Below are 54,734 nucleotides of genomic sequence, written 5' to 3'. Positions count from 1 at the left end.
GGAGGCGCCGGACGCGGTGTTCGCCGAGGGCATGATGGGCGACGGCCTGGCCATCGACCCGACCGGCTCGACCCTGCACGCGCCCTGTGACGGCGAGGTGGTGTCGGTGGCCCGCACCCGTCACGCCGTGACGCTCCGCGCCGCCAACGGCGCCGAAATCCTGATGCACGTCGGGCTGGAGACCGTGGCCCTGGGCGGCGAGGGCTTCGAGGCCCACGTCGCCGACGGCCAGGCGGTGAAGGCGGGCGATCGCTTGCTCTCCTTCGACCTCGACCTGCTGGCCCGCAAGGCCAAGAGCCTTCTGACCCCGGTGGTGATCACCAACGGCGAGCTGTTCTCGGTGGCGCGCCGCGACGACGGGCGCGAAGGCGCGGTCGGCGACTTCCTGATGGAACTGCGCCTGGCCCAACCGGGCGCCGCGCAGGCCGCCGACGCCAAGGGCCCGGAGCTCAGTCAGACCCTGGCTTGCCCTCTGCCGCACGGCATTCACGCCCGCCCGGCGGCGGCGCTGGGCGCCTGTGCGCGCCGGTTCGCGGCGGAGGCGGCCATTTCGGCGAACGGCCGCCGCGCCGACGTGCGCAGCGTCGTGGCCCTGATGGCTCTGGGCGTGAAGGCGGGCGACGAGATCGTGGTCTCGGCCCGCGGCAAGGACGCCGCCGCGGCGGTCGACGCGCTCGCCGAACTGATCCGCTCGGGCATGGGCGAAGCCGCCCACGCCGCGCCGGCCGCCCCTGTGGCCCTGGCGGTGAAGGACGACGGCGATCCCACGCGGGCCATGGGCGTCACCGGCGTGCCGGGCCTGGCGGTCGGTCGTGCGGTGCGCTTCGTCCAGGCCGAGATCGCCGTGGCCGAAAAGGGCGAGGGCGCTGGGCGCGAACACGCCGAACTGACCCGCGCCCGCGGCGTGGTGCGCCGCCGGTTGGAGGCCGCTGCGGCCGAGGGCGGGCGCGAGCGCGCCGACATCCTGGCCGCCCATCTGGCGCTGCTGGACGACCCGGCGCTCGTGGGTGAGGCGCAGGCCCGCATCGAGCGCGGCGAGAGCGCCGGCTTCGCCTGGCGCGCGGCCGTGCGCGCCCAGGCCGAGGCGCTGAAGGCTCTGGGCGACGCGCGTATGGCCGAGCGCGTGGGCGACCTGCTGGACCTGGAGCGCCAGGTGCTGACCGTGCTGGCCGGCGACCAGGTCCCGACCGGCCCCGGCCTGCCGCCCGAAACCGTCCTGATCGCCGACGACCTGCTGCCCTCCCAATTCGTGGGGCTGGACCTCAGCCGGCTCGCGGGCATCTGCCTGGCGCGCGGCGGTCCGACCGCCCACGTGGTCATCCTGGCCGCCGCGCAAGGGGTGCCCACCGTGGTCGCCGCCGGCCCGCGCGTGATGGACGTGGCCGAGGGCGCCCCGGTGATCCTGGACGCGACCAAGGGCGTGGTGCACCTCAAACCGTCCAAGGACGAGGTCGAGACCGTCCGAGGCCTGGTGCGGGCTCACGCCGAGCGCCGTTCGGTCGAGCGCGCCGCCGCCCGGCAGGACTGCGTGACCGTCGACGGCGCGCGGATCGAGGTGTTCGCCAATCTGGGCGCCGCGTCCGAAGCCGCCGCGGCGGTGGAGGGCGGCGCCGAGGGCTGCGGCCTGCTGCGCACCGAATTCCTGTTCCTCGACCGCGCCACCCCGCCCGACGAGGACGAGCAGTTCGCCCAGTACCAGGCGGTGGCCACGGGCCTCGCCGGCCGGCCGCTGATCGTGCGTACCCTCGACGCTGGCGGCGACAAGCCGCTGGCCTACCTGCCCCTCCCGCATGAGGACAACCCGGCGCTGGGCCTGCGCGGCGTGCGCACCGGCCTGCACCGCCCCGACCTGCTGAAGACCCAGCTGCGCGCCATCCTGCGCGTGCGCCCGGTCGGCCAGTGCAGGATCATGCTGCCGATGGTCGCCTCGCTGGCCGAGCTGCGCGCCGTTCGCGCCATGCTCGACGAGATCCGCGCCCAGATCGGCCGCAAGGAGCCGGCGCAACTGGGCATCATGGTCGAGACCCCGGCCTCGGCGCTGCTGGCCGACCAGTTGGCCGCCGAGGCCGACTTCCTGTCGATCGGCACCAACGACCTGACCCAGTACGTGCTGGCCATGGACCGCGGCCACCCGCAGCTGGCTTCACAGCTCGACAGTCTGCACCCGGCCGTGCTGCGCCTGATCAAGGCTGCCTGTGACGGCGGCTCGCGCAACCGCCGCTGGGTCGGCGTCTGCGGCGGCCTGGCCTCCGATCCGGTCGCAGCCCCGATCCTGATCGGCCTGGGCGTCACCGAGCTTTCCGCCGCGCCCTCGGCCGTCCCCGGGCTGAAGGCGGTGATCCGCGACCTGCGCGCCAGCGACTGCCGCGCGGTCGCCTCGCGAGCCCTGGACCTGACCTCGGCCGCCGAGGTGCGGGCCCTGGTGCTGAAGACCTGGCCGGCGATCGCCGAGCGCGTCTGAGGAGCTGACTATGAAATCTCCGCTCGCAGGTCTCCAGAAGCTCGGCCGGGCGCTCATGCTGCCCATTGCGGTCCTCCCGGTGGCGGGCCTGCTGCTGCGCCTGGGCCAGCCCGATCTGCTGGACATCGCCTTCATCAGCGCCGCCGGTCAGGCGATCTTCGCCAACCTCGGCCTGCTGTTCGCCATCGGCGTCGCGGTCGGCTTCGCGCGTGAGAACCACGGCGCGGCGGGCCTGGCCGGCGCGGTCGGCTATCTGGTCGCCACCCAGGGCGCCAAGGTGCTGATCGCCGTGCCGCCGGAGGTCACGGCCGACGTGGCCGACAAGTTCCGCGGCCTGACCGAGGCCGCCTTTAAAGACGGCGCGATCGGCAAGCTGTCGGTGCCGCTGGGGCTTCTTTCCGGTTTGATCGCGGGCGGGCTGTACAACCGCTACGGCGAGATCAAGCTGCCCGACTACCTGGCCTTCTTCGGCGGCCGGCGCTTCGTGCCGATCGCGTCGGGCTTCGCCGGCTTGCTGCTGGCCGCCGCGTTCGGTTTCGGCTGGCCCTATGTCGAGCACGGCATGGACGAGCTCTCCCGCACGGTCCTGGAGTCCGGCGAGATCGGCCTGTTCGGCTACGGGGTGCTGAACCGGGCCCTGCTGGTCACCGGCCTGCACCACATAATCAACAACCTCGCCTGGTTCGTGCTGGGCGACTATCACGGCGCCACCGGGGACCTCGGCCGCTTCTTCGCCGGCGACCCGTCGGCCGGCGCCTTCATGACCGGCTTCTTCCCGGTGATGATGTTCGGCCTGCCGGCCGCGTGCCTGGCCATGTACCACGCGGCTCGCCCCGAGCGGCGCAAGGCGGTGGGCGGCATGCTGCTGTCCATGGCCCTGACCTCCTTCCTGACCGGGGTCACCGAGCCGATCGAATTCACCTTCATGTTCCTGGCGCCGGTGCTCTACGCCATCCACGCCCTGCTGACCGGCCTGTCCATGGTGATCATGGACCTGCTGAACGTGCGGCTGGGCTTCAGCTTCTCGGCCGGGGCGTTCGACTACGTGCTGAGCTTCGGCAAGGGCACCAACGGCTGGCTGCTGATCCCGGTCGGCCTGGCCTATGCGGCCGCCTATTACGGCCTGTTCCGGCTGTGCATCGCCGTGTTCAAGCTGCAGACCCCCGGTCGCGAGCCCGACGAGGCGGTCGCGGCCGAGGCGCCGGTCCTGACCGGCACGCGCGGCGAGCAGTTCGTCCGTGCTTTGGGCGGGGCGGCCAACCTGACCTCGATCGACGCCTGCACCACGCGCCTGCGCCTGGAAGTGGTCGACCAGTCCGCGGTCAACGCCGGCGCCCTGAAGGACCTGGGCGCGCGCGGCCTGGTGAAGCCGTCGGCCACGGCGCTTCAGATCGTGCTGGGGCCGATCGCCGACCAGGTGGCCGGCGAGATCCGCGCCGCCGTCGCGCGCGGGGGCGGTCAGGCGGCCAAGGCTGCGGCGCCCGCCGCGCCGGCGCCTTCGCCGAAACGCGCCGCCTATGACCCGAAGGCCGCCGCCGGCCTGCTGGCCGCCCTGGGCGGCGCCGGCAACGTGCGCGGCGTGTCGACGTGTTCGAGCCGCCTGCGGGTGGAGGTGGCCGAAGCCGCGCGGGTGGACGAGGCGGCGGTGCGCGCGCTGGGCGTGCGCGGCGTGGTCAAGCCGGCCCCGCACAGCGTGCACGTGGTGCTGGGCCCCTCGGCCGAGGCCGCGGCCGAAGCCCTGCGCGGCCTGTTGCAGCCCGCCTGATGACACCTGCCGCGCGCCCGGCTGAACGGCTGGTCTCGCTGGACGTGACCCGCGGCCTGACGATCGTTGGCATGATCGTCGTCAACGCGGCGGCCTACCTGCACTACGTCGCCAAGGACCCGGTCTATCCGCTGCTGATGCACGCCGAGTGGATCGGCTTCACCCTGGCCGACTGGGTGTTCCCGGCCTTCGTCGTGCTGATGGGCGTGTCGATCGGCATAGCGCCGGCGCAAGAGCCCGGACGCGTGGCGGCGCGCACGCTGCGCCTGGTCCTGATCGGCCTGGCCCTGTCGAACCTCTACTGGATGATCGACATGCAGGCGAACGCCTTCCGGCCGTTCGGCGTGCTGCAGCGGCTGGGCTTGGCCTACGCCTGCGCGGCCCTGCTGTACCGCCGGCTGAAGCCGCGCACGCGCCTGTGGCTGGCCGGCCTCGCCTTGCTTCTCTACTGGCCGCTGCTTCTGGTCCCTACGCCTGACGGCCTGGCCGACCTGCACGTCGCCGGGGCCAACCTCGAGGGCTGGATCGACCGCACGGTGCTGGGCGTGCACGTCTACGAGAAGGGGCCGCTGGGCTTCGATCCGGAGGGGATCCTGAGCACCCTGCCGACCATCGCCCAGTGCCTGGTGGGCGTGTCCGCCGGCGAGCGGCTGCGGGGGAGCCGGCCGCTGATCGCCGCGCGCGACCTGACCGGGGCCGGCGTCGTGCTGGTGGTCGGCGGCATGGTCTGGGCGCCGTTCTTCCCGCTCATCAAGGGCGTGTGGACGTCCAGCTACGTTCTGCTGTCGACCGGCCTGACCTTCGTGGTGCTCGGCGCGACGGTGGTGGTCTGCGACCTGTGGCGGCTGCGCGGGCCGCTGACCGGTTTCCTGACCGCGTTTGGGGCCAACGCCGTGTTCGCCTACGTCCTGCACTATCTGGCCACCGTCGTGCTGGGCTGGGACATAGCCGCGGTGCTGTACCGGGCGGGCGAGCCCTGGCTGGAGCCGCAGGCCGCCGCCCTCATCCCGGTCGCGGCTTTCCTGGCCCTGTGCTGGTGGCCGCTCAGCCACATGCAGCGGCGCGGCTGGATCGTGAAGGTCTGACGCAAGAAGGGCCGGCGCGCCCTTCGACGCGCCGGCCCCCTCACAGGCGTATCGCGATCGCTTTAGACCACGAAGAAGTCCGACCAGGTCACGGTCGCATTGGGCGTCACCTCAGCGAACTTCACGGCCTGGATGGAGCCCGTGCCGTCCGCGTCGAACCACAGCGAGCCGCTGGCCTTGTCGTAGATCACCCGATCGGTGGCGTCGTGCGCCGCCGCGCCGGCCCAGAAGGCCGAGGAGACGAGGCCGCCGCCGTGCAGGCCGGTGAACACCGCGTCGTCCAGGCGGATGGTGTCGTCCACCGAGGAGAAGTCGGTGATCTTGTCGACCGCGCCGGCGAAGGCCGCGTCGAACACGAAGGTGTCGCGCCCGGCGCCGCCGCTCAGGGAGTCGGCCCCGGCCCCGCCGTAGATCCAGTCGTTTCCGTCGCCGCCCAGGATGGTGTCGGCGCCGGCGTCACCGTAGAGGAAGTCGCCGCCCGCGCCGCCGTCCAGGTGGTCGTCGCCGGCCTTGCCGCCCAGGGTGTCGTTGCCGCCCAGGCCCTTCATGACGTCGTTCCCCGCGGTGCCCGCCAGGGTGTTGGCGGTCTCGGTGCCGGTGATGGTCGTCGGGGTCGGCGTCGGGGTCGGAGTAGGCGTGGGCGTGGGAGTCGGGGTGGGTGTCGGCGTCGGCGTGGAGGCGCCGGCGGTCGGGTCGATCCAGTCCGCCTTCACGTTGTCGGTCCCGATCGTCACCTGCTTGGTGAACGGGTCGAAGCCCCCGCCCGAGAAGGTGACCGAGTAGGTGCCGGCGCCCAGGTCCATGTCGTAGCCGCCGGCGGTCTCGGTCGTCGCCGTCTTCACCACGCCGGTGGAGACGTTCTTGGCCGTGACGGTCATGCCGGCCAGGCCCTCGCCCACGTCGTAGAAGTGGTCGCCGTCCTTGTCGTCGAAGGCGACGCCGGTGAGGAACGGATTGGTCGAGGTCTTGGCGAAGTCCTGGGTCACGAAGGCGGTGTCGCGCCCGCCGTAGTCGCCGGTCTCGAAGCCGATGCCGACCTCGCGATAGGTCGGGTTCATCAGGTTGGTGTAGTGGCCCGGCGAGTTCACCAGGTTGGTGTGCAGCAGCTGCACCTCGTCCTGCAGGCCGGCCGGCGCGCGGGTGGTGGCGTAGGCGATGTTCTCGGCCCAGGCCCAGGAGCCCGAGAAGTTGTAGCCGGCCGAGGTCATTCGGGCGCCGGCGTCGGAGCCGTTGGCGCCGGTGTGGGAGAATGTGTCGGTCGAGATCATCCACTGGCTGTGGGTCTCGGCGGCTTCGTTCAGATCGCCGTCGAACGCCAGGGGTTGCGCGCCCTTCTTGGCGCGTTCGGCGTTGACGAGTTCGAGCATGAATTGCTCGTAGGCGGTGGCTTGAGACAAGGAAAACGTCCCCTCTGTTATTCCGGTCTACGTCGCGTCACCCTGTCGCAAATCTCTGATTTTGCTTCAGAATTACGCGGACCGGCAGTGGGCCGTCCGAGTGTGTCTCAGATGTGGCCAGATCCGGGCTCAACCCCGGATCGCGCCGTGGCATGCGGCCGCAGTGCGGCTGAGCTCAGCTCAGGACCGATCTGCGCAAGGGTGTCTGCGGCGCAGCCATCCCCGGCTGAGGTTCGATCACCACCGTCTGGCGCAACCAGCGGGTGATCCAGCCCCGCGACCGGTCGCCGGCGCAGGCGCTCTCTCCGCGATAGCGCAGCCGGCTCAGCCCCGCTTCCTCAAGCCGCATCAGCGCCTCGTCGAAGCGGTCGGCCAAGCGGCCGCTGCGCGCGCCGCGTTCGCCGATGTGGACGGGCAGCTCGCCGATGGCGGCCAGCACTGCGCGCACCTGGCGCGCCTTGCGGGCTTCCGCGTCCTCCTGCAGCGACAGCCACACCGCCAGCTTCTTGGCCAGCACGTCGGCCCCGCGGTTGGAGCGGTGATCGAAGCGCAACGGACCGTCCGGAGGACGGCGGGGGCTGACGGCGGCGGGGACCGGCCGCAGAAAATCGGCGAGGGTGCGGATCTCGGTCGCGCCTTCGATCTGCAGGCGCAGGCGGCGCAGCCGGTCGAGCTCGGCGTCGACCTGGGCGCGGAAGGCGCGGCGCTCGTCCCCGCAGCGCCCGTAGGCCTTGGCCTGCAGCACCGTTTCGGCGTCGACCCGCGCGGCCAGGTCGACGGCGAGCAGGGCGTCGAGCGTGAGCGCGCTGAACTCTTCCACGTCCGCCCAGGCGGCCGCGGCGTCCGGGGCCGAGGTCGAGACCGCGATGCGTCCGTGCGGGCCGCGGTGTTCGAAGACCACCCGGCCGCCCGTCTCGCGCCAGCCGCGCTGAAGCACGCGGGCGTGCGGCCCGCCGGCCATCAGGGCCGCGGCCGCGGCCGCGAAGGCCGCGCGATCGAAGATGGCGCCCGCGGACTTCGGCGCGGGGGCCGGAGCCTCGGCGACCATGTCCATCGCGAACGGCGACGTCGGTAAGCGTGGAGACGCGAACGGGGCACTGTCCATCTCGAGACCCCCTATCCCGCACACGGTCTCCTCAACGTCACGGCCAAGCTTTCGTTCCGCGAAAGCTGAATTTTCGCGCCGCGCTCTCCGCAACGCGGATTCTAAATCTCGCGGCGCAGGCGGGCAGAAAGCAACGTTTCTTCAGGAATACTTAACCTTGGCGCCCCGGCACGCGGCGCCGGAAGCGTGGCCGTGCCGAAAATCTCCGACTTGGACCGTGCCACGGTCGAGCTGTCAGCCGGCGAGGCCGACCGTGACAGGCGTGCCTGTCGGACTGTGGGGGGCGGCTTCGCTGGTCTCCGTACTTTTCAAAACCTGGAGGAGGTTCGCATGCTTCTGAAAGCTTACGTGAAGGCCACGGCCGCGATGAACGACGCGAAGGCCTATCTGCAGCGTCTGCGCGACGACGAGAGCGGCGCCAGCATGGTCGAGTATTCGCTGCTGATCGGTCTGATCACGGTGGCTGCGGTGCTGATGATCAGCGCTGTCGGCGGCAAGGTCTCGACCGCCTGGACCAACCTCAACACCAATTTCACCGTGGCCAGCTGATCGGCTGATCCGGTTCGCGGCGGACGGCCCTCGCGGCCGTCCGCCTGCGCTCGATCTCACGGACTTGGAGGGGGGGACGGCTCATGCGCGCTATTGGACTGGGACTGTTGGCGGTGGCCCTCGTGCTGGGGCTCGCGGCCGTTTGGGGCGTGCGGACGATTACCGCGGCCAAATCGGCGCCGTCGACGCAACTGGACCAGACGGTCGTGGTGGTCGCGTCTCGGCCGATCGAGTTCGGGGAAACCCTGAAGCCGGAACTCCTGCGCGCCCAGGCCTGGCCGGCCGGCGCGCAACCCGAAGGCGCCTTCAAGACGGTCGGGGAACTGACCACCGGCTCGCCGCGCGTGGCGCTGCGGCCGATCGCGGCCAACGAGCCGATCCTGGCTTCGCGCATTTCCGGACCCGGCGCTCGGGCGACCCTGTCGGGCGCCATCGACGCCGGCAAGCGCGCGGTGACCATCCGCGTGGACGACGTGGTCGGCGTGGCCGGCTTCGTCCTGCCCGGGGACTTCGTCGACGTGCTGGTGACCCGCACCGAAGGCGACCGGGGCGAGCGGACCAACATGCGCACCGACGTGCTGCTTGAGGGCGTGCGGGTGCTGGCGGTCGACCAGCTCGCCAATGAGAACAAGAACGATCCGGTCGTGGCCAAGGCCGCGACCATCGAAGTGGCGCCCGAGCAGGCCCAGCGCCTGGCGCTGGCGGCGGAGGTCGGGACCCTGTCGCTGTCGCTGCGCGGCACCGCCGACGCCATGGCGACCTCGCCCTCCGAAGCGGTGCGCACCGTGCGGGTGGGCGACCTGCGGCTGGGAGCGGCGTCCGCGCCGGAACCGGTCAAGGTCGTACGGGTCCAGCAGCCGCGCGTGGTGCGGCGCGCGCCGGCGGGGCCGAGCCTGCCCAGCATCGACGTGGTTCGCGGCGCGGAAGTCTCGCGCGTCGCCGTCGCCGTGGAGTGACGCGCCAAGTGACGCGACGGGCGCGCGCCCACGTAATCGAGCTCGAGGTCGACACCAAGGGGGAGGGGTCCGTCAGACGGATCCTTGAAGGGACATGGAACTGAGCGGTCGAAACTGGACCATCTGGATGAGGCGGACCCTGGCGGCGGCGGCCGCGGGCCTCGCCGTCGGCCTGGCGGCGACCGCCGCCAGCGCCCAGGCCGCGGCGCCGTCGGCCGACGCGCCGGTGCGCGATGTCGTCGCCGACGCCTCCGGCTACGCCGGCCAGCTGAGCCTGCCGGTCGGCGGCTCGCGGGTGCTGCGGTTTCCCGCGCCGGTGGGCCGGGTGATGCTGGGCGATCCCACGGTCGGCGACGTCATCCCGCTCAGCGACCGCTCGATCTACGTGCTGGCCAAGAAGCAGGGCGCGACCAACCTGACGGTCATGGCCCGCAACAAGCCGTCCGCGCCGATGGCGACCATGGACCTGCGGGTCGGCTACGACGTCGCCGGCCTGCAGCGGGCGCTCAACGCGGTGATGCCGGGCGAGCACGTCGAGGCCACCGTGCACGGCGACGGGGTGATCCTGACCGGGTCGCTGTCGTCCGGCGTGGCGGCGGCGCGCGCGCAGGCCCTGGCCGAGCGCTACGCCCCCGACCGGGTGGTCAACCTGACCTCCGTGCGGGGGGCCGAGCAGGTGCTGCTGTCGGTCAAGGTGGCCGAGGTCCAGCGCACGGCGCTCAAGCAACTCGGCGTCGACACCATCAGCGCGCTCTGGGACAACACCGGCGCCCTGGTGCTGCAGCCCGGGACGCTGAACCCCGAAGCCTTCCTGTCCGTGCTCGGCCGCGCCGAGGTCGGCGACGTCACCATCCAGGCCCTGTTCGATGCCCTGGAGCGCCGCGGCGTGGCCACCACCCTGGCCGAACCGACCCTGGTCGCGCTCTCGGGCGAGACCGCGCTGTTCTTCGCCGGCGGCGAATTCCCGATCCCGGTGGCCCAGACCCAGTCGGGGGCCGGCTTCGTCACCACCATCGAATACAAGCAGTTCGGGGTCAGCGTCGGCTTCACCCCCACGGTCTACGGCGACACCATCAACCTGGCCGTCGCGCCGGAGGTCAGCGCCATCGACCGCGAGAACTCGGTGGTCATCCAGGGCTTCCGGGTCCCGGGCCTCACCACCCGCCGGGCCAAGACCACGGTCGAGCTGCGCGACGGCCAGAGCTTCGCCATCGCCGGCCTGATCCGGCGCGACTTCACCGACTCCCTGCGCGGGGTGCCCGGGGCCGCCTCGGTGCCCATCCTCGGCGCGCTGTTCCGCAGCACCTCGTACCAGAACAACGAGACCGAGGTGGTGATCGTGGTCACCGTGCACATCGCCGAGCCCACCGGCCGCGAAGACTTCGTCCTGCCCACCGACCGCTTCAAGGCGCCCAACGAACTCGAACTGTTCGGCGGCGGCGTCCTGGAGAAGACCGCCGCCGCCCCGGCCGCCGCGCCGGTCGGCGGGACCAAATAAGGAGCGACGCGCGATGAGGATCTCTCAACTGAGCACCACCGCCGCCCTGGCGCTCGCGGCCGCCGCGCTCTCGGCCTGCGTCAGCTCGATCGACGGGCCCCAGTCGCCGGCCTTCGGCGAAGGCCTCGCCTCCGTGCAGGCCCAGGCCGTCCAGGTCGCGGTCTCCGACCTCCCGCCCGAAACCTCGGGCCAGGTCGCGGCCGCCGCGGTCGAACGGTACAAGACCGGCAAGACCCGGCCCGTCGAGGTCTACTCGACCTCCACCCTCGGCCTGCCCGGAGGCGGGTACGGCGGTGGCGGTTCGGGCGGCGCCCCGGAGTGACGTCATGACCGGACGCCGCTCGCTGTCGAAGCTGGTTCGCGACCGGAACGGCAATGTCGCGGTCTACACCGCGCTGATCGGGTCCGTCCTGATCGGCATGGTGGGCCTGGCCCTCGACGGTTCCCGTTTCATGATCACCCACACCGAAGCCCAGGCGGCGGCCGACGCCGCCGCCCTGGCCGCGGCCGACCAGCTGGACGGGACGGATCAGGGCTGCGCCAACGCCAAGGCGGCGGCGCTGGTCAGCAACAAGCAGCGCTTCGGGAGCGGCGCCGCCGCCGACGGCAAGGTGCAGATCAGCAACGTCCGCTGCCTGACCAGCCTCCCGGCCAGCGATTCCGACCCGATCACCGCAGCCAACGAAGGCACGGCGGCGAAATACGTCGAGGTCACCACCGAGTCGCTGACCCATTCCAACACCTTCCTGCGGGTCGTCGGCGCGGGGCCGACCACGACCCTGCAGACCAAGGCGGTCGCCGGCTTCAGCACGTCCATGTGCCGCGTCACGCCGATGTACCTGTGCAATCCGGTCGCGAACCTCGACGACGCGGCCTTCGCCGCCACCCTCGAGGGCCGGGAGTTCGACTTCTGGGAGAAGCTTGCGCAGGGCTCGTTCGGCCTGCTGGAGATCGCAGGCTGCAGTTCGAACAGCGCGAACTGCTTCCGCGATCAGCTGGCCTCCGGCGCGAACACCTGCGTGGATCCGGAGGACGACGTCCACACCATGCCCGGCCAGAAGACCGGCCCGGTGGAGAAGGGGACCAAGGACCGCTTCGACGCGGACATGAACCAGGCGGAATACCCGCTGGACCTCGACGCCCAGGGAAGCTGGGACTGTCAGAAATACTGGCAGGACAACCACACCGGCGGGGCCCCGGCCTGGTGCACGGCGTCCACCCAGCGGCCGTACACCCGCAAGTACATGTACGACTACGAAAAGACCGTGCATCCCAAGGGCTGGGACAACAAGGGCGCGGCGGACAGGCGGGTCCTGTACTTCGCCATCCTCAACTGTCCGGTCTCCGGCAATCAGTACGCGCCGCCCGTCGTCTATGTCGAAGGCCTGCTGCTGCAAAAGGACACGAGCAAGTCGGCCTACGTCGAGATCGTGCGGATGGTCAAACCGGGCGCGGACGACGGCGTCCAGCACCAGAACGTGGAGCTTTACCGGTGAGCGCCATGCACCCCTTCGCCCGTCTGCGCAGACTCGCGGCCGACCGCAGCGGCGCCTCCCTGGTGGAATTCACCCTGGTGGCCCCCCTGCTGATCAGCCTGATGTGCGGGCTCGCCGAGTTCGGCCTGGCCTTCCGTCAGTACCACGTGATGGAGAAGGGAGTGCGCGACGCCGCCCGCTACCTGTCGCGCACCTCGACGTCGGCCTGCTCGGTCGCCGCCTATCAGGCGGCCTTGGCCACATGGCCGAACCCGACCTCGGTGCCCGCCTCGGTCAGCGCCGTGAACTGCGACCTGGGCGGCGCGCGCGGCAAGGCGGTGGTCACCGTCACCGCCAGCCGCCTCTACCAGGACATCGGACTGCTCACCGTCATCGGCGTGAGCGCGCCGACGCTGACGGTCACCCACCAGCAACTGGTGATCGGGTCATGAGCCGGCTGCGCGACCTCTGGAAGGACACGGCGGGCGCGACCATGGTCGAAGCGGCGCTGGTCTTCCCGCTCATGCTGGTGCTGACCTTCGGCCTGCTGGAGTTCGGCCAGGCGCTCTGGCAGTACAACGCCGCCGAGAAGGCCACGGCGGAGGCCGCGCGCTTCGTCGCCACCCGCGGCCCGGTGGTGACCTTCGCCTCCGACCGCGACTGCTTCGTGACCACCTCCGCGGCGGCCGGCACGCTCTGCTCCAACGTGGCCGGCGCGACCGGCTGGAAGGGGACCTGGTCGGGCAAATGCGCCGGGTCGGGGGCGGGCGCCACCTGCCAGCAGGCGATGATGGATCAGGTCGTCGCCCGCGTGCGCGCCATCGCCCCCTTCGTTCAGGCGGAGAACATCCAGGTCGAACTGAGCGGTTCGAACTTCGGCTTCGTCGGGCGCGGGCGGCCCGTGCCGAACGTCACCGTGCGTCTGGTCAACGTCACCTACAACTTCGTCGCCATGGACAAGCTCCTGGGCATCGGCCCGATCGCCATGCCCGGGTTCGACGCGACCAGCGTGGCCGAAGATCAGCAAGAAGGCGGGTTGGGATGAGCGACCGGCGCAAAGTTTTGGCCCTCGCCGCCGGCGAGGATCTGGTCGGCGCGTTGCGTGAAGCGCGCCTCGGCGTCTCCGGGGTGGACGTGGAGGTCGGCCCGATGCGCCCGGCCCAGGCCCTGGCCGACTCCGCCCCCGGCGTGCTGGTGCTGGAGGTCGACGCCGCCCGGACCGGAGCCATCGAACACTTCCAGGCGTTCGTCCGCGCCCTTCCGGAGTGCAGGATCGTCGCCGCGGCGCGGGCGGCCAACAGCGAGACCGTGCGGCGGCTGTTTCGGGCCGGCGCTACGGACGTCGTCACCGCTCCCTTCAGCGCCGACGCCTTCGCCGCGAGCCTGGCCGACCTGTTCAAGGGCGAAACGAGCGCAGGCGGCGGCTCCCTGATCGCCGTGGTCAAGGCCGGCGGCGGCGTCGGCGCGACCCTGGTCGCGGTCAATCTCGCGGTCCTCCTGCAAGGCGGGGGGCACAGCAAGGGGGCGGCGTCGAAGAGCGCGGCCCTGCTGGACTTCGACCTGCAGTTCGGCGACGCCGCCGCCGCGCTCGACCTGCAGCCGCGCAGCACCCTGGTCGACATCCTGCGCGCCCGCGACCGGTTCGACGGCCGCTTCCTGGACGGCGTGCTGACGCCGCACGCCAGCGGGCTGAAGGTGCTGGCCGCCCCGCCGACCATCGTGCCGTCGGGCGTGCTGGACGGCGGCTTCGCCGAGACCGTCCTGCATCACGCGACGGCGTCGCACGACGTGACGGTCGTCGATCTGCCGACGGTCTGGAGCGACTGGACCCTGCCGGTCCTGCGCCGGGCCGACGCCGTCGTGCTCGTCGCCCGCCCGACCGTGAGCGGCGCGCTCAGGGCCCGTCGCGTGCTCGACGCGTGCGAGGAGGCGCGACTGGACACCCCGGTCGTGTTCGTCCTGAACGGCTGCGCCGGCCCGCTGGAAGCCATCGAGCGCTCCGACCGGATCGGCAAGTCCCTGGGGCGGCCGGTGGACGCCGCGCTCAGCCTCGACGCCGCCGCGGGCCGGGCCGCCGATCGCGGCCGGCCGGTGGTCGACGCCTTCCCCAACACACGGCTGAGCCGCGAGTTGCGCACCGTCGCGCGCAAGGTCGAGCTGAAGCTCGGCGAGGCCGGGCCGCGGGACGAGGCCTTCGCCGCCGAATCTTCCGACGTCCGTACCCTCGCCGGAGCCCCCGCATGAGACTGTCCTTCGCCGACCACGCGCCGTCGACCTTCACAAAGCCGGCCGATCCCGCGCCGGCCGAGGCGAGGAGCTTTCAGGTCGAGGCGGACGACGACGCGTTCTTCGAGCTGAAGACGCGGGCGCACCGGCGCCTGATCGAGCGGATGAACCTGTCCGCGCTGGACCGCCGCTCGGCCGAGAGCATCCGCCAAGAGGTGTCGGCTCTGATCGGCGAGATGCTGTTCGAGGAGGCTCGCCCGCTCAACGAGCACGAGACCCGCCGGCTGGTCGAAGACCTGATGCACGAGCTGCTCGGCTACGGGCCGCTCGAGCCGCTGCTTCAGGACCCCGAAGTCTCCGACATCCTCGTCAACACCGCCCGCGAGGTCTATGTCGACCGCTTCGGGCGGATCGAGCTGACCCGGGTGCGCTTCGCCGACGAGCAGCACCTGCTGCGGGTGATCGAGCGCATCGTCGACAAGGTCGGCCGGCGCATCGACGAGTCCAGCCCGCTGGTCGACGCCCGCCTGCCCGACGGCTCGCGGGTCAACGCGGTGGTGCCGCCGATCGCGGTCGACGGCGCCCTGCTGTCGATCCGCAAGTTCGCCCGCACGCCCTTCGATCTGGAGCGGCTTGTCGCCGGCAGGGCGATGACCGAGGCGGTGGCCCAGACCCTGGCGGGCCTGGTGCGCTGCCGGAAGAACATCCTGATCTCCGGCGGCACCGGCACCGGCAAGACCACCCTGCTCAACGCCATGTCGCGCGCGATCGGCGAGGCCGAGCGCGTCGTCACCATCGAGGACGCGGCCGAGCTGCAGCTGCAGCAGCGCCACGTCGCCCGCCTGGAGACCCGGCCGGCCAACGTCGAGGGCCGCGGCGAGATCACCCAGCGCGACCTGGTCAAGAACGCCCTGCGCATGCGCCCCGACCGGATCATCCTGGGCGAATGCCGGGCCGGCGAAGCCTTCGACATGCTGCAGGCCATGAACACCGGCCACGACGGCTCCATGACCACGGTGCACGCCAACACCCCGCGCGACGCCCTGGCCCGCCTGGAGCAGATGATCGGCATGGCCGGCATCGACGTGCCGCTGCGCTCGATGCGCAACCAGATCGCCAGCGCCATCGACATCGTCATCCAGATCAAGCGCTTCTCGGACGGCTCGCGCCGGCTGATCAGCCTGCAGGAGGTCGACGGCATGGAGGGCGACGTCATCACCCTCCAGGAGGTGGTGCGCTTCGAGCAGGAAGGCGTCGACGAGGAGGGGCGGGTGATCGGCCGTTTCGTCGACACGGGGGTCCGGCCGAAATTCTTCCAGGCCTTCGAGGCGCACGGGATCGCGGCGCCCCGCGACCTGACCGTCTGGCGCAAGTGAGGGGGCCGTCATGGGCGCTGTAACCTACCTGGTCTACGCCGCGGTGTTCATCGCCGTGGTGCTCACGGTCGAGGGCGTCTGGCTCGCCGTCCGCGGCCTGTCGGGCGAAAATCGCGACGTGAACCGTCGTCTGGCGCTCGCGCGCAAGAGCGGCGACGAACAGGCCGGCCTTAAGCTGATCGCCCGCAGCCAGGGCGGACGGGTGGCCGCCGCGCTGGATGCGCGCCTGCCTTGGCTGCGCCAGGCGCTCTGGGCGGCCCGCGCGCCGATCTCCTCGGCCCAGTTCGGCCTGATCGTGCTGGGCGGGTTTACGGGCCTCTTCCTGCTGTTGACGTCGTCAGGCTGGAGACCGGTCTTTGCTGTCCTCATGGCCGCCGGCGCGGCCGGGCTCGGGCCTCTGGCCGCGCTTTCGTTCATGGCCGCCCGGCGCCGGGCGCGGTTCCTGGAGCAGATGCCCCAGGCCGTCGACCTGATCGCCCGCAGCCTGCAGGCCGGGCACCCGGTCCCTTCGGCGCTGGCGGTGGTGGCCAAGCAGATGCCGGACCCGATCGGCACCGAATTCGGCTTGGTGATCGACGAGATGACCTATGGCCTCGACCGCGACGAGGCGCTTGGAAACCTGCTTCAGCGCGCGCCGTCCCCCGAGTTGCGGATGTTCGTCGCCTCGCTGCAGGTGACCCGCGAGACCGGCGGCAACCTGGCCGAGGTCTTCCTGAAGCTCAGCGAGGTCGTGCGCGAAAAGGCGCAGCTCCGGCGCAAGGTGCACGCCATCACCGCCGAGGGGCGCCTGTCCTTTTATATCATCACCGCCCTGCCGGCGGTCGTGGTCGGGGGCATCCTGGTGATGCGTCCCGCCTACTACGTCGAGGTCGCGTCCGATCCCCTGTTCCTGCCGCTGATGTCGGGGCCGCCGATCCTCCTGGTGATCGGCGCCCTGACGATCTGGCGGATGGTCAATTTCAAGATTTGAAGCGGGGAGGGGGACATGGGACTAGCCATCATCTTCACCATGGCGGGCCTGGCGGTGCTGGCCCTCGCGATCGGGGTCGCCGTCATCGTGTTCGGCGACCGCCTGTTCGCCTCGCGGCTCGCGGCGCTGGCGCCGGGGGCGGGGACGCCCACGACGCGCGCCTCGCTGACGCCGCAGGTGACGCGCGCGCTCGAGAAGCTCGGCGACCGCCTCGGCAAGGGCGCGGTCGACGGCGAAAAGCGCGGCGTGCTTCGCGCCCGCCTGGTCCAGGCGGGCATCTACGCCGATCGCGCCGTGGAGATCTTCTTCGCCCTGCGCGTGCTCTCGGCGCTGCTCTTCGGTGTCGGCGCGGTCGTCGCGGTGGCGGTGTTCAAGCCGGCCGGCGCCCTGATCGCGCTGCTCGTCGTCGTCGGCGCGGCCAATGCGGGCCTGTTCCTGCCCAACCTGATCCTCGCCCACCGCATCGGCGAGCGGCGTCTGGGCATCAGGCTGGGCCTGCCGGACGCGGTCGACCTGATGGTGGTCTGCGTCGAGGCGGGCTCCACGGTGACGGCCTCCATTCAGCGCGTCTCGCGCGAGTTCGTGGAAATGCATCCGGTGCTGGCCTCCGAGCTGGAGATCACCCTGCGCCAGATGCAGGCCGGCTCCAGCCGGGCCGACGCGATGAGCCGCCTGGCCGAACGCGCGCCGCTGGACGAGCTGCGCAACCTGGTCACCATGCTGAACCAGTCCGAAGCACTCGGCGCGAGCCTGGGCCAGACGCTGCGGGTCTTCGCCGAGGAGATGCGGCGCAACCGCTTCCTGGAGGCGGAGCGCAAGGCCGCGGAGCTGCCGGTGAAGATGGCGATCCCGCTGGTCTTCTTCGTCTTCCCCTGTCTGATGGGCGTGATCTTCACGCCGGTGGTCATCCGCTTCGTCCGGGTGCTGTTCCCGGCCATGAGCTAGGCGCGAGGGGCCCATGTCGATCTGGGCGAGCCTGTACTTCGGCGCGGTGCTGATCGTCGCGGCGATCTCCGACGTGCGCAGCTTTCGCATTCCCAACGTCCTGCCCGCGATCCTGGCGCTGGGCGCCCTGGTGCTGGCGACGCCCGAGACCGGCGGCGAGTGGGCCAGCCGCTTCACCTCCGTGCTGGCGGTCGGCGGCTTCGCCATGGGGCTCTACATGGCCAACGGCCTGGGCGGCGGCGACGTGAAGCTGCTGGCCGCCGCCGCCCTGTGGGCGCCGCTCTCGACCCTGCCCGCCTTCATCCTGTCGCTGGGCCTGGCGGGCGGCCTGCAGGCGCTTGCGGTGATGGCCTGGACGCGTTGGCGCGCCGCCGGCGCCCTGGCGGGCGGCGCCCCGGCGGCCGAACCCGCCGCCCCGGCCCGGATGCCCTACGCCGTCTCGATCGCCGCGGCCGGCCTGTTCTGGCTGTGGTGGGAGGCCGTCGGCCGCGCGGCGGCGGGCTGACGCGGCGGGCTTCGCAAGCGGGCTCACCTGTGCGATCCGGAAGGTCGCGGCTTCGCCCGGCCGCGTCCTGCGCCGCAGAGAGCCATGGTCAATTCCGTCTACGCCGGCCTGCCCACGACCATCTTCGAGGTGATGTCCGGCCTCGCGCGCGAGACCGGCGCGATCAACCTGGGCCAGGGCTTCCCCGACACGCCCGGCCCTGAGGCGCTCCGGCGCAAGGCGGCCGAGCTGGTGATCGACGGCTGGAACCAGTACCCGCCCATGCGCGGCCTGCCCGAGCTGCGCCAGGCGGCCGCGGCGCATTACCGCCGCTTCCAGGGGCTGGATCTCGACTGGGAAACCGAGGTGACGGTCACCTCCGGGGCCACCGAAGCCCTGGCGGCGAGCTTCCTGGCCCTGATCGAGCCCGGCGACGAGGTGGTGCTGTTCCAGCCGCTCTACGACGCCTACGCGCCCTTGATTCGCCGCGCCGGAGGCGTGGCGCGGCTGGTGCGGCTGACCCCGCCCGACTGGCGCATCGGGCGCGAAGCCCTGGCCGCCGCCTTCACGCCGCGCACGCGGCTGGTGGTGTTCAACAATCCGCTCAATCCGGCCGGCGTGGTGTTCCCGCACGAGGACCTGGCCCTGCTGACCGAGTTCTGCGTCGCCCACGACGCGATCGCGATCTGCGACGAGGTCTGGGAGCAGGTGGTGTTCGACGGCCGCCGCCACGTGCCCCTGATGGCCCTGCCGGGCATGCGCGAGCGGACGGTGAAGATCGGCTCGGCCGGCAAGATGTTCGCCCTGACCGGCTGGAAGGTCGGCTTCGTCTGCGCAGCGCCCGAGCTGACCGCGGCCATCGCCAAGGCGCATCAGTTCCTGACCTTCACCACGGCGCCCAATCTGCAGGCCGCCGTGGCCTGGGGACTGGGAAACTGCGACGACTGGTTCGCGAGCATGCCGCAGGACCTGCAGCGTTCGCGCGACCGGCTGGCCGCCGGCCTGCGGGCGGAGGGCTTCGCGGTCCTGGACAGCGGCGGCACCTACTTCCTGAACATCGATCTGGCGGCTTCGGGGATCGGCGCCGACGACCGGACCTTCTGCCTGCGCGCGGTGAAGGAGGCCGGGGTGGCCGCCATTCCGGTGTCGACCTTTTACGAGAGCGATCCGGTGACCAGCGTCGTGCGCCTGTGCTTCGCCAAGGTCGACTCCACCCTCGACGCCGGGGTCGAGCGGCTGGCCCGGGCGCGGGCGTTGTTCTGAACTGCGACGCTTCGCCGGGAAGCTGAGCCGAAACGCAATCGGCGCCCGACGCGTTTCGCCCAGCCGGGGCTGAACAGATTGGAGCGTCCTATGCGTGTCTTGACCTTCTCGATCGCCGCCGCCTGCGCCGCGGCCCTGACCGTGCCGGCGTGGGCCCAGCCGATGCCGCCGGCTGCGAAGGCGCCGCCGCCGCCGGCCGAAGCGCCGGCCGCGCCCGCCACCGCCGCCCCGACCCCCGCGACGGCCGACAGCGTGAAGGCCGGCGCCTCGGTGAAGGACTCCGCCGGCGTCGATCTGGGCACGGTCGACAAGGCCATGCTGGACGAATCCGGTGCGCTGAAGGGCGTGGCCATCCGCACCCGCGACGGCGACGTCTACGCCCTGCCGGCCGCGGGCTTCACGGTCCAGGGCCCGTTCGTCGTGGCCGGTTGGACCAAGGAGCAGATCGACCAGGCCCGCAAGGCCCAGGCCCCCGCGGCGCCCGGCGAAGCCTGAGCCGCGGAGGTTGGGCCGGCGCGTTCCGGGACGGCCTCAGCGCCGTCCCGTCGCCTCGTCGCGATGAAGGCGGCCCTCGTCGCTTCCCCCTGTCCGATCGCCGTCCGGGCGAGCTGAATTCCCGCCCGGCACGAGCCTTGCCGCGTGACAGGCGAGCCGTCCCGAAACGGAACGGTCCCCGAAACGAGGAGACAGGGGGAAAAGGCATGGCGACCGACATCGATCTTCACCTGGGCAAGCGCCTGCGCCGCCGCCGCCGCCTGCTGGGCCTGACCCAGCAGCAGCTGGCGCTGGCCGTGGGCATCCGCTTCCAGCAGATTCAGAAGTACGAGTGTGGCGCGAACCGCATCTCGGCCGCGCGGCTTTGGCAACTGGCCGAAGCGCTCGAGACGCCGGTGAGCTACTTCTACGACGGCCTGGCGGAAGCCGCCTCGCGAGAGAGCGCCAACGACGAGAAGTCGGGCGGCGAAGTGTACTCGCGCAAGGAGACGCTGGACCTTATCCAGGCCTACTACCAGCTGGGTGAGCGTCCGCGCCGCCGGCTGCTGGACCTGGCCAAGTCGCTGAACGCCGGCGACGGCACCGCCGCCTGACCACCCTGAACGCGCGCTGGACCGGCGCCCCAAACGCAAAATCTCGCCGGTCCATGCGCTCGCTTTCGGCCTCCAGGCCCGCCTCCGCGCAAGCGACGGTTCGCCTTAGAGCCTTCCCGCTTCGACTGGAGTCATTCGAAGCGGACGAGACGGCTCTAGATTCTAGAGTTGGAGCGCGATGGCCGCCGAAACCGGCGTCCACTTTCGGCTATCGCGCTCTAGGCCGCAGATGGTCTAAGCCGGCGGGATGACCGACCTCGCCCGATTTGAAGCCTTCGCCGTCGAACTCGCGCGCGCCGCGGGCGCCGTGGCCCTTCCCCTGTTCCGGACCGATTGCGGCCACGAGAACAAGGCGGCGGGGAGCGGCTACGATCCGGTGACCGAGGCGGATCGGGGTTCGGAGGCGGCGATCCGCAAGCTGATCGCCGAGCGCTTCCCCGAGCACGGCGTGATCGGCGAGGAGTACGGCGAGGACCGGCCCGACGCCGAGTTCGTCTGGGTGCTGGATCCGATCGACGGGACGCGCGCCTTCGTGGCCGGCCTGCCGCTGTGGACCACCCTGATCGCGCTCCGCCGCCATGGACGCCCGGTGGTCGGCGTCATTTCCCAACCGGTTCTGGACGAGGTGTTCGTCGGCACGGCCTCAGGCTCGCGCCTGATCGCGCGCGGCGCCGAGTGCGCGCTGAAGGTGCGGCCCTGTCCCAAGCTGACCGACGCGGTGATCGCCACCACCGACCCGGACATGTTCGACGGCGCCGAGCTGGGCGCCTGGACGCAGGTGCGCGCGGCCGCCCGGCTGGCCCGGCTGGGCTGCGACGCCTACGCCTACGCCATGCTGGCCCTGGGCCGCATCGACCTGGTCATCGAGGCGGGGCTGAAGGCGTGGGACATCGAGGCTCTGGTCCCGGTGGTCGAGGGCGCGGGCGGCTCCGTCACCAACTGGCGCGGCCAGGCGGTCGACGGCACGGGCCAGATCGTCGCCGCCGGGGATCCGGCGGCGCTTGAAGAGGCGCTGGTGGCGCTCAGGCGCTCGGCGAAATGACCGCCGGGGCGGGCGTCTCGAAGCCGTCGGCCTCAGGCGTCGGGTAAGCCTCGGCCTGGGGCGCGTACTCCTCGCGGGGCGCCAGCTGTTCGGCCAGGTCGTCGAACTCGCGGAAGAACGGCCAGCGACGCTCGTCGACCTCCATCAGCACTTCGTGCTTTGCGGCCGTGACCTCCACGTACTTGCCGCGCGGCAGGCGCTTGGCGACCCAGCGGGCGGCCGTCTTCCAGACGCGCGCGTCGTCGCCGCCCTGGACGATGGTCACCGGGGTCTTCACCCGCTTCAGCACCTTGGGCTTCATCACCCGTTCGCCGGCGTCGACCGCGAAGGCCAGCCAGCCCCAGGTGATGCCGCCGACCGCCAGGTGCGGGCAGGCGTACAGCTGCTCGCGCCAGCGCTCGTAGCGCGCGCGGTCGCTGGTCAGGCCGTCCTTTTCGAAGGTGTGCTCGAACGGATCGTCATAGTCGTCCAGCACGTACTCGCCGGCCTTGCCGTGGCGCACGTTCCAGCGCGCCGCGAAGCGCACCGACCACATCGACCGCTTGCCGGTCTTCAGCCGCAGCATCGGGCTGGACAGCAGGGCCGAGGCGAAACGGGTCTCGCCGGCCATCAGGCTGAGCAGGTTGAGACAGCCGCCCATGGAGTGGCCGACCATGATCCACGGCTGGGGCATGCGGGTCTCGAAGGTGTCGAGCAGCCGCGAATAGTCGTCCAGGTACTCCTCGACCGCGCGGGCGTGGCCCTTCAGCCGGTCGGGCAGCAGGCGGGCGGACAGGCCCTGGCCGCGCCAGTCGTGGGCCAGGACGGCGAAGTCGCGGTCCAGGAAGTCGCCGATGACTTCGTAGTACTTCTCGATCGGCTCGGTGCGGCCGGGGCTCAGCACCACGGTGCCGCGCGGCGTGCCCTGGGGCAGCCAGAAGGCGGCGCGCAGGCGAAGCCCGCCGGCGCCCCGACACCATTCGCCGATCCCCCCGGCGGGCGCGGAAGCCCCGGGGATCGACATCAGGGGCGCATTGGCGGCGAAGGCGGCGACGCGGTTCACGCGGGCTTCCTGAATTTGAGCGTCATGCGGTCGCTTTCGCCGATCGCGTCGTACTTCGACCGGTCGAAGGCGGGGTTGGCGGGTTGCCCCCGCGGCGCGGTGAGGCGCTGCGGCGGCAAGGTCCAGACGCCGAAGGGGTGATCCTTCGTGTCCTTGGGGTTGGCGTTGACTTCGCTGGAGGCCACGAAGGCGAAACCCGCCTCGGCCGCAAGCTGTTTCACGTAGGGCTCCTGAACGTAGCCGCTGGTCGCGGCCGAATCCTGGGTGCCTCCGATGTCGGCGCGATGCTGCTCGATTCCAAGGACGCCGCCGGGCTTCAGCGCGGCGAAGGCGTCGGCGAAGGCCTTTTCGGCGATGCCGGCGGCCATCCAGTTGTGCAGGTTGCGCATGAACATGACCAGGTCGGCCGTCCCGGCCGGCACGACCGGCCCGCTGGTCGGGCCGAACTCGGTCATCTTCACTTCGCCGTAGAGCTTCTTGTCGGAGCCGAACCGCTTGCGGAAGCGGTCGACGATCTCGACCTGGGCCGGCTCGGCGCCCGCGCCGACCTGGAAGTTGGCGGCGTAGAGCGTGCCCTTGTTGCGGGCCAGGTAGGGGGCGAGGATCTCGGTCCACCAGCCGGCGCCCGGCCAGAACTCGACCACGGTCTGGCCCGGGGCGAGGCCGAAGAATTCGAGGGTTTCCTTGGGGTGACGCCAGGCGTCGCGCGCGCGGTCGCTGGGCGAGCGCCAGGCGCCCGCCACCGCCCATTCAAGCGAGCCCTCGGGCGGACCCGCCGGCGCTTGCTTGGCCGGGGCCTTCTTCTCGGGTTCGCGGCGGCAACCGGCCAGGACCAAGGCCGAAACTCCCGCGATCACCCCTCGACGAGACGCCCAGGGCGACAACTCAGACATCACAACCCCCGTACGACGCGACGGTCCCCCGAGCCGGCGCCTCGACCCCTATGCGTGTAAACCGCTCCGCCGCCTCGGTCAAAGCCGCGAACCTCACGCAGGCTTGCGGAATCGCAGCGTCATGCGGTCGCTCTCGCCGATCGCGTCGAAGTGCGCGCGCTCGGCGTCGGTGAGGGTGCGCCCGTCCTCGGCGGTGCGTCGCACGGGCGGCAGGGTCCAGACCCCGAACGGGTGGTCGCGGGTGTCCTTGGGGTTGGCGTTCAGGTCGCTGCGGGCCTCCAGCACGAAGCCGGCCTTCTTGGCCGCCTCGATCACATAGCTCTCCGGCACGTAGCCGTTGCCGGCCATCGGATCAGAGCCTTCGGGCGCGCGGTGTTGTTCGACGGCGAGCACGCCGCCCGGCTTCAAGGCCTTGAAGAAGGCGGCCATGAACTGGTCGGTCGAGCCCTGCTGGGCCCAGTTGTGGAAGGCGCGCGCGACCAGGACCATGTCGGCGGAGCTCGGCTGGACGCCCACGCCCGAGACCGAGCCGAAGTTCACCGCCTTGACCCCGAACTTCGCCTCGAAGTCGGCCCGCGCCTTGCGGCCGGCGTCGGTCATGTTGGGGCTGGCCAGGTCGTTGTAGGCGCCCAGATAGGTCCCGCCCGTCGCCTTGGCGTAGGGGGCCAGGATCTCGGTCCACCAGGCTTCGCCGCCCGGCTGGATCTCGATCACCGTCATGCCCGGGGTCAGGCCCCAGAAGGTCAGGCTCTCGTAAGGGTGGCGGAAGGCGTCGCGGGCCTTGTGCGCGTCGGAGCGGGCCGGGTCGGCCACAGCGGCCGTCAGCGCGGCGTCCTCCTCGAAGCGCGGCGCGGACGCCCGGGCCGCCGCGGCGGCGGACGCAGCCAGGGCCGGGGTGGCGGCAGCGACGACGAAGGCGGCGGCGAGAAGCGCGGCGGAGCGGACCATCGGGGTTCCTCCAGAGCCTGTTTGAAAAGCTCGAGCGCGTTCTGATCGCAAAACCGGATCCACTTTTGCGGAACGCGCCCGAGCGGGCGTGACGACAGCCTAGGCGCGTACGGGGGGCTGGCAAGCGGTTTCGCGTGAAGCTTCGGCGACGCCCCTTGCGGCCTCCGCCGCGCTTCCTAACTGAATGTACGAAGGCGCCGAACTTAGGGCCTTCAGACCGCCCGGGGCCGAGATCGGGCCGTGCGGTTTCAACCCCAAGCGCCCCGGGCAAGCCGCGGGGCGTCCGCAACCTTGCTGATGCAGGAGGATGCCGTGATGCGTTCCTATGATTTCGCTCCCCTCTACCGTTCCGTGGTCGGCTTCGACCGCCTCGCCAGCCTGCTGGAACAGGCGGCCAAGACCGAAAGCCCGACCAACTGGCCGCCCTACAACATCGAGACGATCGGCGAGAACGCCTACCGGATCGAACTGGCGGTCGCCGGCTTCAAGCCCGAAGAGCTGAACGTCGAGGTCAAGGAGCACCTGCTGACCGTCCAGGGGCGCAAAAGCGCCAACGACGACGCCGAGCGACGCTACCTCCACCGCGGCCTGGCCGAGCGCGACTTCGAGCGCCGCTTCCAGCTGGCCGACTACGTGGTGGTCACCGACGCCCAGCTGAAGGACGGCCTGCTGTCGATCTCGCTGAAGCGGGAGCTGCCGGAAGCCCTGAAGCCGCGCCGGGTCGAGATCTCCACCCAAGGGCCGACCGGCCTGATCGAGGGCGAGGCCGCCGCGGCCTGACGCCTTCCCTCTCTCTCTTCTTCCCTCCGAAAACTTCGGGCGGCGCGGACCTCGCGCCGCCCGTTTTCGTGTCTGGGTTCAGTCCAGCTCGTTGAGGTCGCGCACGCCGTGACGGACGGCGCCGGTCAGGTCGGCGCCGCGCAGTTGCGCGCCGGTGAACTTGCCGCGGCTGAGGTCCGTGCCGGCCATCTGGGCCCGGCGGAGGTCGGCGCCGGAGAAGTCCGCCCCCTTCAGGTTCGCGCCGGTCAGGTCAGCCGGCAGCAGCCGGTCCTGGGAGATCAGCAGCGGGCCCAGGTGTGCGTCGCGCAGGTCCGATCCGGACAGCTTGGCGCGCGCCAGCCGCGCCCCGCGCAGGTCGGCGCGCCGCAGGTTGCAGCCGCGCAGGTCGGCGTCCTCCAGGTGGGCGCCTTGCAGCTGCACGCCTTCCATGTCCAGGCCGTAGAACACCGCGCCCTTGGCCGACAGCGCCGTCAGGTTCAGGCCGCGCACCGACTTCAGCGCCCGCAGGTCGGCGTTGTTGAACATCGACGGCTTGCCCTCGCGCCCGCCGGTCTCGCACCACAGGGCGTGGGCGCGCAGCATCTCGTCGTAGGGCAGGGCGTCCACCGGTTGGCCGACCGGCTTGTCGGTCAGCACGCCCTCCATGTTGGCCCCGTCGGCCCTCCATAGGGTGGTCTTGGCCCCGACCAGCACCGCGTCCGACAGGTCCGCGCCCGAGAAGTCCGCGCCCGACAGGTCGGCGCCCGCCAGGTCGACCCCCTTCAGATTCGCCTGCTTGAGGTTGGCGCGCACCAGCTTGCAGTCCTTCATGACCGCGTCGCTGAAGTCGGCCTTGATGGCGATCACGCCCGACAGCTTGGAGCGCTCCAGGTTGGCCCCGACCAGGCTCGCGCCCTGCGCCTCGGCCGCGCGGTTGGTCGGCTCCAGGATGCGCAGGCCCAGCTGCTTGTCGGCCGCCGCGATGGTGCCTTCGCGCAGGTCGGCTTCGAACAGGTCCGCGGCGGTCAGGTCGGCGCCGCGCAGGCAGGCCCCGCGCAGGTCGGCGCGGCGCAGGCTGGCCCCGGCCAGCTTGGCGCCCTGCATGTCGGCGCCGAACAGGTTGGCCTGGTCGAGCTTGGCCCCGGTCAGGTCGGTGTCGACCATGATGGTGGCGGTGAAGTCGGCGTCGGACAGGTTGCGGCCGGCCAATTTCAGGCCGGAAATGTCGGTCCACGAGAACACGGCCCGCGCGCCGCCCAGGCGGGCGGTCCACAGGCGGTCGTGCTTGGCGCAGATCTCGTCCGCCTCGGACTGGGTCAGTCGACGATGGCGGACGGTTGTGTCCTTCGAGGACATGAGAACTTCCGGTAACCGATCCGACGTTATCGGCGGGGCGTGGTTAACACCACCTAACCGGCGGCCGGCCTGTTCAGATTCCGGAAAGTCCCGCGCCTGGCGCGCCGTCGGGGAGACGGCGCGCCCGCCGGCGAACAGGGAGGGGGGAAAAGATCCGCCAGCGCTCCGCCGGCCGTCGCGGCCGGCGAAGACGTGTGCGGCGCGCGCTCCGTCGCGCGCCGTTTGCCGGGCTTCAAATAGATGGGTGGCCCGTTCCGACTAGGCGGGCGGCCGGCACATGACCTGTGCCGGAATGGAAGAAGGCGGGGCTAGGCGAGGACGCCCTGTGCCCGCAGTCGGGCGGCGAGCTCGCCGGCGCGAGGGACCCACAGCCGGTTCCAGCCTTCGGCGCCCAGGCGCACCAGGGCGGCGTCCAGGTCTTCCCCCGATTGCGCCTCGAACGGGCCGTCGAAGCCGTCGCCGTCGTCGCTTTCGGCCACCAGCGGGCGGCCGGTGGTCATGCGGTGCACGAAGCCTTCGCTCAGCGCCGCCGCCTCGTCGGCCAGCAGGCCGGTCTCGAACGGCACGCCGGCCGCGGTCAGGCGCTCGATCCCCTGGCCGGAGGCGAAGGGGGAGGGGTCTTCGCAGGCGATCATCACCCGCGCCACGCCGGACAAGGCCAGCCGCTCGGCGCAGGACGGCGCGCCGGAGCTGCGCGCGCCGCAGGGCTCCAGGGTGACGTAGGCGGTCGCGCCGCGGGCGGCGTCGCCCGCGGCGGCCAGCGCAAGCTCTTCAGCATGCGGGCGGCCGCCTTCGCCGGTGGCGGCCTCCGCCAGCACCACGCCGTCCTTCACCAGCACGCAGCCGACCACGGGATTGGGCCGGGTCTTGCCGAGGTTCACGCGGGCGACCGCGATCGCCCGGCGCATGAAGGCGACGTCGTCGCTCAACGCGCGCCCTTGACGAAGTGCGGGATGGCCTCGGCGCGGCTCTCGTCGAGATAACGGGCCGACAGCGGGTCGAGGTGGTCGTCCAGCACGATGGCCAACGGGTTGCCGGTCGGGATCTCGACGTTGACGATGTCGTCCTCGCTGACGTCGAACACGTGCTTGACGATGGCGCGCAGCGAGTTGCCGTGCGCGGCCACCAGGACGGTCTCGCCATTGGCCAGGTGCGGGGCGATCTCGTCGGTCCAGAACGGCAGCACGCGGTCCAGCGTGGTCTTCAGGCTCTCGGTCGAGGGCACCTTGGCGTGGTGGTAGCGGCGGTCGGCCGCGAAATCCCATTCGCTGCCCGGGGCCAGGTCCGGCGGCGGCACGTCGTAGGAACGGCGCCACACCTTCACCTGGTCGTCGCCGAACTTGGCGGCGGTCTCGGCCTTGTTCAGGCCGGTCAGGCCGCCGTAGTGGCGCTCGTTCAGACGCCAGTCCTTGACCACCGGGACCCAGCCCTGGCCGGCGGCGTGCAGGGCGATCTCGCCGGTGCGGATCGCACGGGTCAGGACCGAGGTGTACTCGCGGTCGAAGTGGATGCCGGCTTCCTTCAGGAGTTCGCCGCCGCGGCGCGCCTGGGCCTCGCCCTCCGGCGTCAGGTTCACGTCCACCCAGCCGGTGAAGCGGTTGTCCAGGTTCCACTGGCTCTGGCCGTGGCGAAGAAGGACGAGAAGCGGCATGGCGTGACCTCGCGTTGAGACCAGGCCGGGCTAGCCTCCGGAGCGCGCCGGGGTCAAGCCTCGTCGGTCGGCGGTTTGTCGGGCGCGCGCGCAAAGGCTATACGGCCGACATGTCCGATCGGCTGTTCTATCCCCTCGCCGCGCTCACCGCGGTCCTCATGGTCGCTCTCGGCCTCGTCTGGCCCCAGGGCTTCGGCGCGCGTTCGCCCGCCCCGTTCGGCCACGAGGTCGAAGTCCCTGATTACGTGGTCGCTGAGCGCCGCAAGGCGGCCGAGGACGCCGCCAAGGCGGCTCAGGCCGCGGCCCAACCCGCCGCCGCGCCCGTCGCCCAGCCCGCGCCGGAGGCCAAGTGATGAGCGCCTTCGACGCCGCCGGGGTCGGCCGCCGGGTTCTGCAGATCGAGGCCGACGCCCTGCGCCGCATGGCCGAAGAGCTGGACGGCGCCTTCGCTAAGGCCGTGGAGACCATGCACGGCGTGACCGGCCGCGTGGTCTGCACCGGCGTCGGCAAGTCCGGCCACGTGGGCCGCAAGATCGCCGCCACCATGGCCTCGACCGGCACCCCGGCCATCTTCGTCCACGCCACCGAGGCCAGCCACGGCGACCTCGGCATGGTCGGCACCGACGACGCGGTCCTGGCCCTGTCCAAGTCGGGCGAGACCAAGGAACTGGCCGACGTGGTCGCCTACGCCAAGCGCTTCGGCATCCCGCTGATCGGCATGACTTCCAAGGCGGACTCCGCGCTCGGCCGCGCCGCCGACGTGCTGCTGCTGCTGCCGCCGGAGCCGGAAGCGGCCGACGGCGTCGACGCGCCGACCACATCCACCACCCTGCAGATCGCGCTGGGCGACGCCCTGGCCGTGGCCCTGCTGGAGCGCCGCGGCTTCACCGCCCTGGACTTCCGGGTGTTCCATCCGGGCGGCAAGCTGGGCGCGGTGCTGCGCACCGTGGGCGACCTGATGCACCCGGCCGCCGAGCTGCCGCTGGCGCGCTCGACCACGCCCATGCACGAGACCCTGCTGGTCATGACCGAGAAGCGGTTCGGCTGCGTCGGCGTGCTGAACGCGGAGGGGCGGCTTGCCGGGATCGTCACCGACGGCGACCTGCGCCGCCACATGGAAGGCCTGATGACCCACACCGCCGGCGAGGTGATGACGCCCGCGCCCCTGGCGGTGGAGCGGGGCATGCTGGCCGGCGAGGCGCTGAAGCTGATGAACGATAACCGCATCACCGTGCTGTTCGTCGTCGAGGACGGTCGGCCGGTGGGGATCCTCCACGTCCACGACGTGCTGCGCGCAGGCGTGATCTGATTTTTTTCTGTGCACCGACCGTCACCGATCGGAGTTATACCCGCCGACCTCAACCGTAGGACGCTCCGCTCCATGCTGCCCACGCCGCGCGCCGACCTGAAGCCCAACACCTTCGAGTACGAGACCATTCCGTTGGTGAAGCCGACGGGCTTCCGCGAGTACGACGCGCGCTGGGTGCTGGAGAAGGAGATCAACCTCCTCGGCATCCAGGCGCTGGGCCTGGGCCTGGGCACCTACGTCCAGGAGATCGGGGTGAAGCCCCGCATCGTGGTCGGCCACGACTTCCGCAGCTATTCGCTGAGCGTGAAGCAGGCCCTGATCGTGGGCCTGCTGCAGGCCGGCTGCGAGGTGCTGGACATCGGCCTGTCGGTCTCGCCGATGGCCTATTTCGCCCAGTTCGCGCTGGACGCCCCGTGCGTGGCCATGGTCACCGCCAGCCACAACGAGAACGGCTGGACCGGGGTGAAGATGGGGGCCCAGGCGCCGCTGACCTTCGGCCCGGACGAGATGGGCCGGCTGAAGCAGATCGTGCTGGGCGGCGAGGGCGTGGCGCGGGCCGGCGGGACGCTGACCCAGGTCGAGAACTTCGCGGCGCGCTATCTCGACGAGGTTTCGCAGGCGCGCGTGGTGCGTCCGCTGAAGGTGATCGCCGCCTGCGGCAACGGCACGGCCGGCGCCTTCGCGCCCGAGGCCCTGCGCCGGATGGGCGTCGAGGTGATCGAGATGGACTGCACCCTCGACAACACCTTCCCCAAGTACAATCCGAACCCTGAAGACCACGCCATGCTGAAGGCGATGGCCAAGGCGGTGAAGGAGTATGGCGCCGACGTGGCCCTGGGCTTCGACGGCGACGGCGACCGCTGCGGCGTGGTCGACGACGAGGGCGAGGAGATCTTCGCCGACAAGATCGGCTTGATGCTGGCCCGCGATCTGTCGGCCCTGCACCCGAACGCCACCTTCGTGGTCGACGTGAAGTCGACCGGCCTCTACGCCACCGATCCGGTGCTGCACGCCAACGGGGCCAAGACCGTCTACTGGAAGACCGGCCACAGCTACATCAAGCGCAAGACCGCCGAGCTGGGCGCCCTGGCCGGGTTCGAGAAGTCGGGCCACTTCTTCTTCAACCCGCCGATCGGGCGCGGCTACGACGACGGCGTGGTCGCCGCCGCCGCCGTCCTGCAGATGCTGGACCGCAACCCGGGCAAGAAGCTGTCGGACCTGAAGAAGGCCCTGCCGGTGGCCTGGACCTCGCTGACCATGTCGCCCCACTGCGACGACGAGCGGAAGTACGGCGTGGTCGAGGACGTGGTGCGCGAGTACCAGGACTTCGCCGCGGCCGGCGGCACCATCCTGGGCCGCAAGATCCAGGAGGTGATCACCGTCAACGGCGTGCGCGTGGCGCTGGAGGACGGCTCCTGGGTGCTGGTGCGCGCCTCCTCGAACAAGCCCGAGCTGGTGGTGGTGGTCGAGAGCGCCAAGTCCGAGGACGACATGCGCGCCCTGTTCCGCGACGAGGTGAAACCCCGCCTGGCCCGCCGGGCCGAGGTGGGGGCCTACAACCAGGAGATATGAGCAACCTCTCCTCCCCTGCAAGCGGAGCGCGGCGGGGGAGGGGGACCGCCCGAAGGGCGGTGGTGGGGGCGAACGGCCCCTCCTTCGATTTTGAGTGAGCCTACAGTCTTCTTCAGCCCGATTACGGCGGTTCGCCCCCTCCACCATGTTTCGCATGGTCCCCCTCCCCCGCTTCGCAGGGGAGGAGAAGAACGAAAAACGCCCCCGGTTTTCACCGGGGGCGTTTTCGTCTCAGGACCTCGCCGCGCTCACTTGGGCGCGAGGATCATGATCATCTGACGGCCTTCCATGCGCGGCTCGTACTCGACCTTGGCGACTTCCTCGAAGTCGGCCTTGACCTTCTGGAGCAGCTTCATGCCCAGCTCGGGGTGAGCCATTTCACGGCCGCGGAAGCGCAGGGTGACCTTCACCTTGTCGCCTTCCTCGAAGAACCGGGTCATAGCCTTCGCCTTCACGTCGTAGTCGTGCGTGTCGATGTTCGGGCGAAGCTTGATTTCCTTGATCTCGACGACCTTTTGCCGCTTGCGCGCCTCGGCTTTCTTCTTCTGCTCCTGGAAGCGGAATTTGCCGTAGTCGAGGATTTTGCAGACCGGCGGATCGGCGGTCGGCACGATCTCCACCAGGTCCAGGCCCGCCTCTTCAGCAGCTTCGATCGCGGAAGCCGTGGGCATGACCCCCTGCTTCTCGCCGTGCTGGTCGATGAGCAGGACCTTGGGGGCGCGGATGTCTTGGTTCATGCGCGGTCCCTCACGGGTGGGGGGCGCTTGCATAGGGCGGCGAATAGGCGTGGCTCCAGCCTGTTGATCCGAAGTGTGCGGCCCGACGCGGGGCACGCGGCGTCGCGCGGTGGCCCGCGGACAACGGATGTATATGACCAACGCCGTTATTAGGATCAAGCGTCGGCGCTCAAAGAAACGCAGAGCGTAACTTTCCGGCGCCAGTCGAGCGCAGCCTTAACGGAACCTTTCGACAGGAAGACCCGCGGTATCGATTTTCAGGCGACCGCGCGGGCCCGCCCGGCGACCAGGCGGCGATACACCGCCAGCGTCGCGTCACACATGGCGTCGACCGAATACAGCGCCCGCGCCCGCGCGCGGCCCTGCTCGCCCATTTCGGCCCGGCGCGCCGGCCCGGCGTCGAGGGCTTCGGCCAGGGCGCCGGCCCAGGCGCCCGCGTCGCGCGGGGTCACCAGCCAGCCGGTCAGGCCCGGCACGACGGTCTCGCGCGCGGCGCCGTGGTCGGCGGCCAGCACGGCGCGGCCCATGGCCTGCGGCTCCACCGCCGTGCGCCCGAAGGCTTCCGGATCCAGCGACGGCGCGGCGGCCAGGTCGGCGACCAGATAGGCGGCCGGCATGTCCTCGCAGTGGCCGACGATGCGGACCTGGTCCTCGAGGCCGGCGCCGGCGATCGCCGCGTCCAGCTCGGCCCGGTACTCGTGGCGGCCCTGGTCGTCGCCGGCCAGCAGCAACAGGACGTCGCTGCGGCCCTCGGCCTTCAGCCGCGCCGCGGCCTCGATCAGCAGCAACTGGCCCTTCCAGCGGGTCAGGCGGCCGGCCAGGAGGACCTTGAGGCGCGCGTCGTCGGCCGCCACGCCCCAGGCCTCGCGCAGGCGCGCGACGCGCTCGGAGCCGACGTGGACGGGATCGAAGCGCTCGATGTCGACACCGCGCGGAATGGCGACGATGCGGTCGGCCGCCACGCCGTGCTCGGCGATGACGTGGTCGCGGGTGAACTCGGAGTTGGCGATCACCAGGTCGCCGCGGGTCATCACCGCGTTGTACCAGCGCTTCAGCGCCCCCTTGGCCTTGTAGACCCCGTGATAGGTGGCCACCACGGGCGTGCCGGTCCTGCGCGCGGCGCTGATCGCGCTGAAGGCCGGCGCGCGCGAGCGGACGTGGACGACGTCCACCTTCTCCTTGCGGATCAGCCGGGTCAGGCGGGCGGTGTTGGCGGCCATGACGAACGGGTTCTTCGAGTGCACCGGCATCTGGACCAGCTCGGCGCCGGCCGCCTTCAAAGCCGGCTCCAGCCGGCCGCCGCGCGAGGCGACCAGGGCGCGGCCGCCGGCCTTCACGACCGCGCGGGCGACGTCGAGGGTGGTCTGCTCCACGCCGCCGGTCTCAAGTTCCGGGACGACCTGCAGCAGGGTGAAGTTCGGAGGAAGCGTCGCCAATCGCAGCCCAATCTAGAAGTCGTCGCGCTTCCGGCGACCCCGGTTAGCGGCTATGCGCGTCAGGACGATTACTGGAACCGGAGCGGATGCGCCATGGGCGAGCGAAGCGGCTTTCTCGACCGCGGGGACGGCGAGCGGATCGCCTGGCGCGAGGTGGAGGGCCTGGGCCCCACGGTGGTGTGGCTGGGCGGCTTCCGCTCGGACATGGGCGGCACCAAGGCTGTGGCCCTCGCCGAGGCGGCCCAGGCGCGCGGCTGGCGCTTCCTGCGCTTCGACTATTTCGCGCACGGCGAGTCCTCGGGCGACTGGAACGCCGCCACCATCGGCCGCTGGCGCGCCGACGGCCTGGCGGTGATCGACGAGCTGACGAGCGGGCCGCTGGTGCTGGTCGGTTCGTCCATGGGCGGGTGGATGGCCTCGCTGGCGGCCCTGGCCCGGCCGGAGCGGGTGAAGGCGCTGGTGCTGATCGCGCCGGCCCCCGACTTCACCGAGGCGCTGATGCGTCCGGCGCTGTCGCCCGAGGCGCTGCGAGAGCTGGAGCTGAACGGCCTGTGGCTGCAGCCGTCCGACTACGACGCGCCCTACGCGATCACGAAGCGCCTGCTGGACGAGGGCCGCGACTGGCTGGTGCTGGACAAGCCCGTGCCGATCCGCTGTCCGGTGCGCATTCTGCAGGGCGAAGCCGATCCGGACGTGCCGTGGGCGCACGCCCTGACCCTGGCCCAGGCGGTGGAGACCGACGACGTGGTCTTCACCCTGATCAAGGCCGGCGATCATCGCCTGTCGCGCCCGCAGGACCTTGAGCGGCTGGTCGCGACCGTGGCCGAAGTGCGCTGAGGCTCAGGCCTCGCGGGCGAGGATGTCGGTCAGGCCCTCGCGCCAGGTCGGGAAGCGCGGCCGCCAGCCCAGTTCGGCCTTCAGGCGCGCGTTCGAAACCCGCTTGTTGTCGCTGTAGAACCGGCGCATGGCGTCGCTGACGCTGTCGTCGGTCCACGGCACCTCCGGGGGCAGCGGCAGGCCCAACATCTGCGCGGCGCCCTCGATCAGCACCTCGGCGGCGACCGGCTCGTCGTCGCAGACGTTGTAGACCGCGCCCGGCCGGGGCCGCAGCAGCGAGGCGAGCAAGGCGTCGGCGGCGTCCTCGACGTGGATGCGGTTGAACACCTGGCCGGGCTTTCGCACCAGCCGGGCGGTGCCGTCCCTCAGCTTGTCGATCGCCGAGCGCCCGGGGCCGTAAATGGCCGGCAAGCGGAAGACGCAGACGGTCAGGCCCATGCCGCGGCCGACCTGGCGCCAGTCGCGCTCGGCCGCCAGACGCCGCGCGCCTTCGACGGTGGGGGCGTTGGGCGCGGACTCTTCGAACACCCACCCGCCGGCGCGGTCGCCGTAGACGCCGGTGGTGGAGACGTAGCCGATCCAGTCGGGGAAGGCCCGCGCGCCGGCCAGCGCCGGGGCCAGCGCCTGCAGGCCGGGGCAGCCGTCGGCGCCGGGCGGGGCGGTGACCAGCACGGCGTGAGCGCCCTCGACGGCCGCGGCTAGCGCGGCCGGATCGTCCGGGTCGACCGGCTCGACGCCGCTGGCCGCCAGGCGGGCGCGCTTGGCCGGATCGCGCGCGGAGGCGGCCACCCGCCAGCCCTCCTGACGCATCAGGTTGGCGAAGGTCGAACCGAGATAGCCGTAGCCGAAAACGAAAAGCTTCATCACGCTGCTAAACTTAAGCGCTGCGCACTTGGTTTTAAGGCCAAGGCCCGGGTCAGCTCTTCCAGCGCAGGGTGGTGGGCTCGACCGGGTTCTTGAACGGCCGGCCTTCGGCGCGGGACGCCGCCCATTCCTTCTTCAGCGCCTGATACCATTTGGCCTGCTTGTCGGCGTCGTCGATCCAAAGCAGGGCCGGGTCGTACTTCAGGCCCTCGTTCTGCAGGTTCACCATGTCGCCGTCCTGCTTCAGGAAGGCGCGCGCGCCGATCCGGAACAGCGGCATGATCGCGCCGACGATCGGATGGTCGGACCAGAAGATCTGGGTGATGCGGGTCTTCTTCTCGTTCACCGCCGTCAGGCAGGTCAGGCCCAGCACCTGGCGGGCGCCCACCTGGATGTGCTCCCAGCGCAGGCCGGGCAGGCGGAAGGTGATCTCGGTGGCCGGCGCGCCGCCCAGGATCTTGTAGGCGCGGCTGTTCTTCGAGGGTGCGTGGCGGGCCATGGCGAAGCCCATCTCGCGCGGTTCGAACCGCTTGGCCTTCTCATGCTGGCTGTGCTTGGAGCGCCACCACCACTGCTGGTGCACGTAGGGGCCGTGGGCGGGATCCATCAGGCCCACGACCGCGTGGTCGATGTGGGCGTCGAAGTCCATCCGCTCGACCATCTTCGGCCTACCGCCGACCACGCCTTCGAAGGTGGGCGCCGGGTGGTCGGGCTCGGACGGGTTGCGCGGGTCCGAGGCCATCCAGACGAACACCAGGCCCTGGCTCTCGGCGACCGGATATCGGCGCACCTTCACCTTCTCGACCGGGAAGTTCTGGTCCTCGACCAGCGAGGGGATGGCCGCGCAGGCGCCGTCCGCGCCGAATCGCCAGCCGTGATAGGGGCACTCGACCGTCTCGCGCCCGTCCGGCTCCCTGACCAGGCGGCCGGCCGACAGCGGCGCGGCGCGGTGCGGGCAGACGTCGCGCAGGGCGTAGACCTCGCCGGCCCGGTTGCGCCCGAGCAGCACCGGTTCGCCCAGCAGTTCGTAGCGTTGGAGCGCGCCCGGCTTCAGGTCCGCGGACAGGGCCGCGAACCACCAGGTGTCATAGGTGAAGCCCTCCCCGAACTTTGCGGTCGGGGATTTGCGGGACTGCGTCACGGACTCGATGACGGCGACCATCGGCGCGGTGCTCCTCTCACACCGCGCCGTAGGTAACCTTCTCCGCGGTCAGGCCCAAGCGGCTAAACGTCTGAGCGCGTTCTGATCGCAAAACCGGAACCACTTTTGCGGAACGCGCTCTGACCGCGATCAGCTCTTCTTCGCGGCCGGCGCGGGCGCCGGAGCCGGCGTGGTTTTCGCCGCCGCCGGGTTGCACTTGTTTTTGCAGGTCAGCCACGCCTTGCGGCAGGTGGCGTCCTCGGTGCCTTTTTTCACGCAGGCTTGGTAGCTGGCCGTGCAGGTCTTCTTGCACTGTCCGGCCGAAGGCGCAGCCGCTTGAACCGCCCCCGCCGCCAGCCCGAACCCGACCGCCATGACGGCCGCCGCGACTTTACGCTTCCAACCCATGGTATCGCCTCCTTGGCGAATTGTGTCGTTTTGTGGGCGGAGCATAACGCAGATTTGCGAAGGGCGTTAGCCGTCACCGTTCACCAAACGGTGAAGCTTGAAACGGCCATGAAAAAAGGGCCTGGCCGTCGCCGGCCAGGCCTATTTCGATTTGGCGGTGTGGCGGCCGGCGGCGCCCGGACGCGAGCCGGCGCCTCAGTCGGGGTCAGTAGTAGACGTAAATCGTGGTCGGCGGCGGGAAGTTGGGCATCCTCACGCGCTCTTCGTGGGTCGGCTCGACCGCGAGGATACGGTAGCGAAGCTCCTTGCGCGGCGTTACGCCCAGAATTTCAAGCGTGACCCCGTCGAACTCCACGGTCTGGGGCAGTTCGCCGAAGGTGACTTCCTTATAGTCGCCGGCCAGCCCGGCCTTTTTCTTGCCGTCTAGAGGTACGCTGCGGGAGAGGTAGGCTCCTCCGATGATCGTCTTGCCGTCGCGCTTCGGTTTGATCCAGGACGGTTGCCAGGCGATGGCGAGGTCGACCGACGGCCCTTCGGCGGCGGTCGTCACCGTGTACTTCGCCGGCTGGGCGAGCGGCTGCGGAGCGCCGGGGACGAGGACCAACAGCGGGACGCCGCGGTAGGGCGTGCCCGAGGCGCGCACTTCATCAAAGCGACCGTCGCCGTCGGCGTCGCCGAAGCAGGACGTCTCATCGACCGTCAACCAGCTTCGCGCCTCGGAGACGGCGCAGTAGACCCAGGTCCCGGCCACCTCGACTCCGAACAGCTGCGTGCCGGCGGGAATGACCGCGCCGCGCGCGGCGCCGAACATCATGCCCTTGGCGGCGGGGGCCGCTTCGTCCAGGCGAGCGGCGCGGATGCTCCGCATCGGGCGTCGGGCGAAGACGTCGTCGCGCTTGACCAGAAGTTCGCCTGCCGGAACGGGAATCTGCTCGATCAGCATCGGCGACGAGAGGAATTGCCCGTAGGGTTGCGCCGCCGCCGCGCCGGCGACCAGCGCCAGCGCGAGGCCGAGCGCCGCAGCCATCATCCGTTGCATGAACACGCCCCCGCGCAGGTTGAAACGGCCGTGCTTTGCCACGGGAGGAAGAGCGCGAAAAGGGGCTTTCTCTTGCGCCGAGCACGCCCAGAAATGAAAAGGCCCGGCCGTCGCCGACCGGGCCATCGTCAGTTTGTCCGGGGCGACGCCGGATCAGACCAGCGCGCCGTGGCAGTGCTTGAACTTCTTGCCCGAGCCGCAGGGGCACGGCGCGTTGCGGGCGGTTTCCTGCCAGCCTTCCGGCATCAGTTCGAACGGCAGGCTGGCGCGGCGTTCCGGCGGCAGCTGGCCTTCCGGCATCTGGGCGGCCGGGTTGGCCATCTCGTTCTCGCCGGTCAGCGGGTTGAGGTGGACCTCCTCGAACATCGGGGTCTCGAGTTCGGGCGGCTGCTCGTAACGGAACTCCACCGTCATCAGCCAGCGGGTCACGTTCTGGCGCAGGTCGGCCAGCAGGTGCTCGAACAGCGAGAAGGCCTCGGTCTTGTACTCGTTCAGCGGGTCGCGCTGGCCGTAGCCGCGCAGGCCGATCACCGCGCGCAGGTGGTCGAGGTGGGTCAGGTGCTCGCGCCACTGCATGTCGATCATCTGCAGCAGGAAGTTCTTCTCGATCCCGCGCATCTGCTCGGGGCCGACCATCTGCAGGCGCTCGGCCGCGCGCGCGTCCGCCGCCTCGACGATGCGCTGCTCGATCTCCTCGTTGGAGACGCCTTCCTCGGCGGCCCAGTCGGCGATCGGCAGGTCCAGGCCGAGCACGTTCTGGACGCGTTCGGTCAGGCCCGCGACGTCCCACTGCTCGGCGTAGGCCTTGGGCGGCATGTGGCGCTCGACCAGGTCGCTGATCGAGTCGCGGCGGAATTCCGCGACCAGGTCCGACAGGTCTTCCGACTCCATGAACTCCTGGCGCTGCTCGAACACGGCCTTGCGCTGGTCGTTGATGACGTCGTCGTACTTCAGCAGGTTCTTGCGGATCTCGAAGTTGCGCTGCTCGACGCGGCGCTGGGCGGTGGCGATGGCCGAGTTCAGCCACTTGTGGGTGATCGCCTCGCCTTCCTGGACGCCGAAGGTGCGCATGATGCCTTCGAGGCGCTCGCCGGCGAAGATGCGCAGCAGGTCGTCCTCGGTCGACAGGTAGAACTTCGACTTGCCCGGGTCGCCCTGACGGCCGGTGCGGCCGCGCAGCTGGTTGTCGATGCGGCGGCTTTCGTGGCGCTCGGTGCCCAGCACGTAGAGGCCGCCGGCGGCCAGCGCCGCGGCCCGCTTCTCGGCGATCTCGGCTTCGAACGCCTTCTGCTGGGCGGCGTCGGCTTCCGGCGTCACCTCGACGCCCATGCCGCGCTGCTCCAGCCGCCAGCGCTGCATCTTCATGTCGAGGTTGCCGCCGAGCTGAATGTCGGTGCCGCGGCCCGCCATGTTGGTGGCGATGGTCACCGCGCCGGGCACGCCGGCTTCGGCCACGATGAAGGCTTCCTGCTCGTGATAGCGGGCGTTCAGCACCGCGTGCGGGACGCCGTCGACGGTCTTGCCGTCGATCTCGAACTTGTGGGCGGCGAGCAGCTTGGACAGCTCTTCCGACTTTTCGATCGACACGGTGCCGACCAGGATCGGCTGGCCGCGGCGGTGGCAATCCTCGATCTGCTTGACGATCGCCGCGTTCTTCTCGCGCTCCGAGCGGTAGACCTCGTCGTCCTCGTCGATGCGCTGGATCGGGCGGTTGGTCGGGATCTCCATCACGTCCATCTTGTAGATGTCCATGAACTCGCCGGCCTCGGTCGAGGCCGTGCCGGTCATGCCCGACAGCTTGGAGTAGAGGCGGAAGTAATTCTGGATGGTCACCGAGGCCAGGGTCTGGTTCTCGGGCTGGACCTGGACGCCTTCCTTGGCCTCGATGGCTTGGTGCAGGCCTTCCGACAGGCGGCGGCCGACCATCATGCGGCCGGTGAACTCGTCGATCAGGACGATCTCGCCGCCCTTGATGATGTAGTCCTTGTCGCGCGTGTACAGGGTGTTGGCGCGCAGGGCCTGGTTCACGTGGTGGACCACGCTGATGTTGGCCGGGTCGTACAGGCCCGCCGAATCCTCGGCCAGGTGGCCGGACGCGGCCAGCATCTCCTCGACCTTCTCCGAGCCGTACTCCGACAGCAGCGCCTGGCGCTGCTTCTCGTCCAGCTCGTAGGTCGACTTGTCCTGGATCATCTCCTTAACGACCAGGTCGATGGTCCGGTAGAAGTCCGAGCGGTCTTCGGTCGGGCCGGAGATGATCAGCGGCGTGCGGGCTTCGTCGACCAGGATGGAGTCGACCTCGTCGACGATCGCGAAGTTATGGCCGCGCTGCACCATCTCGCGCACGTCGTAGACCAGGTTGTCGCGCAGGTAGTCGAAGCCGAATTCGTTGTTGGTGCCGTAGGTGATGTCCGACTGGTAGGCGGCCTGGCGCTGGCCCTGGCTCAGCCCGTGGACGATCACCCCGGTCGACAGGCCGAGGAAGCGGTAGACCTGGCCCATCCATTCAGCGTCGCGGCGGGCGAGGTAGTCGTTGACGGTGATGACGTGCACGCCCTTGCCGGTCAGGGCGTTCAGGTAGGTCGGCGCGGTGGCCACCAGCGTCTTGCCCTCGCCGGTGCGCATTTCCGAGATGCCGCCCTCGTGGATGACCATGCCGCCGACCAGCTGCACGTCGTAGTGGCGCTGGCCCAGCACCCGCTTGGCCGCCTCGCGCACCACGGCGAAGGCTTCCTCGAGCACCTTGTCCAGGGTCTCGCCCTTGGCCAGGCGATCCTTGAAGATCTGCGTCTGGGCGCGCAGCTCCTCGTCGCTCATGGCCTGGTAGCGGGGCTCCAGCGCGTTGATCTTCGACACGCGCTGCGTCGCGATCTTAACCTTGCGGTCGTTGGAGGAGCCGAAAATCTTCTTGGCGAGGCCGAGCATGAACGATCCGGACGGTGGGCGAGCGATACGCTCTATATATGATGGGGACGTCGACGAGACAGTGAAGTCTCGAGACGCGCGGCGGGGCCCGCGGAGCGTCGAAAACTCCTCGACTAACGCGCGCGCGAGACTTAAGCAGCGCCCTAAGTCCTGTCAACGCGACGGGTTTTTGCTAAAGGACTTCTTCGGGGGAAGACGCCCATGAGCCTCGATCGCGCCCGCACCGGCCTAGCGGTTCTCAGCCTCGCCTTCGCCCTGGCGCTCGCCGCCTGCGGCGACCGCGGGGCCACGGAACATCCGCCCGAAGCCGGCGACGTCGCCGCCGCCCGGGTCGAGGGCCAGACCATCTGGGCCTCCGACGTGAAGCGCGAAGCCGTCGCCCAGGGCCTGATCGGCGAAGGCGAGCCGCTCGACACCACCTCCGACCTGTTCCGCCGCGTGCTGGACGAGGTGATCGATCAGAAGCTGCTGGCCCGCGAGGCCGAGCGCCGGGGGCTGGACGACAGCCCGGTCGCCCAGCGCCGCCTGGCCGCCGCGCGCGAGCGCATCCTCGGCGACATGCTGGTCGAGAACACGGTCGACGCCGCCATCAACGAGAACGCCGTGCGCGCCCTCTACGAGGAGCAGCGCCGCCTGGCCAAGCAGTCGGAGGAGATCCGCGCCCGCCTGATCCTGCTGAAGAGCCAGGCCGAGGCGGAGGCCGTGGGCAACCTGCTGGCCAACGGCGCCTCGTTCGAGGCCCTGGCCATGGAGCGCTCGATCGACCAGGCGACCCGCTTCAACGGCGGCGACCTGGGCTATTTCACCACCGACGTCATGCCCGACGCCTACGCCGTGGCGCTGAAGACGGCCAAGGCCGGCGAGACGGTCGGGCCGTTCCAGACCGACGGCGGCTGGGCCATCCTGCGGGTCGAGGACCGCCGCCAGGAAGAGCCGCTGTCGATCGAGGACGCGCGGCCGCAGATCCTGCGCTTCCTGACCTACGACGAAGTCCGCCAGCTGCTCGAAAAGCTGCGCGGCGGCGCCAAGGTGCAGGTGCTGATCAAGGGCGACCCGCTGTCCGTGCCGGGCGCGCCGCGCGAACCGGCCTCGGCCCCGCGCGCCGCCGCCGCTCCGGCCGCCGCCGCGCCCCAGACCGCGCCCCAGACCGCGCCCCAGACCGGGCCGGCCGCCCCCGCCACGACCGCCCCGGCCGCCAAGGCCGCTACCGCCGGCGTCACGCCGGCTCCCGCCAAAGTTCCCGCCAAGGAGGCGGCCCGTTGAGTAGAGTTCCCTCGTCTAAGAAGCCTGGCGCCACCCCGGTCGACCTGGTCGGCCAGACCCTCGAGAAGGCCATCGACCCGTTGAAGGCCGCCTGGAAGAGCGCGGCCCTTAAACGAGCGGACCGCGACACGCGCCAGTTCGAGACCGAGCCCGCCCCGGCGGCGCCGGCCGCGGCGCCCGGCAAGCCCGGCCTGCAGGTGTCGCCGCTGGCCGTGCCGTTCCCGGTCATCCCGCCGATCGCCGGCGTGGAGATCGCGACCGGCCGGGCCGGTTTCTACAAGCACGAGCGCGAAGACCTGGTGGTCTTCCACTTCCCCGAGGGCGCGTCCTGCGCCGGCGTGTTCACCCGTCACACGGTGGGCTCGGCCCCGGTCGACTGGTGCAAGCGCCAGCTGGAAGCCACCGGCGGCGACGGCGTGCGCGCCCTGGTGGTCAACGCCGGCTGCGCCAACGCCTTCACCGGCAAGCCGGGGGCCGACGCCGCCCGCCGCACCGCTTCTGCGGTGGCCAAGCGCTTCGACTGCCGCCAGCGCGACGTCATGCTCGCCTCGACCGGCGTGATCGGCGTGGTGCTGGACGACGGCAAGATCGCCGCCCGACTGCCGGAGGTCGAAGGCCGTCTGAGCGCCGACGCCTGGGCCGCCGCCGGCCGGGCGATCATGACCACCGACACCTTCCCGAAGGGGGCCTACGCCACCGCCGAGATCGACGGCCACGTCGTGCGCATCGCCGGGATCGCCAAGGGCTCGGGCATGATCGCGCCGGACATGGCGACCATGCTGGCCTTCATCGCCACCGACGCCAACCTGTCGCCGGCGGTGCTGCGCACCCTGCTGGGCGTCAACGTCCGCACCACCTTCAACAGCGTCACGGTCGACGGCGACACCTCGACCAACGACACCTGCCTGATGTTCGCCACCGGCGCTTCGGGCGCGCCGCGCATCTCGCGCGCCGGCGACCGCCGCCTGGCCGACTTCCGCGAGAAGCTGGAGGCGGTGATGCTCGACCTCGCCTGGCAGCTGGTCCGCGACGGCGAGGGCGCGACCAAGTTCGTCAAGGTGACGGTCACCGGCGCCCAGTCGCCGCACTCGGCCCGCCGCATCGCCAAGTCGATCTGCGAAAGCCCGCTGGTGAAGACCGCCTTCGCCGGCGAGGACGCCAACTGGGGCCGCATCGTCATGGCCGTCGGCAAGACCGAGGAGCCGATCGACCGCGACCACCTGTCGGTGAAGTTCGGCGACCTGGTCGCCGCCCATGAGGGCGCGGTTTCGCCGACCTACGACGAGGCGAAGATGAGCGCCTACATGAAGCGGCCCGAGCTGGAAGTCTCGGTCGACGTCGGCGTCGGCCGCGGCGCCGCCACCGTGTGGACCTGCGACCTGACCAAGCGCTACGTCGAGATCAACGGGGACTACCGGTCGTGACCAAGCCCATGGTGCTGGTCGCGGCGGCCGCCCTGGTGGACGTCGACGGCCGCGTGCTGATCGGCCAGCGGCCCGAGGGCAAGCAGCTGGCGGGCACGTGGGAATTCCCCGGCGGCAAGGTCGAACCGGGTGAAACTCCGGAGAAAGCGTTAATACGCGAACTCGAAGAGGAGCTTGGGATTCAGGTCAAAGAAGCCTGTCTCGCGCCCTTCGTTTTTAGCTCTTTTTCTTACGAAACGTTTCACCTTCTGATGCCACTTTGGCTGTGCCGTCGATGGGAGGGCGTGGTCCAGGCCCGGTGGCACTCAGCGCTCGCCTGGGTGAAGCCGAACCGCCTGACCGACTACCCCATGCCCCCGGCCGACGAGCCGTTGGTCGCGTATCTGCGCGACTTTCTCTGAGGGGGCGATCATGGCGCGAGTGCGTGTGCTGAAGCGGTTCCTGAAGAACGAGCGCGGGGCGACGGCCATCGAGTACGGCCTGATCCTGGGCCTGATGTTCCTCGCCATCCTCGGCGCTGTGCAGCTGTTCACCACCCGCGCGGTCGACATCTTCCAGTCGGCCAGCGACGCCATCGTGGCCGCCATCAAGTAGAGCGCGACGGCCGCCGAATCCGGCGTCCACTTTCGGCTATCGCGCCCGGTCGCCGGCCTTGTGCTCCACCGCGTGCAGGGCGTCGGCCAGGCGCACCTTGGCCGAGCCCGGCTTCAAAGGCTTCTGCTGGCTTTCGTGCGGCGCCCAGCCCGTCGCCGTGACGATTTCGAAGGTCGCGGGCACGCGCCCGTCGGCCTCGGCGAACCGTTCGATATAGATCTCGCACGCGCGCGCGAGGACGGCGCGGCTCAGCGGCCGCTTAGGCCGGTCGAGCAGCACGTTGGCCTCGCCCATGGCCCGCAGGTCGGCCAGCAGTTTCAGCGGATGCGAATAGCGCACCGTCACCCGGTCCACGTCGCTCACCGGTAGGGCGAAGCCCGCGCGCTGCAACAGGCCCGCGGCGTCGAAGGCGTCGGCGAACGGAGACACCCGCGGGCCCGCGCCGCCGGTCACTTCGTCTTCCGCCTGGAGAAGCGCCTGGCGAAGCTCGGTCAGGGTCAGGCCGCCGAAGAAGGCGCCCATGAACAGGCCGTCCGGCTTCAGCGCCCGGCGGATCTGCACCAGGGCGCCGGGCAGGTCGTTGGTCCAGTGCAGGGCGAGCGTCGAGACCACCAGGTCCAGGCTCTCCGGCGCGAACGGCAGGCGCTCCTCGTCGACGACCACGCGCGGGCCGGGCCGGTTCGCCAGCATGGCGGCCGACAGGTCGGCCTCGATCAGCGCCCCGACCCGCTCGCGCGCCGGGCTGTCGGCCAGAAGGCGCGCGAAGGTTCCGTCGCGCGCGCCGAGGTCGACGGCCAGCGGGAAGCTGCGCATTATGGCTTCCAGGCGTTCGACCGCGTCGGTCGCGGCCCGCACCTTGAGGAAGTCGGCGTCGGCGTAAGCGCGCGCGGCCCGGTCGAGGCGGCGGCGATGCAGGGTACGATCGAAGAGGAGGGGCGGGCCGGACATGGTTTCGAACTTGAGACGCCGCGAACATGGGGCGCTTCTCGATTTCGTCAAACCCGGCGCGCGCGTGCGCGAGGCCGTCCGCCGCTGCGTCGACGCGCTTTTTCCGCCCCAGGCCTTCGACGGCGGCCGGTTTCCGCAGGTCGCCGGCCTCTCGGCCGAGGCCTGGTCGAAGGTGGTCTTCCTCGACGCGCCGGTCTGCGACGGCTGTGGGATCCCGTTCGAATATGACCTGGGCGCGCGCTGCGCCGGCTGCCAGGCGCGGCCCTTCGCCTTCGCTCGCGCCCGTGCCGCCTGCCTCTACGACGAGCACTCGCGCGACCTGATCCTGCAGTTCAAGCATGGCGACCGCACCGAGCTCGCCGGCCTGTTCGCCGCCTGGCTCGGCCGCTCGGCCGCAGACCTGGTGGCCGACGCCGACGCGATCGTGCCGGTGCCGCTGCACCCCTTGCGCCTGCTCAAGCGCCGCTACAACCAGGCGGCCGAGATCGCCCGGCCGCTGGCGAAGCGGGCCGGGCTGGAATACCTGCCCGACGTGCTGGTTCGCGGCCGTCGAACCGACAGCCAGGGCGGCAAGTCCGGCTCGGGGCGCCGCCGCAACGTGGCCGGCGCTTTCGACGTTCCGCCCGCCGGCGCGAAGCGGGTGAAGGGCCGGCGCGTTCTATTGATCGACGACGTCATGACCACCGGCGCGACCGCCGAGGCCTGCGCCAGAGCCTTGCTGAAGGCCGGCGCGCGGGCGGTGGACCTAGGCGTCGTGTCGCGGGTGCGCGAGCGCGGCGACGTTTCTATATGACCGTGAGCTTTCGGTGGCCTGAGCGGAGTTTTTCGTGCCCCCTGTCGTGATCTACACCAAGCCGTCCTGCCCGTATTGCGTCCGCGCCCAGGCCCTGCTTCAGCGCAAAGGCGTCGCCTACGAGGAGATCGTGGCCTCCGTCGATCCGGAGATGCGTGAAGAGATGATCCGCCGGTCGGGCCGCATGACCTATCCGCAGATCTTCATCGGCGAGCAGCACGTGGGCGGTTGCGACGACCTGCACGAGTTGGAGCGCCGCGGCGAACTGGACCGCCTGCTCGCCGCTTGACGCCTGGACGTCGGTCGGGCTCAAGCTCGACCGACCTTTGCAGACCGTAAGTCCATGGCCGAAACCCTCGACGTCGCCCTCGTCCAGCTCAACACCCCCGCCGACCACGCCAGCGCGTGGGCGCAGGTCGAGCCGCTGGTGCGCGAGGCCGCGGCCGGCGGGGCGAAGCTGGTGCTGACGCCCGAGGGGACCAACATCCTCGAGCAGCGCCGCGACCGCCGTCTGGCCGTGATCCAGGACCAGGACGCCGACCCGGTGGTCAACGGCCTCCGCGCTCTGGCCGCCGAGCTCGGGATCTGGCTGCTGATCGGCTCGGCCATCGTGAAGACCGGCGATCCGGCCGATCCGCGCGCCGCCAACCGTTCGATCCTGGTCGGGCCGGACGGGACGGTGAAGGCGACCTACGACAAGCTGCACGTCTTCGACGTCGACCTGCCGACCGGCGAGCGCCACCGCGAGTCCGAAAGCATCCGCCCCGGCGCGCAGGCGACGGTGGCCGAGACGCCCTGGGGCGGGCTGGGGCTGAGCATCTGCTACGACGTGCGCTTCCCGCACCTGTACCGGGCGCTGGCCCGGGCCGGCGCGTCGATGATCGCCGTGCCGGCCGCCTTCACCCGCCCGACCGGCGAGGCCCACTGGGAGGTGATGCTGCGCGCCCGCGCCATCGAGACCGGCGCCTTCGTGCTGGCCCCCGCCCAGGGCGGCGAACACGAGGACGGGCGCAAGACCTGGGGCCGCAGCGTGGTGATCTCGCCGTGGGGCGAGGTGCTGGCCCGGGCCGAGGGCGACGCGCCGGGCGTGCTGCGCGCGACGCTGGATTTCAGTCTCGTGGACAAGGCGCGCCGGGCCATCCCGCAGCTGACCCACGATCGGGAGTTTGTCGGTCCGTGATCCGTTACGCGCTCCTCTGCGAGCACGACCACGATTTCGAGGCCTGGTTCGCCTCGTCGGGGGACTTCGACGACCAGGCCGCCCGCGGGCTGGTGGAGTGCCCGTTCTGCGCCTCGCGCCAGGTGCGCAAGGCGATCATGGCTCCGGCCGTCTCGGGCACCAAGAAGACCGCCTTCAAGGCCGAGCGCGCCGCCCAGATCCAGACCCTGGTCATGGAGGCCATGGGCAAGGTGCGCCAGCATGTCGAGGCTAATTTCGACTATGTCGGCGACGCCTTCGCCCGCGAGGCGCTGGCCATCAAGGACGGCGTGGCCGAGGACCGCGGCATCTACGGCGAGGCCACGCCCAAGGAGGTCGCCGAGCTGGCCGAGGCCGGCGTCAACGTCGCGCCCCTGCCGCCGGCCGCCGCGCCCGTTCCCAAGGCCAAGGTGAACTGATGACCACCGCGCCGGACTGGCGGCGCATGACCGAGGCCGACCTCGACGCGGTCGTCGAGGTGGCGCGGGTGTCGTTTCCCGACCATCCCGAGGACCGCGAGGTGTTCGCCGAACGCCTTGGCCTGTATCCGGACGGCTGTCTTGCCCTCGGCGAGCCGGCCCAGGGCTATCTGGTCGCCTATCCGTGGCGGGCGGACCAGATCCCCCCGCTGAACACCCGCCTCGGCGCGATCCCGGCCGACGCCGACCTGATCTACCTGCACGACCTGGCCCTGGCGCCGGAGGCCCGCGGCGGCGGTCGCGCGGCGCGCGCGGTCGTGCGCCTGCTGCATGAAGTCGCCGCTGCGCGCTGGCCCGCCGTCGCCCTGGTCGCCGTCAACGAAGCCGCCCCGTTCTGGCGCAAGCTCGGTTTCCAGGAGCGCGAGACCCCGGCGATCCGTGACAAGCTGAAGAGCTACGGTCCAGACGCCCGCTACATGGTGCGCCGGCTGCAGCGCCTGCCCGAGGAGGACTGATCGATGAAGGCCGTCCAGATCCAGCGTACCGGCGGACCCGAGGTGCTCCAGGTCGTCGACCTGCCGGTCCCGACGCCCGGGCCGGGCGAGATCCTGGTCCGCCAGGAGGCGGTCGGGCTGAACTACATCGACACCTATCACCGCAGCGGTCTCTATCCTGTGCAGCTGCCGCTCGTGCTGGGCGGCGAGGGCGCGGGCGTGGTCGAGGCGGCGGGCGAGGGCGTGACCCGCTTCCGACCCGGCGACCGGGTCGGCTACGCCGGCGGCTTCGGGGCCTACGCCGAGTATCGCGTGGTGGCCGAGGGGCGGGCGGTGCGCCTGCCCGACGACGTCTCCGCCAGGACCGCCGCGGCCGTCCTGCTGAAGGGCATGACCGCCGAGTTCCTGCTGCGCCGCTGCGCGCCCGTGGCGGCCGGAGACGCCGTGCTGGTCCACGCCGCGGCCGGCGGGGTCGGCTCGATCCTGGTGCAGTGGGCCCACGCCCTGGGCGCGACGGTGATCGGTTCGGTCGGCTCGTCCGCCAAGGCCGCGCAGGCGCAGGCCGACGGCTGCGCCTACGTGATCCTGCACAAGGTGGAGGACGTCGCCGCGCGCGTGCGCGAGATCACCGGCGGCGCCGGCGTGCGGGTGGTCTACGACGGGGTCGGCAAGGCCACCTTCGAGGCGTCGCTGGCCAGCCTGGGCCGGCGCGGCGTGCTGGTCGCTTTCGGCAACGCCTCGGGCCCGGTCCCGCCGGTCGACGCCCTGGCCTTGATGCGCGCTGGATCGGTCTACTTCACCCGCCCGACCCTGTTCGACTACATCGCCACGACCGAGGAGCTCGACGCCAGCGCCGCGGCGGTGTTCGACGTCGTGCGCTCCGGGGCGGTCAAGGTGCGGATCGGGGCGGAGCGCCCCCTGGTCGAGGCCGAGGCGGCCCACCGCGCGCTGGAGGCTTCGGAGACCTCCGGCTCGACCCTGCTGATCCCGTGATGACCGACGCCGACCGCGCCCTGGTCGCCGCCTTCGAATGCGGCGAGCTGGACCCGGCGGGCTTCAGCCACGCCGACCACGTCCGGGTCGCCTGGGCCCTGCTCGGTCCCATGGGCCGGCCGTTCCACGAAGCGTACCTGGCGATGCGGGCCGGGCTGCAGGCGCTGGTCGCCAGGGCCGGCCGTCCCGAGCGCTACAACGAGACCGTCACCCTGGCCTTCCTCGCCCTGGTGCACGAGGAGCTGGCGCGCACGGTCGCGCCAGCGGACACGTTCGAGGCGTTCTATGCTGGCGCGGAAGGCCGCCTCGACCGCGGCGCCCTGGCCGCGCTCTATCCCGACGGCGCGCTGTCGAGCGGGGCGGCGCGCGCGGGTCTGGTCCTGCCGACGCTCGGCCGGGCGGATTAGGCGCCCGGCTTGGTCGCCACCATCATGTAGTTCACCGCCGTGTCGTTGGACTCCGACCACTTGTCGGCCAGCGGGTTGTAGGCCACGCCGTAGGGGCCGCTGACCTCCACGCCCGCGCCGGCGAGAAACTCGCGCACTTCCTCAGGCTTCAGGAATTTCTTCCAGTCGTGGGTGCCGCGCGGCAGCCAGCGCAGCACGTACTCCGCCCCGACCACGGCCAGAGCCATGGCCTTCGCGGTGCGGTTCAGGGTGGCGACGATCATCATGCCGCCCGGGGCGATCAGGCCGGCGGTCTCGCGCAGATAGCCGCGCGGGTCGGCGGTGTGCTCGACCACCTCCATGTTCAGCACCACGTCGAACGGGCCGGCGCCCTCGGCCGCCAGCTGCTCGGCCGTGGCGCAGCGGTAGTCGATGTCCAGGCCCTGCTGCTCGGCGTGCGCCTTGGCCGTGCCGATGTTGCGGGCCGAGGCGTCCACCGCGGTGACCTCGAAGCCCATGCGCCGCATGGGTTCGGACAGCAGGCCGCCGCCGCAGCCGATGTCGAGCAGCTTCAAGCCCTTGAACGGTTCGCGCGTCCTCGGATCACGCCCGAAGCGGGCGCAGGCGCGGTCGCGGATGAAGCCCAGCCGCACCGGATTGAACTTGTGCAGCGGCGCGAACGCGCCCTTGGCGTCCCACCATTTCGCCGCCAGCGCCGAGAAGCGGGCGACCTCTTCCGGGTCGACGCTGAAGCCCTGGGCCTGTTCGGTGCTATCGCGCATTGCGGCTCCTTCGCGCCGCCGCTAGAAGCGGTCGCGATTTTCCGTGTCCGACATGACGGCGCAGGCGCGTCCTGACAAGTCCGGACACGTGCGGGGGTTTTGTTCAATGACGCGGTTGGTGATGAAGTTCGGGGGCACGTCGATGGCCGACCTCGAACGCATCCGTCGCGCCGCCCGCATCGTCGCCGCCGAGGCGGCCATGGGCAAGAAGGTCGCCGTGGTGGTCTCGGCCATGGCCGGCAAGACCAACGAGCTGGTCGCCTGGACCGACGGCGCGGGCGCCGCCGCCTCGGGCCTGCCGATGTCCGACGACGAATACGACGTGGTGGTCGGCTCGGGCGAGCAGGTCACCGCCGGCCTGCTGGCCATGACGCTGCGCAACATGGGCCTGAACGCGCGCTCGTGGATGGGCTGGCAGGTGCCGATCGTCACCGACGACGCCCACGGCAAGGCCCGCATCGAGGACATTCCGCCCGAGAAGCTGGGCGCGGCGGTCGACGCCGGCGAGATCGCCGTCATCCCGGGGTTCCAGGGCGTCACCCGCGACGGCAAGATCACCACGCTCGGCCGCGGCGGCTCGGACACCTCCGCGGTGGCGGTGGCGGCGGCGCTGCAGGCGTCGCGCTGCGACATCTACACCGACGTCGACGGCGTCTACACGACCGACCCGCGCATCGAGGCCAAGGCCCGGCGGCTGGAGAAGATCTCCTACGAGGAGATGCTGGAGATGGCCTCGCTCGGGGCCAAGGTGCTGCAGACCCGCTCGGTCGAGCTCGCCATGGCCCACAAGGTGCCGGTGCGCGTGCTGTCGTCCTTCGCCGAGCCGGGCGCGGCGGACAATTCGGGCACCCTGGTGTGCGACGAGGAAGAGATCGTGGAAAAGCGGATCGTGAGCGGCGTGGCCTACAGCCGTGACGAGGCCAAGGTGACCCTGCTGGGCCTGCCAGACCAGACCGGCGTGCCGGCGACCATCTTCACCAAGCTGGCCGACGCCAACGTCAACGTGGACATGATCGTCCAGTCGCAGGCGCGCACCGCCGACACCACCAACATGATCTTCACCGTGGGCCGCCGCGACGCCGCCCGCGCCGTCGAGATCATGAAGGCCAACCAGGCCGAGATCGGCTTCGAGGAGGTCCGCGCCGACGAGGACGTGGCCAAGATCTCCGTGGTCGGCGTGGGCATGCGCTCCCACGCCGGCGTCGCCCAGGCCATGTTCAAGGCCCTGGCCGACAAGGGCATCAAGATCCAGGCGATCTCGACGTCCGAGATCAAGATCAGCGTGCTGATCGACGCGGCCTACACGGAATTGGCGGTTCGCGCGCTTCACGCCGCTTACGGACTGGAACAGGTCTAGGAAAACCGCTTAGGTTTCCAGACGCGAGGAGGGCGTCCCACGATGATGAAGGGAGGGCTGGCGGCGAGAGGACCGAGAAGCCTCCTTCGTCAGATCAGGGAAGTGATGGCGGGCGGCGGGCCCGCCCAGCAGCGTCTCGACCGGACTGTTTCCATCATCGCCCGGTCCATGGTGGCCGAGGTGTGCTCGATCTATCTGCGCCGGGCCTCCGGCGAGATGGAGCTGTTCGCCACCGAGGGCCTGAACCCCGACGCCGTCCACAAGACCCGGCTGCGCCCCGGCGAGGGCCTGGTCGGCGAGGTCGCCCGTTCGGCCACGCCGCTGAACCTGTCCGACGCGCCCACCCATCCGAGCTTCTCCTACCGCCCGGAAACCGGCGAAGACCCGTTCCATTCCTTCCTGGGCGTGCCGCTGCTGCGTGGCGGCCGCACCATCGGCGTGCTGATCGTCCAGAACCGCGCCGCGCGGGTCTACGACCAGGACGAGGTCGAGGACCTCGAGACCATCGCCATGGTGGTGGCCGAGATGGTCGCCTCCGGCGAGCTCGTCGGCATCGCCGAGCTGAAGGACGTCGAGCTCGCCCCGCACCGGCCCGAGCGGCTGCGGGGGCACAAGCTGGCCGACGGCCTGGCCATGGGCCGGGTGGTGCTGCACGAGGCCCCGGTCGCGCCCGAGCGCCTGCTGGCCGACGACACCGTGGCCGAGGAAGGCCGCCTCAAGCAGGCGCTGGCCGCCATGCGCTCGCACATCGACGAGATGCTGGAAGGCCAGCACGGCCTGGCCGGCCCCTCCTACGAGGTGCTCGAGACCTACCGCATGTTCGCCGAGGACCGCGGCTGGAACCGCAGCCTCGAGGACGCCGTGCGCTCCGGCCTGACCTCGGAGGCGGCGGTCGAGCGGGTGCGCAACGAGCACCGCGCCCGTTTCGCCCAGGCCCGCGACCCCTATCTGCGCGAGCGCCTGCACGACCTGGAGGACCTGGCCAACCGCCTGCTGCGGGTCCTGGCCGGCGAAACCCCCGGCCAGCGCGAGCTGCCCGACGACATGATCCTGGTCGCCCGCAACCTCGGGCCGGCCGACCTTCTGGAATACCCGCGCGAGAAGCTGCGCGGCCTGCTGCTGGAAGAGGGCTCCGCCGCCAGCCACGCGGCCATCGTCGCCCGCGCCCTGCAGATCCCCTGCGTGGGCCGCCTGTCGGGCCTGCGCGACCGGCTTTCGCAGGGCGACCCGGTGCTGGTCGACGGCGAGACCGCCGAGGCCTACCTGCGCCCGCGCGCCGACATGGTCGAGGCCTTCACCGCCCGCATGGCCGTGCGCGCCCAGCGCCGGGCCGAATTCGAACGGCTGAAGGACACGCCGGCCGTCACCCAGGACGGCGCGCGCGTCACCCTCTTGATGAACGCGGGCCTGGCCGTCGACCTGGAGAACCTGGACGCCACCGGCGCGGAGGGCATCGGCCTGTTCCGCACCGAGTTCCAGTTCATGGTCTCCGACGAGCTGCCCCGGCTGAACGCCCAGACCGCGCTCTACGAGAAGGTGCTGGACGCCGCCGGCGGCAAGCCGGTCACCTTCCGCACCCTGGATCTCGGCGGCGACAAGGTTCTGCCCTACCTGGAGACCGAGCGGGAGGAGAACCCGGCGCTGGGCCGCCGGGCCGTGCGCATGGGCCTGGACCGTCCCGCCCTGCTGCGCCTGCAGCTGCGCGCCCTGCTGGCCGCCGCCCACGGGCGCGAGCTGCGCGTCATGTTCCCGCTGGTGGCCACGGTCGACGAATTCCGCGCCGCTCAGGAGCTGGTCGAGGTCGAGTGCGAGTGGGCGCGCCGCCGCGGCCGGCCGCTGCCGGCCCTGCTGCGCGTCGGGGCCATGATCGAGGCCCCCTCGCTGCTCTGGCACCTCGACGCCCTGCTGCCGCTGACCGATTTCGTCTCGATCGGCACGAACGACCTGATTCAGTACATGTTCGCCGCCGACCGCACGAACCCGCTTGTGTCAGATCGGTACGACCCGCTGTCGCCGCCGGCCCTGCGCGCTCTCGCCGCAATCCAGAAGGCGGCGTCCGAAACCGGCACGCCGGTGTCGGTCTGCGGCGAGCTGGCGGGCCGTCCGCTGGAGGCCTTCGTCCTTGTGGCGCTTGGCTTTACGCGGCTTTCGATGCCGCCGGCCGGCATCGGCCCGGTGAAGCGGATGATCCTGTCCTGCGACCGCGAGGCCGCTCGCCGGGGCGTCACGAATCTTCTAGCGAGTTCGTCAGGATCGGTTCGAACCGAGATCGAGTCCCTGGTCCGAAAATTGAATGTGGCCGTCTGAAGAATCACTAACGAAACGTTGATTTTAACAGACGGCTATGGTTTATCCACAGAGCCTGTTTATGAAAGCGCCTACGGGTGAGGGAGACCGTCCCACGGACGGTGCTCGTGGCGCCGAGGGGGGACCGGAAGCGATGACTCCGCTGGATTCCGGATCGGTGACCGAGACCTATCACTCGCCGGCCTGGGATTCGTTCGAACCTGTGTCGCTGACCGAAGCCGCCTCCCTGGGCGAGGGCCTCAAGCAAGCCCGCGAAGCCTCCGGACGTTCGCTGCAGCAGCTGGCGGAAGCCACCCGCGTGCGCCGCGAATATCTGTCCGCGCTGGAGCAGGGCGCCTACGACCAGCTGCCCTCGCGGCCGTTCGTGGTCGGCTACGTGCGCTCCTACGCCAAGGCGCTCGGCCTCGACGAAGAGACCGCGGCCGACCTCTACAAGAAGGAATCCCCGGACTACACGACGCCGCTGCAGGCGCCGGTCGGTTCGGAGCTGGACGACGTCAAGAAACGCTCGCCCGCCCTGTTCGCCGTGGCCGGCGTGGTGATCTGCGCCGTCGTCGCCTGGAACGTGGTCCAGCGCGCCGTCAACGCCCAGCACGCCTCGCCCTCCGCCCTTAGCGACACGCCGGAAGGCTGGTCGCTCGGCGCCGTGCCCGGCGGCCGCATGACCATCGGCGCGCCGCGTCCGGCCCCGGCCGACCAGACCGTGCCGGTCGCCTACGTCACCCCGGGCCTGGAGAACGAGCTGGCCGAAGCCGGCGCCGACGCCGCCGCCCAGGCCGCGGCCCTGACCGCCGCCCCGACCGTCCCGGTGCGCGCCGCCTTCAACCCGAAGGGCGCGGTCTACGGCGTCGCGCCGCAGTCCTCGAGCGTGATCCTGCAGGCCCGCAAGGCGGCGACCCTGGTCGTCTCCGGGGCCGACGGCACCATCTATTTCGCCCGCCAGCTGGCCGCCGGCGAGGCCTATCGCGCCCCGCGCGGCCTGGCCGCCTCGGTCGACGTCTCCGACCCGCTGGTGTTCGACGTGTTCCTGAACGGCGAGTCCTACGGCACGCTGGAGACGCTGAAGACCGCCCTGTCCAGCCTGAACGGCAAGGCCTCGGACCTGGCGGCCCAGTCGGCCGCCCGCGCCCAGGCCGAGGCGGAAGCCGCCGCCCGGGCCCAGGCCGCCCAGGCC

55 protein-coding genes and 1 pseudogene (1 of these 56 running past the window's edge) are annotated in these 54,734 nt (G+C 70.9%); 39 read left to right on the top strand and 17 right to left on the bottom strand.

Translation table 11 applies throughout. The features are described 5' to 3' along the window. The 4 genes and pseudogenes from H8B08_RS19590 to H8B08_RS11790 all read left to right on the top strand — a co-directional run. A pseudogene (locus tag H8B08_RS19590) lies at nt 1-325 on the top strand (PTS glucose transporter subunit IIA); its annotated part reaches 62 nt to the left of the window's first position; the annotation flags it as partial. 63 nt (nt 326-388) lie between these two features. After that, complete coding sequence (gene ptsP / locus H8B08_RS11800; protein WP_370545464.1) at nt 389-2,461, top strand: phosphoenolpyruvate--protein phosphotransferase; 2,073 nt, start codon at nt 389-391, stop codon at nt 2,459-2,461. A gap of 10 nt (nt 2,462-2,471) precedes the next feature. Next, the gene (gene nagE / locus H8B08_RS11795) at nt 2,472-4,226 is read left to right on the top strand and encodes an N-acetylglucosamine-specific PTS transporter subunit IIBC (protein WP_187450398.1); all 1,755 of its coding nucleotides are present in this window, start codon (nt 2,472-2,474) and stop codon (nt 4,224-4,226) included. Further along, complete coding sequence (locus H8B08_RS11790; RefSeq protein WP_187450397.1) at nt 4,226-5,311, top strand: acyltransferase family protein; 1,086 nt, start codon at nt 4,226-4,228, stop codon at nt 5,309-5,311. The genes nagE and H8B08_RS11790 overlap by 1 nt, the downstream gene beginning before the upstream one ends. A gap of 62 nt (nt 5,312-5,373) precedes the next feature. Here the strand turns inward: H8B08_RS11790 and H8B08_RS11785 are convergent, their stop codons facing one another. After that, nucleotides 5,374-6,678: a CAP domain-containing protein gene (locus H8B08_RS11785; protein WP_222934442.1), complete on the bottom strand. Its 1,305-nt coding sequence runs from the start codon at nt 6,676-6,678 to the stop codon at nt 5,374-5,376. A gap of 205 nt (nt 6,679-6,883) precedes the next feature. Then, the gene (locus H8B08_RS11780; protein ID WP_187450395.1) at nt 6,884-7,756 is read right to left on the bottom strand and encodes a hypothetical protein; all 873 of its coding nucleotides are present in this window, start codon (nt 7,754-7,756) and stop codon (nt 6,884-6,886) included. Between the two features lie 387 nt (nt 7,757-8,143). Here H8B08_RS11780 and H8B08_RS11775 point away from each other — a divergent pair, with 387 nt between their 5' ends. The 16 genes from H8B08_RS11775 (at nt 8,144) to hisN (ending at nt 21,685) form a co-directional block, all read left to right on the top strand. Further along, nucleotides 8,144-8,362, top strand: a complete 219-nt coding sequence (locus H8B08_RS11775; protein ID WP_222934441.1) for a Flp family type IVb pilin — start codon at nt 8,144-8,146, stop codon at nt 8,360-8,362. A gap of 83 nt (nt 8,363-8,445) precedes the next feature. Continuing rightward, a complete protein-coding gene (cpaB, locus tag H8B08_RS11770; RefSeq protein WP_187450394.1) occupies nt 8,446-9,318 on the top strand; it encodes a Flp pilus assembly protein CpaB in 873 nt (290 codons plus the stop codon). A gap of 127 nt (nt 9,319-9,445) precedes the next feature. Next, nucleotides 9,446-10,816: a type II and III secretion system protein family protein gene (locus tag H8B08_RS11765; protein WP_187450393.1), complete on the top strand. Its 1,371-nt coding sequence runs from the start codon at nt 9,446-9,448 to the stop codon at nt 10,814-10,816. Nucleotides 10,817-10,829: 13 nt separating this feature from the next. Continuing rightward, nucleotides 10,830-11,138 carry a hypothetical protein gene (locus H8B08_RS11760; RefSeq protein WP_187450392.1) on the top strand — a complete coding sequence of 103 codons (309 nt, stop codon included), beginning with the start codon at nt 10,830-10,832 and terminating at the stop codon, nt 11,136-11,138. A gap of 4 nt (nt 11,139-11,142) precedes the next feature. Next, complete coding sequence (locus H8B08_RS11755; RefSeq protein WP_187450391.1) at nt 11,143-12,312, top strand: TadE/TadG family type IV pilus assembly protein; 1,170 nt, start codon at nt 11,143-11,145, stop codon at nt 12,310-12,312. A 5-nt stretch (nt 12,313-12,317) separates the two neighbouring features. Beyond that, complete coding sequence (locus tag H8B08_RS11750) at nt 12,318-12,743, top strand: TadE/TadG family type IV pilus assembly protein (RefSeq protein ID WP_255500803.1); 426 nt, start codon at nt 12,318-12,320, stop codon at nt 12,741-12,743. Further along, on the top strand, nt 12,740-13,336 hold the full coding sequence (locus tag H8B08_RS11745) for a TadE/TadG family type IV pilus assembly protein (protein WP_187450389.1): 597 nt from the start codon (nt 12,740-12,742) through the stop codon (nt 13,334-13,336). The genes H8B08_RS11750 and H8B08_RS11745 overlap by 4 nt, the downstream gene beginning before the upstream one ends. Next, nucleotides 13,333-14,535 carry a hypothetical protein gene (locus tag H8B08_RS11740; RefSeq protein WP_187450388.1) on the top strand — a complete coding sequence of 401 codons (1,203 nt, stop codon included), beginning with the start codon at nt 13,333-13,335 and terminating at the stop codon, nt 14,533-14,535. Before H8B08_RS11745 ends, H8B08_RS11740 begins: the two co-directional genes overlap by 4 nt. Continuing rightward, nucleotides 14,532-15,893 (top strand): CpaF family protein, encoded by a 1,362-nt coding sequence (locus H8B08_RS11735; RefSeq protein ID WP_187450387.1) that lies wholly within the window; start codon nt 14,532-14,534, stop codon nt 15,891-15,893. The genes H8B08_RS11740 and H8B08_RS11735 overlap by 4 nt, the downstream gene beginning before the upstream one ends. A gap of 10 nt (nt 15,894-15,903) precedes the next feature. Beyond that, nucleotides 15,904-16,863 (top strand): type II secretion system F family protein, encoded by a 960-nt coding sequence (locus tag H8B08_RS11730; protein ID WP_187450386.1) that lies wholly within the window; start codon nt 15,904-15,906, stop codon nt 16,861-16,863. Between the two features lie 15 nt (nt 16,864-16,878). Continuing rightward, nucleotides 16,879-17,808 carry a type II secretion system F family protein gene (locus tag H8B08_RS11725; RefSeq protein WP_187450385.1) on the top strand — a complete coding sequence of 310 codons (930 nt, stop codon included), beginning with the start codon at nt 16,879-16,881 and terminating at the stop codon, nt 17,806-17,808. A gap of 13 nt (nt 17,809-17,821) precedes the next feature. Beyond that, nucleotides 17,822-18,313 carry a prepilin peptidase gene (locus H8B08_RS11720; protein ID WP_187450384.1) on the top strand — a complete coding sequence of 164 codons (492 nt, stop codon included), beginning with the start codon at nt 17,822-17,824 and terminating at the stop codon, nt 18,311-18,313. Nucleotides 18,314-18,397: 84 nt separating this feature from the next. After that, on the top strand, nt 18,398-19,555 hold the full coding sequence (locus H8B08_RS11715; RefSeq protein ID WP_187450383.1) for an aminotransferase: 1,158 nt from the start codon (nt 18,398-18,400) through the stop codon (nt 19,553-19,555). Between the two features lie 90 nt (nt 19,556-19,645). Then, the gene (locus tag H8B08_RS11710; RefSeq protein WP_187450382.1) at nt 19,646-20,050 is read left to right on the top strand and encodes a hypothetical protein; all 405 of its coding nucleotides are present in this window, start codon (nt 19,646-19,648) and stop codon (nt 20,048-20,050) included. A 206-nt stretch (nt 20,051-20,256) separates the two neighbouring features. Next, nucleotides 20,257-20,643: a helix-turn-helix domain-containing protein gene (locus H8B08_RS11705; protein WP_163261674.1), complete on the top strand. Its 387-nt coding sequence runs from the start codon at nt 20,257-20,259 to the stop codon at nt 20,641-20,643. A gap of 247 nt (nt 20,644-20,890) precedes the next feature. Then, on the top strand, nt 20,891-21,685 hold the full coding sequence (hisN, locus tag H8B08_RS11700) for a histidinol-phosphatase (protein WP_187450381.1): 795 nt from the start codon (nt 20,891-20,893) through the stop codon (nt 21,683-21,685). Here the strand turns inward: hisN and H8B08_RS11695 are convergent. From H8B08_RS11695 to H8B08_RS11685, 3 genes are all read right to left on the bottom strand, one after another. Further along, nucleotides 21,666-22,727 (bottom strand): alpha/beta hydrolase, encoded by a 1,062-nt coding sequence (locus tag H8B08_RS11695; RefSeq protein WP_187450380.1) that lies wholly within the window; start codon nt 22,725-22,727, stop codon nt 21,666-21,668. The genes hisN and H8B08_RS11695 overlap by 20 nt on opposite strands. Further along, a complete protein-coding gene (locus tag H8B08_RS11690; RefSeq protein ID WP_187450379.1) occupies nt 22,724-23,620 on the bottom strand; it encodes a class I SAM-dependent methyltransferase in 897 nt (298 codons plus the stop codon). Before H8B08_RS11690 ends, H8B08_RS11695 begins: the two co-directional genes overlap by 4 nt. A 93-nt stretch (nt 23,621-23,713) precedes the next feature. Then, complete coding sequence (locus H8B08_RS11685) at nt 23,714-24,568, bottom strand: class I SAM-dependent methyltransferase (protein WP_187450378.1); 855 nt, start codon at nt 24,566-24,568, stop codon at nt 23,714-23,716. Between the two features lie 315 nt (nt 24,569-24,883). Here H8B08_RS11685 and H8B08_RS11680 point away from each other — a divergent pair, with 315 nt between their 5' ends. After that, complete coding sequence (locus H8B08_RS11680; RefSeq protein WP_187450377.1) at nt 24,884-25,348, top strand: Hsp20 family protein; 465 nt, start codon at nt 24,884-24,886, stop codon at nt 25,346-25,348. 78 nt (nt 25,349-25,426) lie between these two features. On the opposite strand, the gene H8B08_RS11675 is transcribed toward H8B08_RS11680, so the two are convergent. From H8B08_RS11675 to gpmA, 3 genes are all read right to left on the bottom strand, one after another. Continuing rightward, nucleotides 25,427-26,683: a pentapeptide repeat-containing protein gene (locus H8B08_RS11675; RefSeq protein ID WP_187450376.1), complete on the bottom strand. Its 1,257-nt coding sequence runs from the start codon at nt 26,681-26,683 to the stop codon at nt 25,427-25,429. 308 nt (nt 26,684-26,991) lie between these two features. Beyond that, the gene (locus H8B08_RS11670; protein ID WP_255500799.1) at nt 26,992-27,612 is read right to left on the bottom strand and encodes a bifunctional diaminohydroxyphosphoribosylaminopyrimidine deaminase/5-amino-6-(5-phosphoribosylamino)uracil reductase RibD; all 621 of its coding nucleotides are present in this window, start codon (nt 27,610-27,612) and stop codon (nt 26,992-26,994) included. Beyond that, nucleotides 27,609-28,334, bottom strand: coding sequence for a 2,3-diphosphoglycerate-dependent phosphoglycerate mutase (gene gpmA, locus H8B08_RS11665; RefSeq protein WP_187450375.1), 726 nt, complete (start codon nt 28,332-28,334; stop codon nt 27,609-27,611). Before gpmA ends, H8B08_RS11670 begins: the two co-directional genes overlap by 4 nt. Nucleotides 28,335-28,444: 110 nt before the next feature. On the opposite strand from gpmA, the gene H8B08_RS11660 reads away from it, so the two are divergent. From H8B08_RS11660 to H8B08_RS11650, 3 genes are all read left to right on the top strand, one after another. Next, complete coding sequence (locus tag H8B08_RS11660) at nt 28,445-28,687, top strand: hypothetical protein (RefSeq protein WP_187450374.1); 243 nt, start codon at nt 28,445-28,447, stop codon at nt 28,685-28,687. Next, the gene (locus tag H8B08_RS11655; protein WP_187450373.1) at nt 28,687-29,643 is read left to right on the top strand and encodes an SIS domain-containing protein; all 957 of its coding nucleotides are present in this window, start codon (nt 28,687-28,689) and stop codon (nt 29,641-29,643) included. The genes H8B08_RS11660 and H8B08_RS11655 overlap by 1 nt, the downstream gene beginning before the upstream one ends. A gap of 72 nt (nt 29,644-29,715) precedes the next feature. Next, nucleotides 29,716-31,215: a phosphomannomutase/phosphoglucomutase gene (locus H8B08_RS11650; protein ID WP_187450372.1), complete on the top strand. Its 1,500-nt coding sequence runs from the start codon at nt 29,716-29,718 to the stop codon at nt 31,213-31,215. 248 nt (nt 31,216-31,463) lie between these two features. On the opposite strand, the gene infC is transcribed toward H8B08_RS11650, so the two are convergent. Continuing rightward, on the bottom strand, nt 31,464-31,985 hold the full coding sequence (gene infC / locus H8B08_RS11645) for a translation initiation factor IF-3 (protein WP_163261651.1): 522 nt from the start codon (nt 31,983-31,985) through the stop codon (nt 31,464-31,466). 224 nt (nt 31,986-32,209) lie between these two features. After that, a complete protein-coding gene (locus H8B08_RS11640; protein WP_187450371.1) occupies nt 32,210-33,388 on the bottom strand; it encodes a glycosyltransferase family 4 protein in 1,179 nt (392 codons plus the stop codon). A 93-nt stretch (nt 33,389-33,481) separates the two neighbouring features. On the opposite strand from H8B08_RS11640, the gene H8B08_RS11635 reads away from it, so the two are divergent. Beyond that, nucleotides 33,482-34,225: an alpha/beta fold hydrolase gene (locus H8B08_RS11635; RefSeq protein ID WP_187450370.1), complete on the top strand. Its 744-nt coding sequence runs from the start codon at nt 33,482-33,484 to the stop codon at nt 34,223-34,225. A 3-nt stretch (nt 34,226-34,228) separates the two neighbouring features. Here H8B08_RS11635 and H8B08_RS11630 read toward each other — a convergent pair whose 3' ends face one another. The 5 genes from H8B08_RS11630 to secA all read right to left on the bottom strand — a co-directional run bounded on the left by H8B08_RS11630 (nt 34,229) and on the right by secA (nt 40,602). Continuing rightward, a complete protein-coding gene (locus H8B08_RS11630) occupies nt 34,229-35,089 on the bottom strand; it encodes an SDR family oxidoreductase (protein ID WP_187450369.1) in 861 nt (286 codons plus the stop codon). 52 nt (nt 35,090-35,141) lie between these two features. Continuing rightward, nucleotides 35,142-36,251: an aromatic ring-hydroxylating dioxygenase subunit alpha gene (locus tag H8B08_RS11625; protein WP_187450368.1), complete on the bottom strand. Its 1,110-nt coding sequence runs from the start codon at nt 36,249-36,251 to the stop codon at nt 35,142-35,144. A gap of 129 nt (nt 36,252-36,380) precedes the next feature. After that, the gene (locus H8B08_RS11620) at nt 36,381-36,638 is read right to left on the bottom strand and encodes a hypothetical protein (protein ID WP_187450367.1); all 258 of its coding nucleotides are present in this window, start codon (nt 36,636-36,638) and stop codon (nt 36,381-36,383) included. Between the two features lie 205 nt (nt 36,639-36,843). After that, nucleotides 36,844-37,677, bottom strand: a complete 834-nt coding sequence (locus H8B08_RS11615; protein ID WP_187450366.1) for a hypothetical protein — start codon at nt 37,675-37,677, stop codon at nt 36,844-36,846. A gap of 153 nt (nt 37,678-37,830) precedes the next feature. Beyond that, on the bottom strand, nt 37,831-40,602 hold the full coding sequence (gene secA / locus H8B08_RS11610; RefSeq protein WP_187450365.1) for a preprotein translocase subunit SecA: 2,772 nt from the start codon (nt 40,600-40,602) through the stop codon (nt 37,831-37,833). A 201-nt stretch (nt 40,603-40,803) separates the two neighbouring features. Here secA and H8B08_RS11605 point away from each other — a divergent pair, with 201 nt between their 5' ends. Genes H8B08_RS11605 through H8B08_RS11590 form a run of 4 tightly spaced genes read left to right on the top strand, consistent with a single transcriptional unit; the run spans nt 40,804 to nt 43,883 of the window. Then, nucleotides 40,804-41,865, top strand: a complete 1,062-nt coding sequence (locus H8B08_RS11605) for a peptidyl-prolyl cis-trans isomerase (protein WP_187450364.1) — start codon at nt 40,804-40,806, stop codon at nt 41,863-41,865. Continuing rightward, a complete protein-coding gene (gene argJ / locus H8B08_RS11600) occupies nt 41,862-43,289 on the top strand; it encodes a bifunctional glutamate N-acetyltransferase/amino-acid acetyltransferase ArgJ (protein WP_187450363.1) in 1,428 nt (475 codons plus the stop codon). Before H8B08_RS11605 ends, argJ begins: the two co-directional genes overlap by 4 nt. Further along, a complete protein-coding gene (gene mutT, locus H8B08_RS11595) occupies nt 43,286-43,690 on the top strand; it encodes an 8-oxo-dGTP diphosphatase MutT (RefSeq protein ID WP_187450362.1) in 405 nt (134 codons plus the stop codon). The genes argJ and mutT overlap by 4 nt, the downstream gene beginning before the upstream one ends. A gap of 10 nt (nt 43,691-43,700) precedes the next feature. Continuing rightward, nucleotides 43,701-43,883, top strand: a complete 183-nt coding sequence (locus H8B08_RS11590) for a Flp family type IVb pilin (protein WP_187450361.1) — start codon at nt 43,701-43,703, stop codon at nt 43,881-43,883. A gap of 36 nt (nt 43,884-43,919) precedes the next feature. On the opposite strand, the gene H8B08_RS11585 is transcribed toward H8B08_RS11590, so the two are convergent. Next, nucleotides 43,920-44,831: a methyltransferase domain-containing protein gene (locus tag H8B08_RS11585; protein WP_187450360.1), complete on the bottom strand. Its 912-nt coding sequence runs from the start codon at nt 44,829-44,831 to the stop codon at nt 43,920-43,922. Nucleotides 44,832-44,841: 10 nt separating this feature from the next. On the opposite strand from H8B08_RS11585, the gene H8B08_RS11580 reads away from it, so the two are divergent. Genes H8B08_RS11580 through H8B08_RS11550 form a run of 7 tightly spaced genes read left to right on the top strand, consistent with a single transcriptional unit; the run spans nt 44,842 to nt 49,135 of the window. Next, entirely contained in the window at nt 44,842-45,624 is a 783-nt protein-coding gene (locus H8B08_RS11580; protein ID WP_255500798.1) for a ComF family protein, read from the top strand. Nucleotides 45,625-45,658: 34 nt separating this feature from the next. Next, nucleotides 45,659-45,913 (top strand): glutaredoxin 3, encoded by a 255-nt coding sequence (gene grxC / locus H8B08_RS11575; protein ID WP_187450358.1) that lies wholly within the window; start codon nt 45,659-45,661, stop codon nt 45,911-45,913. Between the two features lie 54 nt (nt 45,914-45,967). Beyond that, on the top strand, nt 45,968-46,804 hold the full coding sequence (locus H8B08_RS11570) for a carbon-nitrogen hydrolase family protein (protein ID WP_187450357.1): 837 nt from the start codon (nt 45,968-45,970) through the stop codon (nt 46,802-46,804). Then, entirely contained in the window at nt 46,801-47,241 is a 441-nt protein-coding gene (locus H8B08_RS11565; RefSeq protein ID WP_187450356.1) for a DUF1178 family protein, read from the top strand. Before H8B08_RS11570 ends, H8B08_RS11565 begins: the two co-directional genes overlap by 4 nt. Further along, nucleotides 47,241-47,756, top strand: coding sequence for a GNAT family N-acetyltransferase (locus tag H8B08_RS11560; RefSeq protein WP_255500797.1), 516 nt, complete (start codon nt 47,241-47,243; stop codon nt 47,754-47,756). The genes H8B08_RS11565 and H8B08_RS11560 overlap by 1 nt, the downstream gene beginning before the upstream one ends. Before the next feature lie 3 nt (nt 47,757-47,759). Next, complete coding sequence (locus H8B08_RS11555; RefSeq protein ID WP_187450355.1) at nt 47,760-48,728, top strand: quinone oxidoreductase; 969 nt, start codon at nt 47,760-47,762, stop codon at nt 48,726-48,728. After that, complete coding sequence (locus H8B08_RS11550; protein WP_187450354.1) at nt 48,728-49,135, top strand: hypothetical protein; 408 nt, start codon at nt 48,728-48,730, stop codon at nt 49,133-49,135. Before H8B08_RS11555 ends, H8B08_RS11550 begins: the two co-directional genes overlap by 1 nt. Here H8B08_RS11550 and ubiG read toward each other — a convergent pair. Further along, entirely contained in the window at nt 49,132-49,896 is a 765-nt protein-coding gene (gene ubiG, locus H8B08_RS11545; protein WP_187450353.1) for a bifunctional 2-polyprenyl-6-hydroxyphenol methylase/3-demethylubiquinol 3-O-methyltransferase UbiG, read from the bottom strand. The genes H8B08_RS11550 and ubiG overlap by 4 nt on opposite strands. A gap of 106 nt (nt 49,897-50,002) precedes the next feature. Between ubiG and H8B08_RS11540 the strand changes: the two genes are divergently transcribed. The 3 genes from H8B08_RS11540 to H8B08_RS11530 form a co-directional block, all read left to right on the top strand. After that, entirely contained in the window at nt 50,003-51,253 is a 1,251-nt protein-coding gene (locus tag H8B08_RS11540) for an aspartate kinase (RefSeq protein ID WP_187450352.1), read from the top strand. Between the two features lie 42 nt (nt 51,254-51,295). Then, complete coding sequence (ptsP, locus tag H8B08_RS11535) at nt 51,296-53,560, top strand: phosphoenolpyruvate--protein phosphotransferase (RefSeq protein ID WP_187450351.1); 2,265 nt, start codon at nt 51,296-51,298, stop codon at nt 53,558-53,560. A gap of 133 nt (nt 53,561-53,693) precedes the next feature. Beyond that, the coding region (locus tag H8B08_RS11530) for a RodZ family helix-turn-helix domain-containing protein (RefSeq protein ID WP_187450350.1) at nt 53,694-54,734 on the top strand (1,041 nt) is incomplete at its 3' end.

The sequence above is a fragment of the Caulobacter sp. 17J80-11 genome, assembly GCF_014349105.1.
Taxonomy (GTDB): domain Bacteria; phylum Pseudomonadota; class Alphaproteobacteria; order Caulobacterales; family Caulobacteraceae; genus 17J80-11.
This window is presented reverse-complemented; position numbering and strand designations above follow the sequence as displayed.

What these genes read in the sequence shown, in the direction of transcription:
- H8B08_RS11625 (WP_187450368.1), bottom strand. Translation starts at nt 36,251, where the DNA reads ATGGTCGCCGTCATCGAGTCCGTGACGCAGTCCCGCAAATCCCCGACC.
- H8B08_RS11675 (WP_187450376.1), bottom strand. Translation starts at nt 26,683, where the DNA reads ATGTCCTCGAAGGACACAACCGTCCGCCATCGTCGACTGACCCAGTCC.
- H8B08_RS11780 (WP_187450395.1), bottom strand. Translation starts at nt 7,756, where the DNA reads ATGGTCGCCGAGGCTCCGGCCCCCGCGCCGAAGTCCGCGGGCGCCATC.
- H8B08_RS11560 (WP_255500797.1), top strand. Translation starts at nt 47,241, where the DNA reads ATGACCACCGCGCCGGACTGGCGGCGCATGACCGAGGCCGACCTCGAC.
- H8B08_RS11540 (WP_187450352.1), top strand. Translation starts at nt 50,003, where the DNA reads ATGACGCGGTTGGTGATGAAGTTCGGGGGCACGTCGATGGCCGACCTC.
- H8B08_RS11775 (WP_222934441.1), top strand. Translation starts at nt 8,144, where the DNA reads ATGCTTCTGAAAGCTTACGTGAAGGCCACGGCCGCGATGAACGACGCG.
- H8B08_RS11585 (WP_187450360.1), bottom strand. Translation starts at nt 44,831, where the DNA reads ATGTCCGGCCCGCCCCTCCTCTTCGATCGTACCCTGCATCGCCGCCGC.
- H8B08_RS11550 (WP_187450354.1), top strand. Translation starts at nt 48,728, where the DNA reads ATGACCGACGCCGACCGCGCCCTGGTCGCCGCCTTCGAATGCGGCGAG.
- cpaB (WP_187450394.1), top strand. Translation starts at nt 8,446, where the DNA reads ATGCGCGCTATTGGACTGGGACTGTTGGCGGTGGCCCTCGTGCTGGGG.
- H8B08_RS11680 (WP_187450377.1), top strand. Translation starts at nt 24,884, where the DNA reads ATGCGTTCCTATGATTTCGCTCCCCTCTACCGTTCCGTGGTCGGCTTC.
- H8B08_RS11615 (WP_187450366.1), bottom strand. Translation starts at nt 37,677, where the DNA reads ATGCAACGGATGATGGCTGCGGCGCTCGGCCTCGCGCTGGCGCTGGTC.
- H8B08_RS11660 (WP_187450374.1), top strand. Translation starts at nt 28,445, where the DNA reads ATGTCCGATCGGCTGTTCTATCCCCTCGCCGCGCTCACCGCGGTCCTC.
- H8B08_RS11710 (WP_187450382.1), top strand. Translation starts at nt 19,646, where the DNA reads ATGCGTGTCTTGACCTTCTCGATCGCCGCCGCCTGCGCCGCGGCCCTG.
- secA (WP_187450365.1), bottom strand. Translation starts at nt 40,602, where the DNA reads ATGCTCGGCCTCGCCAAGAAGATTTTCGGCTCCTCCAACGACCGCAAG.
- infC (WP_163261651.1), bottom strand. Translation starts at nt 31,985, where the DNA reads ATGCAAGCGCCCCCCACCCGTGAGGGACCGCGCATGAACCAAGACATC.
- H8B08_RS11765 (WP_187450393.1), top strand. Translation starts at nt 9,446, where the DNA reads ATGAGGCGGACCCTGGCGGCGGCGGCCGCGGGCCTCGCCGTCGGCCTG.
- H8B08_RS11715 (WP_187450383.1), top strand. Translation starts at nt 18,398, where the DNA reads ATGGTCAATTCCGTCTACGCCGGCCTGCCCACGACCATCTTCGAGGTG.
- H8B08_RS11685 (WP_187450378.1), bottom strand. Translation starts at nt 24,568, where the DNA reads ATGGTCCGCTCCGCCGCGCTTCTCGCCGCCGCCTTCGTCGTCGCTGCC.
- H8B08_RS11725 (WP_187450385.1), top strand. Translation starts at nt 16,879, where the DNA reads ATGGGACTAGCCATCATCTTCACCATGGCGGGCCTGGCGGTGCTGGCC.
- H8B08_RS11705 (WP_163261674.1), top strand. Translation starts at nt 20,257, where the DNA reads ATGGCGACCGACATCGATCTTCACCTGGGCAAGCGCCTGCGCCGCCGC.
- hisN (WP_187450381.1), top strand. Translation starts at nt 20,891, where the DNA reads ATGACCGACCTCGCCCGATTTGAAGCCTTCGCCGTCGAACTCGCGCGC.
- H8B08_RS11630 (WP_187450369.1), bottom strand. Translation starts at nt 35,089, where the DNA reads ATGAAGCTTTTCGTTTTCGGCTACGGCTATCTCGGTTCGACCTTCGCC.
- H8B08_RS11690 (WP_187450379.1), bottom strand. Translation starts at nt 23,620, where the DNA reads ATGTCTGAGTTGTCGCCCTGGGCGTCTCGTCGAGGGGTGATCGCGGGA.
- H8B08_RS11590 (WP_187450361.1), top strand. Translation starts at nt 43,701, where the DNA reads ATGGCGCGAGTGCGTGTGCTGAAGCGGTTCCTGAAGAACGAGCGCGGG.
- H8B08_RS11740 (WP_187450388.1), top strand. Translation starts at nt 13,333, where the DNA reads ATGAGCGACCGGCGCAAAGTTTTGGCCCTCGCCGCCGGCGAGGATCTG.
- H8B08_RS11760 (WP_187450392.1), top strand. Translation starts at nt 10,830, where the DNA reads ATGAGGATCTCTCAACTGAGCACCACCGCCGCCCTGGCGCTCGCGGCC.
- H8B08_RS11755 (WP_187450391.1), top strand. Translation starts at nt 11,143, where the DNA reads ATGACCGGACGCCGCTCGCTGTCGAAGCTGGTTCGCGACCGGAACGGC.
- H8B08_RS11785 (WP_222934442.1), bottom strand. Translation starts at nt 6,678, where the DNA reads ATGCTCGAACTCGTCAACGCCGAACGCGCCAAGAAGGGCGCGCAACCC.
- H8B08_RS11730 (WP_187450386.1), top strand. Translation starts at nt 15,904, where the DNA reads ATGGGCGCTGTAACCTACCTGGTCTACGCCGCGGTGTTCATCGCCGTG.
- H8B08_RS11555 (WP_187450355.1), top strand. Translation starts at nt 47,760, where the DNA reads ATGAAGGCCGTCCAGATCCAGCGTACCGGCGGACCCGAGGTGCTCCAG.
- H8B08_RS11790 (WP_187450397.1), top strand. Translation starts at nt 4,226, where the DNA reads ATGACACCTGCCGCGCGCCCGGCTGAACGGCTGGTCTCGCTGGACGTG.
- H8B08_RS11750 (WP_255500803.1), top strand. Translation starts at nt 12,318, where the DNA reads ATGCACCCCTTCGCCCGTCTGCGCAGACTCGCGGCCGACCGCAGCGGC.
- H8B08_RS11745 (WP_187450389.1), top strand. Translation starts at nt 12,740, where the DNA reads ATGAGCCGGCTGCGCGACCTCTGGAAGGACACGGCGGGCGCGACCATG.
- H8B08_RS11570 (WP_187450357.1), top strand. Translation starts at nt 45,968, where the DNA reads ATGGCCGAAACCCTCGACGTCGCCCTCGTCCAGCTCAACACCCCCGCC.
- H8B08_RS11620 (WP_187450367.1), bottom strand. Translation starts at nt 36,638, where the DNA reads ATGGGTTGGAAGCGTAAAGTCGCGGCGGCCGTCATGGCGGTCGGGTTC.
- H8B08_RS11635 (WP_187450370.1), top strand. Translation starts at nt 33,482, where the DNA reads ATGGGCGAGCGAAGCGGCTTTCTCGACCGCGGGGACGGCGAGCGGATC.
- H8B08_RS11655 (WP_187450373.1), top strand. Translation starts at nt 28,687, where the DNA reads ATGAGCGCCTTCGACGCCGCCGGGGTCGGCCGCCGGGTTCTGCAGATC.
- ptsP (WP_187450351.1), top strand. Translation starts at nt 51,296, where the DNA reads ATGATGAAGGGAGGGCTGGCGGCGAGAGGACCGAGAAGCCTCCTTCGT.
- H8B08_RS11735 (WP_187450387.1), top strand. Translation starts at nt 14,532, where the DNA reads ATGAGACTGTCCTTCGCCGACCACGCGCCGTCGACCTTCACAAAGCCG.
- ptsP (WP_370545464.1), top strand. Translation starts at nt 389, where the DNA reads ATGGAACTGCGCCTGGCCCAACCGGGCGCCGCGCAGGCCGCCGACGCC.
- H8B08_RS11605 (WP_187450364.1), top strand. Translation starts at nt 40,804, where the DNA reads ATGAGCCTCGATCGCGCCCGCACCGGCCTAGCGGTTCTCAGCCTCGCC.
- ubiG (WP_187450353.1), bottom strand. Translation starts at nt 49,896, where the DNA reads ATGCGCGATAGCACCGAACAGGCCCAGGGCTTCAGCGTCGACCCGGAA.
- nagE (WP_187450398.1), top strand. Translation starts at nt 2,472, where the DNA reads ATGAAATCTCCGCTCGCAGGTCTCCAGAAGCTCGGCCGGGCGCTCATG.
- gpmA (WP_187450375.1), bottom strand. Translation starts at nt 28,334, where the DNA reads ATGCCGCTTCTCGTCCTTCTTCGCCACGGCCAGAGCCAGTGGAACCTG.
- H8B08_RS11720 (WP_187450384.1), top strand. Translation starts at nt 17,822, where the DNA reads ATGTCGATCTGGGCGAGCCTGTACTTCGGCGCGGTGCTGATCGTCGCG.
- H8B08_RS11650 (WP_187450372.1), top strand. Translation starts at nt 29,716, where the DNA reads ATGCTGCCCACGCCGCGCGCCGACCTGAAGCCCAACACCTTCGAGTAC.